At 74.5% G+C, this 54,466-nt stretch carries 49 protein-coding genes and 2 pseudogenes; 24 read left to right on the top strand and 27 right to left on the bottom strand.

Annotated features, from left to right (window positions below; genetic code table 11):
• From BI06_RS54065 to BI06_RS33465, 3 genes and pseudogenes are all read right to left on the bottom strand, one after another.
• A pseudogene (locus BI06_RS54065) lies at positions 1-467 on the bottom strand (hypothetical protein); the annotation flags it as partial.
• A complete protein-coding gene (locus tag BI06_RS33470) occupies positions 464-1,336 on the bottom strand; it encodes a MoxR family ATPase (protein WP_030396484.1) in 873 nt (290 codons plus the stop codon). The pseudogene BI06_RS54065 and the gene BI06_RS33470, both read right to left, overlap by 4 nt.
• A 225-nt stretch (positions 1,337-1,561) precedes the next feature.
• Positions 1,562-2,236, bottom strand: coding sequence for a hypothetical protein (locus BI06_RS33465; RefSeq protein WP_030396485.1), 675 nt, complete (start codon positions 2,234-2,236; stop codon positions 1,562-1,564).
• Positions 2,237-2,711: 475 nt separating this feature from the next.
• Between BI06_RS33465 and BI06_RS33460 the strand changes: the two genes are divergently transcribed.
• The 3 genes from BI06_RS33460 (at position 2,712) to BI06_RS33450 (ending at position 4,867) form a co-directional block, all read left to right on the top strand.
• Entirely contained in the window at positions 2,712-3,491 is a 780-nt protein-coding gene (locus BI06_RS33460; protein WP_051742505.1) for a TetR/AcrR family transcriptional regulator, read from the top strand.
• A 138-nt stretch (positions 3,492-3,629) separates the two neighbouring features.
• Positions 3,630-4,286, top strand: a complete 657-nt coding sequence (locus tag BI06_RS33455) for a DUF6230 family protein (RefSeq protein ID WP_030396487.1) — start codon at positions 3,630-3,632, stop codon at positions 4,284-4,286.
• A 224-nt stretch (positions 4,287-4,510) separates the two neighbouring features.
• Entirely contained in the window at positions 4,511-4,867 is a 357-nt protein-coding gene (locus BI06_RS33450) for a DUF6114 domain-containing protein (RefSeq protein ID WP_051742527.1), read from the top strand.
• Positions 4,868-5,046: 179 nt separating this feature from the next.
• Here the strand turns inward: BI06_RS33450 and BI06_RS33445 are convergent, their stop codons facing one another.
• The gene (locus BI06_RS33445) at positions 5,047-6,210 is read right to left on the bottom strand and encodes an NAD(P)-dependent alcohol dehydrogenase (protein WP_082558871.1); all 1,164 of its coding nucleotides are present in this window, start codon (positions 6,208-6,210) and stop codon (positions 5,047-5,049) included.
• Between the two features lie 127 nt (positions 6,211-6,337).
• Between BI06_RS33445 and BI06_RS33440 the strand changes: the two genes are divergently transcribed.
• Together BI06_RS33440 and BI06_RS33435 are read left to right on the top strand one after the other, a co-directional pair.
• Positions 6,338-7,276, top strand: a complete 939-nt coding sequence (locus BI06_RS33440; RefSeq protein ID WP_051742503.1) for a helix-turn-helix domain-containing protein — start codon at positions 6,338-6,340, stop codon at positions 7,274-7,276.
• Between the two features lie 210 nt (positions 7,277-7,486).
• Positions 7,487-8,752 (top strand): globin domain-containing protein, encoded by a 1,266-nt coding sequence (locus BI06_RS33435; RefSeq protein WP_037781487.1) that lies wholly within the window; start codon positions 7,487-7,489, stop codon positions 8,750-8,752.
• A 46-nt stretch (positions 8,753-8,798) separates the two neighbouring features.
• On the opposite strand, the gene BI06_RS33430 is transcribed toward BI06_RS33435, so the two are convergent.
• Positions 8,799-10,232: a selenium-binding protein SBP56-related protein gene (locus BI06_RS33430; RefSeq protein ID WP_051742501.1), complete on the bottom strand. Its 1,434-nt coding sequence runs from the start codon at positions 10,230-10,232 to the stop codon at positions 8,799-8,801.
• A gap of 229 nt (positions 10,233-10,461) precedes the next feature.
• Positions 10,462-11,421, bottom strand: coding sequence for an alpha/beta hydrolase (locus tag BI06_RS33425; RefSeq protein ID WP_037781490.1), 960 nt, complete (start codon positions 11,419-11,421; stop codon positions 10,462-10,464).
• Positions 11,422-11,560: 139 nt separating this feature from the next.
• On the opposite strand from BI06_RS33425, the gene BI06_RS33420 reads away from it, so the two are divergent.
• Both BI06_RS33420 and BI06_RS33415 read left to right on the top strand, forming a co-directional pair.
• Entirely contained in the window at positions 11,561-12,502 is a 942-nt protein-coding gene (locus tag BI06_RS33420; RefSeq protein WP_233290393.1) for a spermidine synthase, read from the top strand.
• 150 nt (positions 12,503-12,652) lie between these two features.
• Complete coding sequence (locus BI06_RS33415) at positions 12,653-13,480, top strand: class I SAM-dependent methyltransferase (protein WP_043474562.1); 828 nt, start codon at positions 12,653-12,655, stop codon at positions 13,478-13,480.
• Between the two features lie 113 nt (positions 13,481-13,593).
• On the opposite strand, the gene BI06_RS33410 is transcribed toward BI06_RS33415, so the two are convergent.
• The 4 genes from BI06_RS33410 to BI06_RS33395 all read right to left on the bottom strand — a co-directional run bounded on the left by BI06_RS33410 (position 13,594) and on the right by BI06_RS33395 (position 17,680).
• Positions 13,594-14,565, bottom strand: coding sequence for a helix-turn-helix domain-containing protein (locus BI06_RS33410; RefSeq protein WP_082558870.1), 972 nt, complete (start codon positions 14,563-14,565; stop codon positions 13,594-13,596).
• A gap of 57 nt (positions 14,566-14,622) precedes the next feature.
• Positions 14,623-15,924, bottom strand: a complete 1,302-nt coding sequence (locus tag BI06_RS33405; protein WP_149030563.1) for a hypothetical protein — start codon at positions 15,922-15,924, stop codon at positions 14,623-14,625.
• A gap of 79 nt (positions 15,925-16,003) precedes the next feature.
• Entirely contained in the window at positions 16,004-16,693 is a 690-nt protein-coding gene (locus BI06_RS33400; protein WP_043474556.1) for a hypothetical protein, read from the bottom strand.
• Positions 16,694-17,680, bottom strand: a complete 987-nt coding sequence (locus BI06_RS33395; RefSeq protein ID WP_051742497.1) for a hypothetical protein — start codon at positions 17,678-17,680, stop codon at positions 16,694-16,696.
• A gap of 424 nt (positions 17,681-18,104) precedes the next feature.
• Between BI06_RS33395 and BI06_RS33390 the strand changes: the two genes are divergently transcribed.
• Positions 18,105-18,779 (top strand): DedA family protein, encoded by a 675-nt coding sequence (locus tag BI06_RS33390; protein WP_043474708.1) that lies wholly within the window; start codon positions 18,105-18,107, stop codon positions 18,777-18,779.
• A 187-nt stretch (positions 18,780-18,966) separates the two neighbouring features.
• Positions 18,967-19,866 (top strand): Gfo/Idh/MocA family protein, encoded by a 900-nt coding sequence (locus BI06_RS33385; RefSeq protein WP_043474553.1) that lies wholly within the window; start codon positions 18,967-18,969, stop codon positions 19,864-19,866.
• Between the two features lie 36 nt (positions 19,867-19,902).
• On the opposite strand, the gene BI06_RS33380 is transcribed toward BI06_RS33385, so the two are convergent.
• Positions 19,903-20,439 (bottom strand): DUF2199 domain-containing protein, encoded by a 537-nt coding sequence (locus BI06_RS33380; protein ID WP_051742494.1) that lies wholly within the window; start codon positions 20,437-20,439, stop codon positions 19,903-19,905.
• A 61-nt stretch (positions 20,440-20,500) separates the two neighbouring features.
• Here BI06_RS33380 and BI06_RS33375 point away from each other — a divergent pair, with 61 nt between their 5' ends.
• Positions 20,501-20,920, top strand: a complete 420-nt coding sequence (locus tag BI06_RS33375; protein WP_030396503.1) for a helix-turn-helix transcriptional regulator — start codon at positions 20,501-20,503, stop codon at positions 20,918-20,920.
• Positions 20,921-20,930: 10 nt separating this feature from the next.
• Complete coding sequence (locus tag BI06_RS33370; RefSeq protein ID WP_030396504.1) at positions 20,931-21,347, top strand: VOC family protein; 417 nt, start codon at positions 20,931-20,933, stop codon at positions 21,345-21,347.
• 105 nt (positions 21,348-21,452) lie between these two features.
• On the opposite strand, the gene BI06_RS33365 is transcribed toward BI06_RS33370, so the two are convergent.
• A complete protein-coding gene (locus BI06_RS33365; protein ID WP_043474550.1) occupies positions 21,453-22,550 on the bottom strand; it encodes a hypothetical protein in 1,098 nt (365 codons plus the stop codon).
• Between the two features lie 154 nt (positions 22,551-22,704).
• Here BI06_RS33365 and BI06_RS33360 point away from each other — a divergent pair, with 154 nt between their 5' ends.
• From BI06_RS33360 to BI06_RS33350, 3 genes are all read left to right on the top strand, one after another.
• Positions 22,705-23,841, top strand: coding sequence for a phosphotransferase family protein (locus BI06_RS33360; RefSeq protein ID WP_369826292.1), 1,137 nt, complete (start codon positions 22,705-22,707; stop codon positions 23,839-23,841).
• Between the two features lie 3 nt (positions 23,842-23,844).
• Positions 23,845-25,056 carry an acyl-CoA dehydrogenase family protein gene (locus tag BI06_RS33355; protein ID WP_030396507.1) on the top strand — a complete coding sequence of 404 codons (1,212 nt, stop codon included), beginning with the start codon at positions 23,845-23,847 and terminating at the stop codon, positions 25,054-25,056.
• Positions 25,057-25,251: 195 nt separating this feature from the next.
• Positions 25,252-26,565, top strand: coding sequence for an esterase (locus BI06_RS33350; RefSeq protein ID WP_199523395.1), 1,314 nt, complete (start codon positions 25,252-25,254; stop codon positions 26,563-26,565).
• A 38-nt stretch (positions 26,566-26,603) separates the two neighbouring features.
• Here the strand turns inward: BI06_RS33350 and BI06_RS33345 are convergent, their stop codons facing one another.
• Positions 26,604-27,029 (bottom strand): helix-turn-helix domain-containing protein, encoded by a 426-nt coding sequence (locus BI06_RS33345; protein ID WP_030396509.1) that lies wholly within the window; start codon positions 27,027-27,029, stop codon positions 26,604-26,606.
• An 87-nt stretch (positions 27,030-27,116) separates the two neighbouring features.
• Between BI06_RS33345 and BI06_RS33340 the strand changes: the two genes are divergently transcribed.
• Entirely contained in the window at positions 27,117-27,983 is an 867-nt protein-coding gene (locus BI06_RS33340; RefSeq protein ID WP_043474547.1) for an NAD(P)H-binding protein, read from the top strand.
• Positions 27,984-28,103: 120 nt separating this feature from the next.
• Here the strand turns inward: BI06_RS33340 and BI06_RS33335 are convergent, their stop codons facing one another.
• From BI06_RS33335 to BI06_RS33320, 4 genes are all read right to left on the bottom strand, one after another.
• Complete coding sequence (locus tag BI06_RS33335) at positions 28,104-28,565, bottom strand: hypothetical protein (protein ID WP_030396511.1); 462 nt, start codon at positions 28,563-28,565, stop codon at positions 28,104-28,106.
• A 190-nt stretch (positions 28,566-28,755) separates the two neighbouring features.
• Positions 28,756-29,766, bottom strand: a complete 1,011-nt coding sequence (locus tag BI06_RS33330) for an NADPH:quinone oxidoreductase family protein (RefSeq protein ID WP_030396512.1) — start codon at positions 29,764-29,766, stop codon at positions 28,756-28,758.
• A complete protein-coding gene (locus BI06_RS33325; RefSeq protein WP_051742526.1) occupies positions 29,763-30,506 on the bottom strand; it encodes an SDR family oxidoreductase in 744 nt (247 codons plus the stop codon). Before BI06_RS33325 ends, BI06_RS33330 begins: the two co-directional genes overlap by 4 nt.
• A 113-nt stretch (positions 30,507-30,619) precedes the next feature.
• Entirely contained in the window at positions 30,620-31,378 is a 759-nt protein-coding gene (locus BI06_RS33320; protein WP_037781493.1) for an SDR family oxidoreductase, read from the bottom strand.
• A 251-nt stretch (positions 31,379-31,629) separates the two neighbouring features.
• Here BI06_RS33320 and BI06_RS33315 point away from each other — a divergent pair, with 251 nt between their 5' ends.
• Entirely contained in the window at positions 31,630-32,259 is a 630-nt protein-coding gene (locus BI06_RS33315) for a TetR/AcrR family transcriptional regulator (protein WP_030396515.1), read from the top strand.
• 30 nt (positions 32,260-32,289) lie between these two features.
• Here BI06_RS33315 and BI06_RS33310 read toward each other — a convergent pair whose 3' ends face one another.
• Both BI06_RS33310 and BI06_RS33305 read right to left on the bottom strand, forming a co-directional pair.
• The gene (locus tag BI06_RS33310) at positions 32,290-33,159 is read right to left on the bottom strand and encodes a class I SAM-dependent methyltransferase (protein WP_051742492.1); all 870 of its coding nucleotides are present in this window, start codon (positions 33,157-33,159) and stop codon (positions 32,290-32,292) included.
• Between the two features lie 151 nt (positions 33,160-33,310).
• Positions 33,311-33,673 (bottom strand): helix-turn-helix transcriptional regulator, encoded by a 363-nt coding sequence (locus tag BI06_RS33305; protein WP_043474544.1) that lies wholly within the window; start codon positions 33,671-33,673, stop codon positions 33,311-33,313.
• Between the two features lie 155 nt (positions 33,674-33,828).
• On the opposite strand from BI06_RS33305, the gene BI06_RS33300 reads away from it, so the two are divergent.
• Positions 33,829-35,037, top strand: coding sequence for an MFS transporter (locus BI06_RS33300; protein ID WP_043474540.1), 1,209 nt, complete (start codon positions 33,829-33,831; stop codon positions 35,035-35,037).
• Here the strand turns inward: BI06_RS33300 and BI06_RS47130 are convergent.
• Positions 35,008-35,772: a ScbR family autoregulator-binding transcription factor gene (locus BI06_RS47130; protein WP_233290392.1), complete on the bottom strand. Its 765-nt coding sequence runs from the start codon at positions 35,770-35,772 to the stop codon at positions 35,008-35,010. The two genes, BI06_RS33300 and BI06_RS47130, sit on opposite strands and share 30 nt — an antisense overlap.
• A 318-nt stretch (positions 35,773-36,090) precedes the next feature.
• Between BI06_RS47130 and BI06_RS33290 the strand changes: the two genes are divergently transcribed.
• On the top strand, positions 36,091-36,690 hold the full coding sequence (locus tag BI06_RS33290; RefSeq protein WP_051742490.1) for a TetR/AcrR family transcriptional regulator: 600 nt from the start codon (positions 36,091-36,093) through the stop codon (positions 36,688-36,690).
• A gap of 59 nt (positions 36,691-36,749) precedes the next feature.
• Here the strand turns inward: BI06_RS33290 and BI06_RS33285 are convergent, their stop codons facing one another.
• The 6 genes from BI06_RS33285 to BI06_RS33260 all read right to left on the bottom strand — a co-directional run bounded on the left by BI06_RS33285 (position 36,750) and on the right by BI06_RS33260 (position 43,125).
• A complete protein-coding gene (locus BI06_RS33285; RefSeq protein ID WP_051742488.1) occupies positions 36,750-37,631 on the bottom strand; it encodes a lysozyme in 882 nt (293 codons plus the stop codon).
• Positions 37,632-38,072: 441 nt separating this feature from the next.
• Entirely contained in the window at positions 38,073-38,423 is a 351-nt protein-coding gene (locus BI06_RS33280) for a hypothetical protein (protein ID WP_030396522.1), read from the bottom strand.
• Positions 38,424-38,698: 275 nt separating this feature from the next.
• A complete protein-coding gene (locus tag BI06_RS33275; protein WP_043474537.1) occupies positions 38,699-39,793 on the bottom strand; it encodes a glycerate kinase in 1,095 nt (364 codons plus the stop codon).
• Positions 39,790-40,629, bottom strand: a complete 840-nt coding sequence (locus BI06_RS33270; RefSeq protein ID WP_199523394.1) for a sugar phosphate isomerase/epimerase — start codon at positions 40,627-40,629, stop codon at positions 39,790-39,792. The genes BI06_RS33275 and BI06_RS33270 overlap by 4 nt, the downstream gene beginning before the upstream one ends.
• 121 nt (positions 40,630-40,750) lie before the next feature.
• Positions 40,751-41,899, bottom strand: coding sequence for a dihydrodipicolinate synthase family protein (locus tag BI06_RS33265; protein WP_043474530.1), 1,149 nt, complete (start codon positions 41,897-41,899; stop codon positions 40,751-40,753).
• A 74-nt stretch (positions 41,900-41,973) separates the two neighbouring features.
• Entirely contained in the window at positions 41,974-43,125 is a 1,152-nt protein-coding gene (locus BI06_RS33260; protein WP_043474527.1) for a Gfo/Idh/MocA family protein, read from the bottom strand.
• An 82-nt stretch (positions 43,126-43,207) separates the two neighbouring features.
• Between BI06_RS33260 and BI06_RS33255 the strand changes: the two genes are divergently transcribed.
• The 3 genes and pseudogenes from BI06_RS33255 to BI06_RS33245 all read left to right on the top strand — a co-directional run bounded on the left by BI06_RS33255 (position 43,208) and on the right by BI06_RS33245 (position 47,862).
• On the top strand, positions 43,208-44,266 hold the full coding sequence (locus tag BI06_RS33255) for a LacI family DNA-binding transcriptional regulator (protein WP_051742487.1): 1,059 nt from the start codon (positions 43,208-43,210) through the stop codon (positions 44,264-44,266).
• 357 nt (positions 44,267-44,623) lie between these two features.
• A pseudogene (locus BI06_RS33250) lies at positions 44,624-46,907 on the top strand (immune inhibitor A domain-containing protein).
• A 169-nt stretch (positions 46,908-47,076) separates the two neighbouring features.
• Positions 47,077-47,862 (top strand): DUF4239 domain-containing protein, encoded by a 786-nt coding sequence (locus BI06_RS33245; protein WP_030396528.1) that lies wholly within the window; start codon positions 47,077-47,079, stop codon positions 47,860-47,862.
• Between the two features lie 101 nt (positions 47,863-47,963).
• Here BI06_RS33245 and aroA read toward each other — a convergent pair whose 3' ends face one another.
• Entirely contained in the window at positions 47,964-49,208 is a 1,245-nt protein-coding gene (aroA, locus tag BI06_RS33240; RefSeq protein ID WP_043474524.1) for a 3-phosphoshikimate 1-carboxyvinyltransferase, read from the bottom strand.
• Between the two features lie 277 nt (positions 49,209-49,485).
• On the opposite strand from aroA, the gene BI06_RS33235 reads away from it, so the two are divergent.
• The 3 genes from BI06_RS33235 to BI06_RS33225 all read left to right on the top strand — a co-directional run bounded on the left by BI06_RS33235 (position 49,486) and on the right by BI06_RS33225 (position 54,374).
• Positions 49,486-50,061 carry a GNAT family N-acetyltransferase gene (locus tag BI06_RS33235; protein ID WP_030396530.1) on the top strand — a complete coding sequence of 192 codons (576 nt, stop codon included), beginning with the start codon at positions 49,486-49,488 and terminating at the stop codon, positions 50,059-50,061.
• A gap of 163 nt (positions 50,062-50,224) precedes the next feature.
• Entirely contained in the window at positions 50,225-52,060 is a 1,836-nt protein-coding gene (locus tag BI06_RS33230) for a glycosyltransferase family 2 protein (RefSeq protein ID WP_199523393.1), read from the top strand.
• Between the two features lie 145 nt (positions 52,061-52,205).
• Positions 52,206-54,374 carry an acyltransferase family protein gene (locus BI06_RS33225; RefSeq protein ID WP_199523392.1) on the top strand — a complete coding sequence of 723 codons (2,169 nt, stop codon included), beginning with the start codon at positions 52,206-52,208 and terminating at the stop codon, positions 54,372-54,374.
• The last annotated feature ends 92 nt before the right edge of the window (positions 54,375-54,466 follow it).

Genomic DNA, 54,466 nt, shown 5'->3' with positions numbered 1-54,466 from the left:
ACCGCCTCGCCGGCGAGCCCGGCCAGGGCGGCCCGGTCGTCGGCGGCCAGTGCCGCCACCAGCCGCGCCCGGAGGTCCTCGCGCCGCGCGGCCGGGTCCGCGTTCGGGTCCATGAGGTCGGCGGGACCCGGCGCGCCGGGGTCGGCGGGATCGGCCGCCTCCGGGGTCTGCTGTGCCGAGGCCCGGCGCACCGCCTCCGGGTCGCCGACGCCGAGCGGGAAGAGCAGGTCGAAGGCGGCGTCGAAGACCCCGCGCTGCCCGTCGGTGCGCAGCAGCGCGGCGGCGAGTCCGGCCCGGACCTGCTCGCGCTCGGCGAGGCCGAGGACGGCCAGTACGGCCGCGGCGTCGACCGTCTCGGCGGGCCCGATCCGCAGCCCGTGGGTGCGCAGCGCGCGCACGAAGGCGGTCAGCCGGGCGGCGAGGTCCGCGGGGGCGGAGGGGACACCGGACGGGGGCGGGACGGTCACGCGAGGGTGAGCTTCTGGGCGGCCTTCAGCACGTCGTCCTGGTGCTTGAGGACGACCCCGAGGGTGGCCCGGACGACCGTCTCGTCCAGGGTGTCGGCGCCGAGCGCCAGCAGGGTGCGGGCCCAGTCGACCGTCTCGGCGACCGAGGGGGCCTTGCGCAGCTCCAGTGCCCGCAGCGCGCCGACCACCCGGACCAGCGACTCGGCCAGCGCCGCGTCCAGCCCGGGGACGCGCAGCCGGACGATCCGGCGTTCGAGCTCGGCCTCCGGGTAGTCGAGGTGGAGGAAGAGGCAGCGGCGGCGCAGCGCCTCGGAGAGTTCCCGGGTGGCGTTGGAGGTGAGCAGGACGAAGGGGCGGCGGGTCGCCGTGATGGTGCCCAGTTCGGGCACGGTGACCTGGTAGTCGCTGAGTACCTCCAGCAGCAGCGCCTCGACCTCGACGTCGGCCTTGTCCATCTCGTCGATGAGCAGCACGGTCGGTTCGTCGCCGCGGATGGCGGTGAGCAGCGGCCGGGTGAGCAGGAACTCCTCGCCGAAGATGTCGGTGCGGGCCGCGTCCCAGCCTTCGTCCCGTCCGGCGGTGATCCGCAGCAACTGCTTTGCGTGGTTCCACTCGTAGAGGGCGCGGGACTCGTCGATGCCCTCGTAGCACTGGAGCCGGACCAGCCGGGCCCGGCCGAGTGCGGCGACGGCCTTGGCGAGTTCGGTCTTGCCGACGCCGGCCGGGCCTTCGACCAGGAGCGGCTTGCCGAGCCGGTCGGCGAGGAAGACGGTGGTGGCGACCTCCGTGGAGGCCAGGTAGCCGACCTCGGCCAGCCGTGCGGCCGTGTCGGCCACCGACTCGAAGAACTGCGTGCCCTCGCCGACCATGCCTGCCCCGCATCCCCGTGGTCCGGTGTCCGTCGCCAGCACCCTACCGGTGGGTCACTTCGCTGTCCCGGCCTCTCTGTCTACCGGACGTGGCGGCACCCGGCAGGCGGGGGAGCCGGGCGAGGGGCGAGCCGGTGGGGCGGGGTGCGGCGGCGGCCGCACCCCGCCCGGTGTCGTACCGGCCCCGGCGGGAGGAGCAGTCCGGGAGGGGCGGTCCGGGAGGGGTCAGTTGATGTAGACGTGCGGGCTGCCGGCGACCGAGCTGTCCTTCACCGGCCCGTAGGTGGCGCTGAAGTACCCGGTCGCGAAACAGGTGCTCGGGCCGGAGACCTTGGGCAGGGCCTGGGCGTTGAAGCCGATGGTCTGGCCGACGTTGCTGGTGGTGCCGCTGATGCCGGCGGGCGCGCGGTAGACGCAGGTGATGGTGCCGAGGATGGTCTTCAGCACCACCGTGGTCTGGAGCGGGCCGACGGCGGTGGGGTCGAGCGAGACCGGGTTGCCGGGGGCGTCGCTGACCGAGTTGGTGTAGGGCAGGTTGTTGACGGTGATGCTCTGCACGGAGGTGACGCCGATGACGTTGGCGGTGCAGGAGCCGAAGGTCTGGGTGTTGAGCTGCTCGGTGGCGACCCCGGGCGCGGCCGGGTTGCTGGTGACGGTCGCCGAGAAGGAGGAGGCGGCGCACTTGATGCCGCTCGTGCCGGTGGCGCTGGAGTAGAAGGTGGCGAAGCTGCCGGACACCAGGTCGGCGGTGAGCACGTCGCCGACGGCGATGTTCGGCCCGCCCACCGAGGTGTGGGTGAGCACGGCGGAGCCGGCGGCCTGGGCGGGGGTCATGGTGCCGGCGGCCAGCACCGCGGCGGCGGCGAGGGCGGTGGCTCCGAGGGTACGGCGGATGCGCATGAGGGTGTGCCTCTCCGGGCGAGTCGGGTGGGGGAGCCCGTGCGGTCGGTGTGGGGGTGCGCGCGGCATCGTCGGCCGCGGCCCGGCCGGGACGGGTGAGGGTGTGCTGCGAGGTGGGGCGCCGCGAACGGCGACTCGGCGGGCCCGGCGCCACGGGCCCGCCCGTACGGCGCGGTACCGGCGGCACGACGTTGTGCGGCGGGTACGACACGGCCTGGGCCGGCCGGAAGGAACCGGCCGGGTACGGCTGAGTACGGCGGGGTACGGCGGGGTGGAACGGTCCAGCGCAAGTGCGGGAGTGCAGGGTGCACGTCGACGGCTGCCACCGCCGGGCATGCGTTCGCCATACTGAGCAGTCGGAACGCGTGCGGGCTTCCGGCGGCCTCGGCCGCGGATTGGAAACCCGCCAGTGTTGTAAACCTGATGTCGCGCCAATGTCAAGGCAATGCACAGGAGTTGGGGACGGAAGATGGCAATGGACCCGGATCTCCGCGGTAGTGCCGACGTGGTCCTGATCCCCGGTGCGCGCACCGGGCGCGACCCGGCCCGCTCGATCAAACGCGGCCCGAGCCGGCTGCCGCCCGGGGTGGTCGCGGCGACCCAGCGGGAGCGCCTGCTCGACGGCCTGGTCCACACGGTGGCGCAACACGGCTACCAGCGCGCCACGGTGAGCGACATCTGTCGCGCCGCGGGGGTGACCAGGCCGGTCTTCTACGAGCTGTTCAGCGGCAAGGAGGACGCCTTCCTCGCCGCCCACCGGCACGGCACCGGGGTGGTGATCCGGCGGATGGCGCGGGCGTTCGCGGCCTCGCCGGACTGGTGCAGCGGGATCCGCGAGGCGCTCCGGGCGATGCTCGGACTGCTGGCCGGGGTGCCGGCCTTCGCGACCATGGCGGTGATCGAACTGGACGCGGTCGGCCCGGCCGGGCGCCGTGAGCGGGAGCAACTCCTGCTCAAGTTCCGCGCGTTCTTCGCCGAGATCCCCGAACTCCCGGACGGCATCGGGGCAGAGGCGATGGTCGACGCGGTGGTCGGCGGCGTCTACTCCACCCTCCAGCGCTGCATCGACACCGACCGCACCGCCGAACTCCCGCAGCTGCTGCCGACCTTGAGCCTGTTCTGCCTGGCGCCCTTCCTCGGTCCGGCCGAGGCCGCACGCCGTCTGGCCTCGGCCGGGGCGGTGCCGGATCAGCGCCGGGGAGCGGACGATGATCCTTCGTGCACCCGTATTGACCCGGTCAATACCGGGCAGTAGCTTCCCAGTTACCCACTGCGGCCCGACCGGTCCGCCCCGCTGCCGAGGGGTGGTCCTCCGCTGCCGTGCCGCAGAACGCTGTCCGCGCCAGGGCAACGTGCCAGTGCCTGCCCGTCCCCACCACCCGAGGGAGCACACATGGCCACGTCCGAGGACGCCGCCCACCCGATCGAGAACACCCCGGCACCCGCGTCACCCGGCCAGGACAGAGGCCGGGTTCGGCTGAGGCGCACCGCGCTGATGGCCGTCCCCGCCGTCGCCGCCGGCGCGGTGCTGATGGCCCTGACCGCGCAGGGCGTGCTCGCCGCCCAGTTCGACATATCCGGCATGCCGTTCGTCGTCACCGCCGACAGCCTGGACGGCGTCGGCTTCGAGCAGTTCGGCAGCCTGGACCACATGATCAAGGACAGTCCCAACGCCGGTGACACCGGGGGCCAGGTACTGGTCGCGGTCTCGGCGATCAAGGAGGCCTCGCTCACCAAGCTGTGCCAGAGCGTCGAGCTCGGCGGTATCAACCTGCTGATCAGGGCCGGTGACGCCGGGACGCCCGTCACCGCCACCGACCTCACCACCGACTCCGATCTGCTGTCCGGCGACGCGGAGTTCAAGAACATCGAGATCGGCGGCGACGCCAGCACCTACACCAAGGCCGGCGTCCAGGGCCTGCCCGGGGTCTTCGGCCAGCAGGCCGACACCGTCAAGATCCGCAACCTCCGGCAGCACAACTACGCCACCACCGCGGGCGCGTTCAAGCTGCCCAACCTCCGGCTGAGCTTCAGCTCCGAGGGCTGCTGACGGTGGCGGGACCCGAGCCGGAGAAGCCGGCGGAGGCGGAGGCCCAGGTGTTGTCCGCGGTACAGGTCGAGCCGGAGGCACCGGCGGGACCCGAGGTGCAGGCGGGACCCGAGGTACAGGCAGGATCCGAGGTACAGGCGGGGCCGAAGGCCCGGGCGGGTGCGGTCGCCCGGGCCCGGCGGTCCTGGCGCGGCTGGCGCGGCCGCCGGCCGTTCTGGGGCGGTGTGCTGGTCCTGTTCGGCGGCGCCGAGATCCTCTTCACGCTGCGCGCCCCGCTGCCCATCGTCCTGCACATCGGGATCCAGGGGCTGGCCGGCTACCTCGTCCCGGCGGTGATGGTGCTCTGCGGCCTGCTGATCCTCTTCAACCCGGCCCAGCGGCTGTTCTACTCGATCCTCGCCGTGCTCGCCTCGCTGGGCAGTTGGCTCACCTCCAACCTCGGCGGCTTCCTGCTCGGGATGCTGTTCGGCGTGATCGGCAGCTGCCTCGCCTTCGGGTGGCTGCCCGACCAGCCCCCGCGCCGCCGCTGGCTGCGCCGGGACCGGACCGGACGCAAGGCCGCCGACCCGGCCGGCGTCTGAGGAGGCCGTGGCGGACGCCGGTCGCGGCCGGTGACCGGCGCCCGCCCCGGCCGACAGGACCGGCGCCCCGCCCCCGGCGAAGGGAGAGCGCCGGGGACGGGGCGTCGTTCGTCGCGAGTTCCGTCGGGCGAGCCGGTGTGCCGGGAGACCGGCAGGGCCGGGCGACCCGTCGGCGGGCGTCAGATGGTGGCCGTGTCGATGACGAAGCGGTAGTGCACATCGCTCGCCAGGACCCGCCGGTACGCCTCGTTGATGCCCTCCGCCGGGATCAGCTCGATCTCCGCGCCTATCCCGTGCTCGGCGCAGAAGTCCAGCATCTCCTGGGTCTCCGCCAGGCTGCCGATCATCGAGCCCGAGAGCGACCGCCGCCCCATGAGCAGCGAGTGCGCGCCCACGCTGACCGGCTTCGCCGGCGCGCCCAGCTGGACCAGCGTGCCGTTGGTGCGCAGCAGCCCGAGGTAGGCGCTCAGGTCGAGGTCGGCCGAGACGGTGTTGAGGATCAGGTCGAACCGTCCGGCCAGCTCGGTGAACGTCGCCGGGTCGGAGGTGGCGCGGTAGTCGTGGGCGCCGAGCCGGAGCCCGTCCTCCCGCTTGCGCAGCGACTGGCTGAGCACGGTGACCTCCGCGCCCTTGGCCCGGGCGAGCCGCACCCCCAGGTGGCCGAGCCCGCCGAGCCCGACCACGGCGACCTTCCGCCCCGGCCCGGCGCCCCAGTGGCTGAGCGGCGAGTAGACCGTGATGCCCGCGCAGAGCAGCGGCGCGGCCACGTCCAGCGGCAGCGCGTCGGGGATGCGCAGGGCGTACCCCTCGTCCACCACCAACTGCTTCGCGTACCCGCCGTAGGTCGGCGAGCCGTCCCGGCCGCGGCCGTTGTAGGTGAGGACGATGCCGTTCCCGCCCGTGCAGTACTGCTCGAGCCCGGCGCGGCAGTTGTCGCACTCCCGGCAGGAGTCCACGAAGCAGCCGACGCCGACCCGGTCGCCGACCGTCCAGCGCGAGACGGCGGAGCCGGTCGCCGCGACCACCCCGGCGATCTCGTGGCCCGGGACCATCGGGAAGATGCCGGGGCCCCAGTCCTCGTCGACCTGGTGGATGTCCGAGTGGCAGATCCCGGCGTAGCGGACGTCGATCAGGATGTCGTGCGGGCCGAGCGCCCGGCGCGGCACGGTGGTGCGCTCCAGCGGGGCCTTCGGGGTCGGGGCGGCCCAGACCGCGATCCGGCCGGGCCGGTCGGGGGTCCCGGGGGTCTCCGCCGCGGCGGTGCTGTCGGTGTCGGTGGTGCCTGCGCTGTCGGTGGCGTCCGCGCTGTCGATGGTGTGTGCGGTGACCGTCGTGTTCGTCATGCCCCAAGCCTCGGCGCGCCGTTCGGGGCGGGCCAGGTCAGTGGTCGTCGTACGACCGCCGGTCCTACCACTGGCAGTATCACCCACGGCGCCCGTCCACCGGGGCGGGCGGGCCCATACTGCTGGCATGGACCAGCGCACCGAGCTCAGCGAATTCCTGCGGTCCCGGCGGGCCCGGCTGCGGCCGGCCGATGTCGGGCTGCCCGACTACGGCGGCCGCCGCCGCGTCCCGGGGCTGCGCCGCGAGGAGCTGGCCCAGCTGGCCGGGGTGAGCACCGCCTACTACGTCCGGCTGGAGCAGGGGAACGGCGAGAACGTCTCCACGGCCGTCCTGGAGGCGATAGCCCGCGCGCTGCGGCTCGAACCGGCCGAGCGCGAGCACCTGCTGCGGATCACCCGGCCGGTGCGCCGCCGCTCCGGCCGAGGCCGCCCGATGCGCACGCAGCAGGTCCGGCCCGAGCTGACGCAGCTGCTGGACGCGATGGACGGTGTCCCGGCCTACGTCCTGGGGCGGCGGCTCGACGTGCTCGCCTGGAACCGCCTCGGCAACGCCGTGATCGGGGACGTCGCGGCGCTGCCGCCGGAGCGGCGCAACCTGGCCTGGCACGTCTTCCTCGAACCGGGCAACCGGGACCTCTACCTGGACTGGGAGAGCAAGGCGGCGGACCTGGTGGGAATGCTCCGGCTCGACGCGGGCCGCGACCCGGACGACCCCCGGCTGACCTCGCTGATCGGCGAACTCTCGGTCAAGAGCGAGGACTTCCGGCGGCTCTGGGCGGCGCACAACGTCCTGGACAAGGGGCACGGGGTCAAGGAGCTGCGCCATCCGGTGGTCGGCCCGTTGACGCTGCGCTACGAGACCTTCCGGCCGGCCGGGGACCCGGACCAGGTGCTGGTCGCGTACCACGCGGAGCCGGGCTCGCCCTCGGCCGAGTCGCTGCGGCTGCTGGCGAGCTGGATCGCCACCGGGCAGTCGCACTCGGGCTCCGGTTCCGGGTCGGGCTCCGGCTCGGCTTCGGCTTCGGCTTCGGCCTCGGGTTCGGAAGCTTCGTCGACGGGTCGGTAGTCCTCTTCCCGGAGCCCGCGGCGGGCCGGTGGTCCCGTCCGGCCAGGGACCACCGGCCCTGTGCCGACCCCCGGGCGGAGCCGTTTACTGGTTCCGCGCCGGTTCCGGGCCGCCGCCTGCCCGGAACCGGCCGACCGCCCTTCGGAACGGTGAACAGCGCCAGTACGGCGGGTGGCTGACTGACCGTCAGCACTCGCTAGGCTGCCCGGCATGGACACCACCAGCACCACCGCCGAGTACGACCGGCTGATCGCGCGACACCATGCCATGCGGTTGCGCCGACAGATCCTCGCACCGGCGCCGTCCTTCCCCACCGCGCCCGAGGACGTGCCCTCGCCTCTGAGTGGTGCAGACGGCTACGACGGGGCGGCCGACCGGCGGCTGATCCTCCGGGACCTGGCCCTGGTCACCCCGTTCGACGAGCTCATCGACCACCTCTACGCCTGCATGTTCCGCCGCCGCCCGTTCCTGCGCGCGCTGTTCCCGGAGTCCATGGAGTTCCAGCAGGCCCACTTGGAGCGGATGTTCGAGTACCTGATCGAGCGGCTGGACCGGCCGGACGAACTCGCCGACACCCTCACCCGGCTCGGCCGCGACCACCGGAAGCTCGGTGTCCGGCCGGTCCACTACGAGGCCTTCGAGGAGGCGCTCCGCGAGGCGATCCGGCACCGGGCCGACGCCCGGTGGCACGCCGGGCTGGAAGCGGCCTGGGTGCGGATGCTGCGCTTCGCCGTCCGCTCGATGGTGGCGGGCGCGGAGGCGGCGCTCACCGAACCCCCGTACTGGCACGCCACGGTGGTCGGCCACGAGCGCCGCCGGCACGACCTCGCCGTGCTCCGGGTGCGGACCGGCGAGCCCTACCCGTACCGGGCCGGACAGTACGGGACGGTCGAGCACCCGGCCCTGCCGCACACCTGGCGGCAGTACTCGATGGGCTGCGCGCCGCGTGCCGACAACGAGTTGGAGTTCCACGTCCGCCGCACCGGGCCGGGCGGGGTGAGCGCGGCCCTGGTCGGGAGCACCGCCGTCGGCGACCGCCTCCGGCTGGGGCCGCCGCGCGGCACGCTGATGCCGGAGGACGACACCAGGGACCTCCTGCTGGTGGCGGGCGGCACCGGACTCGCCCCGATGAAGGCGATCGTGGAGCGGCTGGTGGAGCACCGCCCGCGCGGACAGCGGGTCCACCTCTTCGTCGGTGCGCGGAACCGGGACGAGCTCTACGACTGGCCGGCGCTGGCCGAACTCGGCCTCCGCAAGCCCTGGTTGGAACTCGTCCCGGTCACCGAGGGCGGTGGGGACCCGATCGCCCCCGGCGGGCGGCTGGCCGAGGCGGTCGGCCGGGCCGCCGACTGGTCCGAGCACCGGGCCTGTGTCAGCGGACCGGCGGGCCTGGTCGACGAGGTGCGTACCCGCCTGGCCGCCGCCGGGCTGCCCGCCGCCCGGATCCACCACGACCCGGTGCTCGGCCGGTTCTGAGCGTCCGAGAACGGGCTGCCCGGTCGCCGCCGCTAACGGGCCGCCGCTACCGGTAGCAGTAGGAGTCCGAGGAGGCGTCGCCGCCCGCCAGGTGCGTCTGGTGCACCCGCAACCCCCGGAACTCCGCGCCGTGCGGGAAGAACCGGTGGTCCACGGTCATCCCGCCCGCCTCCGGGTCGGCGTCCAGCTTGACGATCCACGGCTCGATGCCGTCCGGGTAGAACTGGTCGTCCCACGCACCGTAGAGCGAGTTGGTGAGATAGACCCGCCGCCCGTCCCGGCTGATCTCGACCATCTGCGGTGCTCCGCTCAGCGGGCGGCCCGGCTCGGCCGGGTGCGGGGTCCTGGCCGTCACCCCGCCCAGCCGCACCGAGGCGGTGAGCAGAGGGTGGAACGGGTCCGACACGTCGTACTGGAGCAACTCCCCCGTGCCCCAGGCCGAGACGTACAGCCAGCGGTCGTCCACCGACAGGTTGATGTCGGTGATCAGCGGCGGCACGGCGCCGAAGGGCTGGAGCACGGGCGGCAGGTCCTCGGCCTTCGCCGGTTCGGCGGGTATCTCGATCACCTTGCGCGCCGTGAACGCCTCGCCCTGCCGGTACCAGAGCCAGACCGAGGCCGAGAGGTCCTCCACATTGGTGACCACCCCGGCGAAGCCCCACTCGGCCTGCGGGTCGTGGGCCGGGCGCAGCTCCAGCACCATCTGGTACTGGTCGCCGAGGTCGATCCGCTGCAGGTGCCGCCCGGTGTCCAGCTCCCAGAAGTGCAGCGCGTGCCCGTACTTGCGGCCGAGCAGCAGCTCCGGCACCACGCCGTCCTCGACCATCCACGGGGTGCCCCACTCGCTGGTGACGCCCACGTTGCTGCCCAGGTGCCACCACACGTCGTAGGAGAAGTTCTGCGAGCCGCGCTCCGTCTCCCAGGGGCGCAGCACGTCGAAGGTGGTGTGGTCGAGCAGGGCGACCCCGCCGGGTCCGTCGCCGCCCGCGGCCGCGCCGAGGCAGGACAGGAAGACGCCGTCGGGCCCGCAGTGCAGGGTGTGCGGCCGGGAGTACCCGGCTCTCGCGGCCAGTTCCTCCGCCGCCACCGTCTTCACCAGTCTGGGCCGGACCGGGTCCGGCCGGGTGTCGAGCACGTGCAGCCGGGACGACCGCAGCCCCGGCAGCAGCAGGTAGCGCCGCTCCGGGTTGTCGTGGCAGGCGTGCGCGAGGGCGCTGGAGCAGGCGTTCCAGCCGAAGTGGTGCAGTTCGTCGCCCACATCGGGCATGTCGGTGAAGTTGAGCACGCGCCCGTAGCTCGGCGACGCCGGGTCGGTGTCGACGGTGATCAGCGCGTCCGGCCGCTGCGCCGACCGGTCGAACCCGGCGACGTAGGCGAGTTTCTCGGGTGGAGCGGCGATCGCCTCGGTGGGCGTGCGGTACAGGGAGGGATCGCTGTGTCCGGACGGGCGGTCTTCCTGCGGGCCGTGTTCATGCGGCATGCTGGCTCCTCAACTCGCCTGTTGGGCAAGGTAAGTGACAATGGCCCGGTCAGCCTTGCACGAACTCGCGGGCGCACAGCAGGCGCACGGGGAGTGATCGGGGGGCCGGGGGCGGCGCGCCCCCGACCCCCCGAACGGATCTTCGGTTCTTCCCGAACGAAGCTTCGACCCGGTGCACCGTGGCGGTGCAGCGGTGCAGCGGTGCAGTGCGCCGCGTCAGTGCATCGCGTCAGTGCACCGCGAGCGGGAAGTAGGCGCCCAGCCAGCGGTCGAGCTCGGCGAACACCTGGGTGCGGGCGGTCTCGCCGGACAGCACCAGGTCGTGCATCCCGCCCTTGATCCGGACGATCGTCACATGGCGGCCCAGGTGCGGACCGGCGGCCGCGATGTCGTCGGCGCGCAGGACGGCGTCCGCGTGGTGCAGCGCGGCGTGCCAGCGGGTGGTGGCGATCGAGGCGGTGGAGGCCATCAGCAGCACCGGCACGTCGATGCCGAGCCCTCGCCGCACCTCGCGGTGGCCGCGCTGGATCGCGGCCAGCCAGCCGGCGAACAGCGGCACGCCCTCGGCCGGCTTGAGCTTCAGGTCGAAGTCCCACTCGCCGCGGAAGTCCCGGTGCAGGCTGTGCACGTAATGCGGGTTGAGCGCGGACGGCAGGACCCGGGTCGGCGCGATGCGGGCGATCGCCTCCAGCGCCGGGGCGCCGAGGGTGCGCACGGCGGGGGAGGCCGGCATGGTCAGGAACGGGCTGTTGAGGAACAGCCCGTCGACCAGGCCCCGACCGGCCCGGCGGCCGGCCCACAGGGCGGCGATCAGCCCACCGGTGGAGTGCCCGTTGATCAGCAGCCGGCGATGGCCGTCCTGCTCGCGGATGATCCGCACCGCCTGGTCCAGTTCCTCGTCGTAGGCGGCGAGGTCGCGGACGAAGTTCGGCGAGTGGTGCGCGCGCAGCGAGCGGCCGTACTTGCGCAGGTCGATCGCGTAGAAGGAGAAGCCGGCGGCCACGTAGTGGTCGGCGAGGTGGGTCTGGAACCAGTAGTCGTTGTAACCGTGGATGTAGAGGACGGCCTGCTCCGAACCGGGGACCAGCCGGCGCACCAGCGTCGCCGTGACCTCGCCCTCCTCGTCCGGGCGCAGCGGCAGCTCCGCCGCCTCGTAGGGGGCACCCAGGACGTCTTCGCGGAACTCCATGGCCACTCGCACCCAATCTCTGGTCGGACTCCGGTCGGAATCGCGGGACGCCGGAACCCCGGCACCCGGACCCCCTGACGATACCGGCCGGTAGCCTCGGGCGTGACGGCGACTCGGACCCGGCGCCTATGCTGCGGACATGCCCGAGATGCCCGACCCGACCGCCGCACCGTCCGCCGCACCGTCCCAGGACTCCCCGGTCGACGAACGACTGCCCGTGCTGCGCGAGACCGACCTCGGGCGGGCGAAGCTGCTCCCCGACGTCGACCACGACGGCGGCTGGCTGCTGACCCTGGACGACACCCCGCAGTCCTACGTCGACCTCGGCGACCCGACGCACCTGGAGTTCGAGTACACCCGGCGCCTCGGCCACCTCGTCGACGCGCTCGACGGGCCGGAGGGGCTCGAGGGCGGGCCGGAGGGTGGCCCGGTGGACGTGCTCCACCTCGGCGGCGGCGCCCTGACCCTGCCCCGCTACCTCGCCGCCACCCGCCCCGGCTCCCGCCAGCGCGTGGTCGAGGTGGACGGCCCGCTGCTCGACCTGGTCGAACAGCAGCTCCCCTGGCGGGGGCCCGGCGTCGACATCACCGCCGAGGTCGGCGACGCCCGCGAAGCCCTCGCCACCCTGGCCCGGACCGCGCCCGGCAGCCTGGACCTCGTCGTCGCGGACGTGTTCCACGGCTCGCGCACCCCCGCTCACCTCACCTCGGTGGAGTTCCTGCGCCTGGCCGCCGCCGTGCTGCGGCCCGGCGGCCTCTACGCGGCCAACCTCGCCGACGGCGCCCCGCTCGCCTTCGCCCGCGCCCAGACGGCGACGCTGCGCGCGGTCTTCCCGCAGACCTGCCTGATCGCCGAGCCGCCCGTGCTGCGCGGGCGCCGGTACGGCAACATCCTGCTGGTCGGCTCCGCCGGACCGCTGCCGGTCGCGGACCTCGTCCGGCGGCTGGCCGGTGACATCTTCCCGGCCCGGCTGACCGACGGCGCGGACCTTGCGGCCTTCGCCGGCCGCACCGCCCCGGTCACCGACGCCACCGCCACCGACTCCCCGCCCCCGCCGGACGGCGCGTTCAGCGTCGGCTGAGCGGCGCGCGGGAGCGCGGCCCGGCGCGCCGGGCCGCCGCACTCCGGGTTCACGCCCCCGGCGGTGTCAGAATCGGCGGGTCGTAGCGGACCCGGTCGCAGCCGACCAGGTCCCGGGGGGACACCCACCACCCGAGGGAGCGAGCGAGAGATGAGCGGCCCGGAGCGTCCGGAACTGGCGGCGGTGCCCGAGACGGCACTGTGGACCCTCTGGCAGCGGGCCGTCGAGGCCCGCCGGCCGGACGCGCTGCTGCACGACCCCAAGGCCGTCGAACTCGTCGACCGGATCGACTTCCCGTTCGCGGAGCGCTTCGGCACCAGTCGCCTGCAGTCCCGCCTCCAGGCGCTGCGGGTGGGCTGCTTCGACCGCGAGGTGGCCGACTTCCTGGCCCGCGAGCCGCGCGGCACGGTCGTCTGCCTGGGGGAGGGCCTGGAGACCCAGTACTGGCGGGTCGACAACGGCCGCGCGCAGTGGCTCTCCGTCGACCTCCCCGAAGCGACGGAACTGCGCGAACGGCTCCTGCCGCCCGGCCCGCGCCAGCGCTACCTGGCCGCCGACGCCACCGACCTCACCTGGGCCGAGGCGGTGGACCGCGACCGCGCCGTCCTGATCACCGCCCAGGGCCTGCTGATGTACCTCCCCCCGCCCCGCGTCCGCGAACTCGTCGCCGCCTGCGCCGAGCGCTTCCCCGGCGGCTCCCTCGTCCTGGACGCCGTCCCGCGCTGGTTCGCCCGCCTCACCCGGTCGGGAAAGATGCGCACCCCCGGCTACCAGGCACCCCCGATGCCGTGGGCCATGGACGCCCGCGAACGCGACAAGCTCCGCACCGCGAGCCCGGCCGTCGCCGCCGTCCGCGACGTCCGCCCCACCGCCGACCACGGCCCCCTGGCCTCCCTGCTCCCCCTGACCCTCGCCGTCCCCCCGCTGTCCACCCACCGCCCCACCGTCACCGTCCTGGACTTCGCCGCCCGGCCCTGACCGGCGGCCGCGGTGGGGCGTCCACGACGGCGTCGGCGTCCGCGACCGTCCACGACGGCGTCGGCGCCCGCGGCTCGGACCTCTGCGCGTTCGGTCCTGCCCGACGACGCGCCCTACGGCACCGACAGGGCGCTCGCCCGGTGTTCGGTGGGGGTGCTGCCGTAGGCGTCGCGGAACGCCCGGCTGAATGCGGTGGCGCTGGTGAAGCCCCAGCGGGCGGCGATCGCCTGGATCGGCAGACCGCGCAGCTCCGGGCGGGCGAGGTCGCCGCGGGCCCGTTCGAGCCGGGCCCGGCGGATGTGTGCCGCCACGCTCAGCGGCTGGTCGCGGTAAAGGAGGTGGAGTGAACGCAGGGAGATGTGGTGGCGGTCGGCGAGCTGTTGCGGGGTCAGGTCCGGATCACCCAGGTTGTCCTCGATGAAGCGGTGGACCCGTTGCCGCATCAGCTGGGTGCGGGCCTCGGCCGGTGCCTCACCCGGGGTCCCCAACTGCTGGGCGACGCAGGCCCTGGCCAGGTCGAGGGTGATGTGTCCCATCCGGGGGAGTTCCCCGGGGCCGCAGTGGGAGCGCTGGTCCAACAGCGAGACCAGGAAACCGGCCAGGATCGCTCCGGTGCCCGCCCGGGCGGGGATCGGCCTGGCGAGCAGACCGTCCACCTTGTCGGGGCGGAACGGCAGGTCGGAGTGGGGGATGCGCAGCATCACCACGTCGACCCCGGCGCCGTCGCCGCCGGATTCGTTCTCCATCGGGCGCGAGGTGTCCGTCAGTACCAGGTCACCCGAGACCAGGGACTCGTTGCCGAGCTGAGAGGTGCGGATGGCGCCGTGGGTGATCAGCGCGAGCTGGTACTGCTCGGGATCCCCCTTCCGGACGTGGGCGGCGCTGCGACGGGCCACCACGGGGGAGTAGGAGAACGTCGACAGCTGGACCGGGCCGAGCCGGAGGTCGGTGATCTCCGCCCGGAAGCCGGACGGACGCTCCGTGCGGATCGAGAGGGGCATCACGTCGGTCGACACCGCTTCGCGGAACCACTCGAACCGGTCCGCCCGCACCACGGCCGACGCCGACGCGCTCAGCTCTCCCACAAGCACCTCCACTGCTCACCCCACGGCGGCCGGCCGGTTCGCACGAGGCGCGGCCGGTCATGACTTCCACCCATGATCGGCCACGTCCCGTCCCGGCCGTCGGGCCAGGGTGTCGGGCGGGGAAGGCGTCGGGCAGGCGGTGGACGTCGGGTCGAGGGGGAGGACCGGCGGCACCGGGGAGGCGGTGGACGTCGGCGAGGTCGTCTTCGCGACCGGGTCGGCCGTGGTGCCCCACGGTGCCAGGCCGACGGCCAGGACCAGCGCCGGTACCAGGGCGGCCGTCGCGTAGGGCCCGGGCGACAGAGTGCCGTCCGGGTGGCCGTCCGATGCCCAGAACCGGGGCCGGAGCGGTGCCAGCAGCGGCCACACGGCGAGGACGGCCAGCACGGCCCACCACTCGGGGCCGCCGGTGACCTGGTGTTCCGCGAGCGACAGTGCCCGTCCGGCGGCCCGCCCCCAGGGCACGTCCAGCAGCCGGTAGGCGACGGTCGCGCCCGCGGTCGTCAGCAGCAGGTCGGCGAGGAGTGCCAAGGGCAGCAGCGACACGAGCAGCAGCTGCGCCGACGGGCTCCCGGACCGGTGCGCGAACCAGCGCCGGAGCCGCGCGGGCGGGTGGTGCAGGGCGGCCAGCCGGCCGGTGTCGGCCTCGTCCGTGGCGTCCAGCACGCGAAGCACCTCCGCGCCGCCCCGTGCGGCCGCGGCGTGCCGGTCGGCCGCGAGTTCGGCGCTCCACAGCGCGCCGACCGGCAGCAGCAGTACTTCGGGGACCCGCAGCACCACCAGCACGACCTGGGCGAACATCAGGTGCGCCGACGGTTCGCCCGACACCAGCAGAAGGACCGCCGGCAGCAGCCCGCAGAGCGCGAAGACGTAGGGCCAGCTCCGCAGCAGGGCCACGAACGGGCTGCCGAGCCCGGCGACGTGCTGCTCCCCGTTGCGGTGGTGGCCGAGTTCGTGGAGCAGCAGGGTCTCGGCGGCCGCCCGGTCGCGGCGCCAGAGCACGGTGAGCGGGACGAAGGCGGCGATCCGGGTCGCGCGCGGTCCGGCGGGGTACACGCGGGCGGTCAGCTCGGAGCGGGTCGGGCTGACGCGCAGCTCGACGCCGGGCGCCCGCTCGGCCAGGAACCGCTGGATCTCGGCGAAGGGCTCCCCGGGGAGGGGCCGCCGCAGGCCGTGGCTCCACTCGGTGAACCGGCACCGCAGCCGGGGCAGCGGCAGGGCGAGGATCCCGGCGAGCAGGAACGCGGTGGGGGGAGCTGGGCGACGGACAGCGCCAGCAGCGCGCGGAAGCCGCCGGTGCCGGCGACCTGCTCGGGGTAGGCGCCCAGGCCGAGGAGGTCCTTGACCTGGGCGGTCCACCAGGTGACGGTTCCCGGCAGCTGGGACAGGTAGAGGCCGACCAGCAGCCACAGCCAGGGCGGTGGCCCGGGCGGACGTCTCACGGGGTGTCCCCGGGGCCGTCGGGGCCGTCGGGGTCGGTGCCGTCCGTGGCCGGTCCCGGGGCGGCTGGCGGGTCGGCGGCCCGGACCTGGACCCGGACGCGGCGTCGGCGGCCGAACAGCCGACCGCCGGTCCGGACCGTGGGCTCCGGGGGCTCGGCGGCGACCAGCCGGTCGAGGAAGGCCGCGGCCCCGCTCCGGTCCGGGCTGTTGAGGAGTCCGGCCAGCAGCTCGCAGGCCAGTCGGTCGGCGTCCGGCGGCGGCACTCCCCGGGACCGGAGCCGGTCGGCGAGCAGGTCGGCGGCGTGCACGGCCGCGGCGGTCGGCTCCCCTGGTCCGGTACCGGCGCCGGGAGGGGTGCCGGGGTCGCGCGGGGCAGCGGGGTCGGACCGCCGCCGCAGGCTGATCAGCAGGGCCGTCGCCGACACCAGGTTCCCGAACTGCGCGCTGCCCAGCGCGTCCCCGACCTCGCGGGTCGCGTAGGCCAGCGCGTCCAGCAGCTGCGGCAGGACGGTGACCAGCCCGCCGCCGATGCCGCCCGGGGTGTGGCCGGCCCGGCGGTAGAGGTCCCGGCGGGCCCGGCCCCCGGCCGCGTAGGCGAGGGTGATCGACGGGGCGAGGTCCCGCTCGTCCGGGGCGGCGATCGCCGCGACGCGCGTCCCCCAGGCGGCCAGCGCGGTGCCGTCCACTCAGCGGCTCCCACTGAACTCGAACGCGAACTCGACCAGGCCGTCGTCGGAGGCGCCCTTGGCGGTCAGCGAAGTGCCGGCGGCGGTGAGCTGCCCGGAGAGGCTCGCGCCGACGGCGACCGAGTGCGGCATGCCGCCCGGGAGGGTGCCCAGCTCGGGGCGGCACGGTACGAGCAGGGTGGCCCAGTTGACCAGGTTGAGCGCGGCGGCCTCGCGCGCGTGGGTGTCGGTGAGCTGCCCGCGCAGGGTGCCGTTGTCCCAGGACAGCTGCCAGTAGGTCAGCAGGAGCTGTCCCGCGCCGGCCGCGACGGCGGCGGACGTGCCCAGCGTGAACGCCCCCGTCTGCGTCGGCTGCCCGACGGACAGGAGCAGGGCGAAGGGGTTGTTCTCGCGCAGGCCGCCGGCCTCCCTGGGGCGCGCGACGGTCAGCGTGGTGGGCATCGAGTAGGTCTGCGAGCCGGCCGGCCGCCGGGCGCCGTTGAGCGAGCAGTAGTCGTACAGCTGGACTGTGACCTGGGCGGTGCCCCGGTACAGGCCGCCCCACAGCGAGGCCGCGCCGCCCGCCGGAGGTGCGGTGGTGAGGGCCCTGGTGGGGACGGGGGTGCTCGGCCGGGGGGTGGAGGTGGGGGTGGCGACGGGAGGGGCGGTGCTCGGCCGGGACGGTGGTCTGCTGGTCGTGCGGACGGGGCTCGGAGCGGCCGTCGCGGTGGCGGTCGGGGTGGGGTCGGCCGACCTGGTCGCTGCCGGGGGAGGGGCCGGGGCAGAGGTGGGCGGAGCGGGTGTCGGGTCGGTCGTCGGAACGCTCGGTGGGGTGTCGGCCACCGACGGTCCGGCCGAGGTGGAGGCGAGGGTGTCGGCGGCCGGGCTCCCGCCGCCGTCACCGCAGCCGGAGACAAGGGCCAGGGCCAGTCCGGTGGACGTGGCGGTGAGGGCGGCGCGCTTGCGGATGTTGCGGGCACGGATCATCACGGCGACCCCCAGTGACATCAACTGCCCTGACAGCAAGGGAGGTTAGACCTGCTCGGCGCCTCCGGAAGCCCGTTCGGGCGGCGTTCGGCGAACCGTGACCAATCCGATTCGGTGGCGTGCGCGAGCACGTCAAGCACGGTCGGCGCGCGCCCGACCGCACGACCGCCGGTCGCTCCGGCGCACGCCCCCGCGCACCGCCCGGCGGAGACCGGGTCCCGCCGACGCCCCGGGGCGCGGAACCGCCGGGCCGTCCCGCACGTCGTACGCAGGGGTGATCGGCCGAGGGGACGGGCCGCCCGGCACGTTAGGCTGCCCTCTCGGGGAGCGGCCTGGTGCCGCCATTCGGACGACTGTCGAGACCGGCGCGCGAGCCGCGGGGACCTGAACGGGACCCGGGCGGGCCTGCCGCGGGTCTCGTCCTGCCACGGAGGTACTGGCCTTGCTGCACATCGACGCCTGGATCGAAGGCGTACCACCGGGCGCGGTGTACGCCCTCGTTGCGCTGATCATCGGACTGGAGTCGCTGGGCATCCCGCTCCCCGGGGAGATCGCCCTGGTCTCCGCCTCCCTGCTGGCCTCGCGCGGCGTGGTCAGCCCGGTCTGGGTGGCGGTCTGCGCGATCGCCGGCGCGATCATCGGCGACTCGATCGGCTACTCGATCGGCCGCAAGGGCGGCAAGCCGCTGTTCGAGAAGCTCGGCCGCAAGTTCCCCAAGCACTTCGGACCCGGCCACCTGGCCAGCGCCGAGCGCTCCTTCCAGAAGTGGGGCATGTGGGCGGTCTTCTTCGGCCGCTTCATCGCCCTGCTGCGCATCTTCGCCGGCCCGCTGGCGGGCGCCCTGAAGATGCCGTACTGGAAGTTCCTGATCGCCAACGTCCTCGGCGGCGTGGTCTGGGCCGGCGGTACGACGTGGCTGGTCTACCAGGTCGGCAAGGTCGCCGAGCAGTGGCTGTCGAAGTTCTCCTGGATCGGCCTGCTCCTCGCCGTCGCCATCGGGGCGTTCTCGGCCTGGTTCATGAAGCGCCGCGCCGCGAAGGCCGCGCACGCCCTCGAGGCCGAGGACGCGGCGAAGGCCGTGGACACGGCCCCGACGGTCACCGCGCCCGCCGCCGACTGACGGCCCCGGTTCCGTCCGGAACCGACCCGCGCGAGCCGCTGCCCGGAGCACCCGCTCCGGGCAGCGGCGTCCGCGGCGGCACCGGACCGCGCGACCGCAGGACCGCAAGACCGCGCGACCGCCTCACAGCACGACCGACACCCGAACAGCACGCGAAGAGACACGCGAAGAGAGAAGTAGGAGCACCATGCGGATCGGACTCCTGGGCACCGGCACCTGGGCGGAGCGGGTGCACGCGCCCGCCCTCGCGGAGCACCCCGGCGTCGAGTTCGCGGGCGTCTGGGGCCGTCGCCCCGAGGCGGCCGCCGCGCTCGGCGAGAAGTACGGCGTCCCCGGCCACGCCGACCTCGACCGGCTGCTCGCCGAGGTCGACGCCGTCTCGATCGCCCTGCCGCCGACCGTGCAGGCGGACCTCGCGGTGCGTGCCGCCGAGGCCGGCTGCCACCTGCTGCTCGACAAGCCCGTCGCGCTCACCGTCCCCGACGCCCGCCGGGTGGCCGAGGCGGCCGAGGCGCACCGGGTGGCCTCCGTGGTGTTCTTCACCGTCCGCTTCGGCGGCGAGCAGCTGCCGTGGATCGAGGAGCAGGCCGCCGTCGGCGGCTGGTTCACCGGCCGCTCGGACTGGCTCGGCTCGGTCTTCGCCCCCGACTCCACCAGCCCGTACGCGGACTCGCAGTGGCGCAAGGACAAGGGCGCGCTCTGGGACGTCGGCCCGCACGCGCTCTCGGTGCTGCTGCCCGTGCTCGGCGACGCGACCGCCGTCACCGCCGTGCCCGGCCCGCTGGACACCGTGCACCTGGTGCTGCGCCACGTCGGCGGCGCCTCCAGCACCCTCGCGCTGAGCCTGACCGCGCCGTTCGCCGGCGGCGGCACCGCGATGGAGCTGCGCGGCGAGGCCGGCACCGCCCGGCTGCCGGAGCGCGGGGAGGGCCCGCACGCGGCGTTCCACCGCGCGTTGGACGCGCTCGCGACCGCCGCCCGCACCGGCGAGGCCCACCCCTGCTCGGCCGCGTTCGGCCTGCGCACCGTGGAGATCCTCGCCGCCGCGGAGCGTTCGCTCGCGGCGGGCACCACCGTCGAGGTCTGAGGCGGCGGCCGAGGCGCCGCCCGGTGCCTCGGCCGCTCAGCCGCCCAGCAGCTGGTCCGCGAACGCGCGCACCCGCTCCGCCGTGATGCCCTCGCGCTGCTCCACCGCCAGCGGGTGGTCGGTCGGCTCCAGCTCGATCAGCGGGCGCAGGCCGACGGCGCGGGTGATCACATGCGTCTTGAGCAGCAGCGTGGACTGCGGGTAGACCGGCAGCTCGGTGACCAGCCAGCCGAAGTACGGGGGCTCCTGCTCCCGGGCCGGGTCCTCCCACAGGTCGTGGGCCCGGGCGAAGTTCGGTTCGCTCAGCGACACCCAGACGCCCCAGGAGAAGGTCTCGCCGGTGTCCCGCACCGGGATCTCGATCAGACCGTGGACGTAGAACTCCCGGCCCTTGATCACGCACTGGTCGGAGGTGAGCTCACTGTCCCTGCGCCGGGCGTAGCGCGGCTTCCAGCCCGTCGGGGCCGGTGAGCCGTAGGAGAGCGGCGGGCCGTCGTGCCGTTCGGCGCAGCAGGCGCAGGTGTGACCGTCGGCGGCGGCGTCATGGTGGGCGGGGGTGTGCGCGGGGGACATGGCGCAGAGCATAAACGACCTGGTCGGAGCGGTTGTCGTCGCCCTGTGCGAGGGTGGAGAGGTGACCCTGGAGGACCTCGTCCGGCTGCGCCGGGCCCGCGACGCGATGGACCGCGACTACGCGCTGCCGTTGGACGTGCCGGCGCTGGCGCGGGTGGCGCTGATGTCGCCGGGCCACTTCTCGCGCAGCTTCCGGGCCGCCTTCGGGGAGACCCCGTACAGCTATCTCATGACCCGGCGGATCGAGCGCGCCAAGGCGCTGCTGCGGCGCGGGGACCTCTCGGTGACGGAGGTGTGCTTCGCGGTGGGCTGCACCTCGCTGGGGTCGTTCAGTTCGCGCTTCACCGAGCTGGTGGGGGAGAGCCCCAGCGCCTACCGGGCCCGGGGCCACGAGGACGGCGCCGCGATCCCGGCCTGCTACGCGAAGCTGTACACCAGACCGGTCAGGAACGGAGAAGCGCATCGTCCGCCCCGCCCGTAGCGTGAGGCGCATGGACATCAAGCTTTCACAGTGCTTCATCGCCGTCGACGACCACGACAAGGCGCTCGCCTTCTACCGCGACGTCCTCGGCCTGGAGGTGCGCAACGACGTCGGGTTCGAGAACATGCGCTGGGTGACGGTCGGCGCGCCCTCGCAGCCCGAGGTGGACATCGTGCTCGAACCGCCGCTGGCGGACCCGAACGCCTCGGCCGCCGACCGGCAGGCCATGGCGGAGCTGCTGGCCAAGGGGCTGCTGCGGGCGGTCATCTTCGCCACCGAGGACTGCGACGCGACCTTCGAGCGGATCCGTGCGGCGGGCGGCGAGGTGCTCCAGGAGCCGATCGACCAGCCGTACGGCGTGCGGGACTGCGCGTTCCGCGACCCGGCCGGGAACATGCTGCGGTTCACCCAGCGCAAGTCGAAGTAGGGTGCGGCCCCGTTCGCCCGGCGGGCGAACGGGGCCGTGGCGTCGCTGCGCGGCGGCGGTGGTGCCTCGTTCGGCGTGCGCCTCTTACGGCGGCGCGCCCGTGGGTCAGCCCGCGTGGCCGCCCGGCGGTCGGCGGTCGGCGGGGCGGGCCGGGGGGATGACCGGGGCCCGGAAGTCGCGCGGGCCGCTCCACAGCGCCGGGACGGCGTCGCTGCGGCGGGCCAGCTCGTAGGCCAGCGGCTCGTAGTTCACCCGCCACCCCTGGAAGTGCGGCCAGGCCTCGTGGGCGGGCCGTTCGTGCGGGAACCCGGCGGCGGTGATCAGGGCGACGGCCGCGTCGAACTCGGTGTAGCTGAGGCGGATCGCGGCGTCCGGGGCCGGGTCGGGGTCGAAGTCGACCCGCATCGAGCGCCCGATGTCGCGCAGCGCGGTGAACCCGGCCCGGAGCACCAACCGGGCCTCGGGCGGGGCGGTGCGCGGGCAGATCGCCAGGTGGACGGCGGCGGCGTCCATGACGGCGATCAGTCCGACCACCCAGCTGCGGTTGGGCTGCGGGGAGCGGAAGGAGATCAGCACCGGGTAGTTGGAGTGGCTCTCGCCGAGGTCGGCGGCGAGGCGCTCCCAGTCCCGGTAGAGCTGGGGGAGGGCGGTCTCGGTGTCCACCAGGGACTGCCGGGCGAGCAGTTCCGGGCCCCAGGCGGGCTCGCCGGCCCGGGACTGGAGCAGGGTCACCTCCAGTTCGCGGCGGTTGTAGGCGGCGTAGAGGGTGGGCAGGTAGGCGATCTGCAGGGCGATCACCAGGGGGCCGCTGGAGGCGGCGATGAAGTCGATCACGGAGAGGTGGAGCCGGTCGCCGCTGGCGAAGCCGAGGGTGAAGAGGCTGGAGCCGGCCTCGCGGAAGGAGATCGACCAGTTCAGCCCCGAGGTGCCGTGCAGTATCAGCGTGTAGGAGATCAGCATCCCGCCGAGCCAGACGGCGAGCATGCCGGTCAGCATCAGCGGCGCCAGCCAGGTCTGGGCCCGGTCCTGCGCGCGGTAGGTGCCGAACGGCGCGGCGGTCAGCCGCAGCACGGTGCGCAGGGCCCGCCAGAGGCCGTGCACCAGGGAGCTGTACAGGCCGCGCGGGACGACGAGCGTGCGCAGGATGCTGCCGATGGTGAGCAGCAGGAGCAGCACGCCGGCGACGGTGTGGATCAACCTCATGGCGCTCATTGTGACGTCCCGTCGGGATTGACACGGCACCGCCGTCGGCTGAATGCTGAGCAAGCGCTTAGTCAGGGCTTGGTCGGCGCTCGGCCGACGCTTGGTCAGTGCTTGGTCGTCGACGACGCGGTCGGCGGACGAAGGGAGAGTGCCCGTGCCGGAGAGCAGGTCGGACAGCACACCGGAGAGCACGCCGGACGGTCGTTCGGACAGCACACCGGAGCCCGGTTCGGGGCCCGGTTCGGGGCTCGGTTCGGAGCCCCGTTCGGAGCCCCCGCAGGGGCTGGACCTGGAGCGATTGCGCGCCCACCTGGAGCGCGCCCTGCCCGGGACGGTGGCCGGTCCGCTGCGGGCGCGGCTGATCGAGGGCGGCCGCTCCAACCTCAGCTACCGGCTCACCGACGGCGTCAACGACTGGGTGCTGCGGCGGCCGCCGCTCGGGCACGTGCTCGCCACCGCGCACGACATGGGCCGCGAGTACCGGGTGATGACGGCGCTGCGCGGCACCGGGGTGCCGGTGCCGGAGACGGTCCACCTGGATCCGGGCACGGAGGTGCTCGGCGCGCCCTGGTACCTGATGGCCTTCGTGCCCGGTGTCGTGCACCGGGACGCCGAGGCCTTCGGCGCGCTGGGGGAGGCCCGGGTGCGGGCGGTCGGCGAGGCCCTGGTGGACACCCTCGCGACCCTGCACCGGATCGACCCGGCGGCGGTCGGGCTGGCCGGCTTCGGCCGCCCCGACGGCTACCTGGAGCGGCAACTGCGGCGCTGGTCGACCCAGTTGGAAGCATCGCGGAGCCGTGACCTGCCCGGCGTCGACCGGCTGCACGAGCTGCTCACCGCCCGGCGGCCGGCCTCCCCGGCCCCGGCGCTGGTGCACGGGGACTACCGGCTCGACAACGTGCTGCTCCAGGAGCGCGCCGGGCGGGACGTCATCGGCGCCGTCCTGGACTGGGAGATGTCCACCCTCGGCGATCCGCTCACCGACGTCGGACTGCTGGTGATGTACACCGAACTGGCCGGTGTCGGCGGCGGGCTCGTCCCGGCCGCCGCCACCGCGCCCGGCTTCCCGCGCAGCGCCGAACTCGTCGACCGCTACGCCCGGTCCACCGGACGCGACGCCGCCGAGCTGGACTGGTACGTGGCGTTCGCCGCCTACAAGCTCGCCGTCGTCGCCGAGGGCATCCACTACCGGTTCCGCCAGGGCCGCACCCTCGGCGCCGGTTTCGAACGGGCGGGCACGGCGGCGCCCGTCCTGATCGAGCACGGCCTCACCACGCTGAAGGGACACTGACCGATGGACTTCTCCTACGACCGCCGCACCCTCGAACTCCGCGAACGGCTGGAGGAGTTCATGGACCGGCACGTGTACCCGGCCGAACCGGTGCTGGCCGCCCAGCTCGCCGACCCGGCCCGGCCGCGCTGGGAGATCCCGCCGGTGGTCGCCGACCTGCGGGTGGAGGCGCGCAAGCAGGGCCTGTGGAACCTCTTCCTGCCCGGCGAGCACGGCGCCGGACTCACCAACCTCCAGTACGCGCCGCTCGCCGAGATCACCGGCCGCAGCCCGCACCTCGCCCCGCCGGCCCTCAACTGCGCCGCCCCCGACACCGGGAACATGGAGCTGCTGGCCGGGTTCGGCACCGCCGAGCAGCGTGAACGCTGGCTGGAACCGCTGCTGGACGCCCGGATCCGGTCCGCCTTCGCGATGACCGAACCCGAGGTCGCCTCCTCCGACGCCGCCAACATCGCCACCCGGATCGTGCGCGACGGCGACGAGTACGTGGTCGACGGCCGCAAGTGGTACATCAGCGGCGCGATGAACCCGGACTGCCGCCTCCTGATCGTGATGGGCAAGACCGACCCCGCCGCCGAGCCGCACCGGCAGCAGAGCATGGTCCTGGTGCCGCGCGACACCCCCGGTGTGACCGTGCGGCGCGGGATGACCGTCTTCGGCTACGACGACGCCGACCACGGCGGCCACGCCGAGGTCACCTTCGAGGGCGTCCGGGTCCCGGCCGGGAACCTGCTCGGCGAGGAGGGCGCCGGCTTCGCCATCGCGCAGGCCCGCCTCGGCCCCGGCCGGATCCACCACTGCATGCGCGCCATCGGCATCGCCGAGCGGGCGCTCGAACTCACCTGTCGGCGCGTCCTGGACCGCACCGCCTTCGGCGGACCGCTCGCCGACCAGGGCGTCGTCCAGGACTGGATCGCCGAATCCCGGGTGCGGATCGAGCAGTTGAGGCTGCTGGTGCTGAAGACCGCCTGGCTGATGGACACCGTCGGCAACCGCGGCGCGCACACCGAGATCCAGGCCATCAAGATCGCCACGCCGCGCACCGTCGAATGGATCCTGGACAAGGCCGTCCAGGCCCACGGCGCGGCCGGCGTCAGCCAGGACACCCCGCTCGCGGCCCTCTGGGCGTTCAACCGCACGATCAGGATCGCCGACGGCCCGGACGAGGTGCACAAGCGCTCGCTCGCCCGGCGCGAGCTGCGCCGCTACCGCTGACGCCCCGCCGCTGCCGCCCCGCCACCCGCCACCGTCCCTCCGGTACGCCCGCCCGGGTCACCACCAGGTAGTACCCGGGTATGACCCGGCGGGTTGGCTCCGCGGTATGACGTCCACGCACCGACCCGGCCCGTACTGTCGCCGTACGGGCCGGCCGACGGACGGCGGGCCGCACGGTACGGGGAGTTGGGGAGCATGCGCGAGCGGGTGCAGGGGCGGGTCGCACGGGTCCACGGACGGGGTCTGCGGACGGGCGTCGCCGTCGCGCTGGCGGCCACGGCTGTCCTGGGCGGCGTCGGAGCGGCGGCCGTCCCCGCCGGGGCCGCCCCGGCCGTCGCCGAACGCCTGGCCAGGGCCGGACTGCCGCAGCCCACCGGCCCGTACGCGATCGGCACCACCGCGCTGCGCCTGGTCGACCACGGCCGCCAGGACCCCTGGCAGCCGGGGCGGGACCGCGAGCTGATGATCAGCATCTGGTACCCGGCCACCCGGCCCGTCCAGGCCGACGGGCGGGCCCGCTACATGGAGCCGCGCGCCGCCGGGCACTTCGGCGGCCCGGACGGCGCCGGCGTCTTCAACTACCGGACGGACCCGGGCCGCACCGACTGGTCCGGGGTCCGCACCCACGCCGGACAGGACGCCCCGGCGCTGCCCGCCGCCCGGCCGCGCCCGGTGGTGCTCTACTCGGCCGGGCTCGGCGACCCCCGCACCTGGGGCACCGCACTGGTCGAGGACCTCGTCTCGCGCGGGTACGTCGTGGTCACCGTCGACCACCCCTCCGACGCCTCCGAGGTGGCCTTCCCGGACGGCCGGCTGACCACCTCCGTCCTCCCCGCGCTGGCCGGCCAACCCGGCCTGGACATCGGCGCGTTGCTCCGCAAGGTGATGGCGACCAGGGTCGCCGACACCCGCTTCGTACTGGACGAGCTGACCGCGCTGCGCACCGACCGCCGGCTGCCGCCCGCGCTCGCGGGCTCGCTGGACCTCGACCGGATCGGCATGGTCGGCCACTCCGCCGGCGGCTTCACGGCCGCCCAGACCATGCACGACGATCCCCGGATCAAGGCGGGCGTCAACCTGGACGGCCAACTGCACTTCCCCGGCCCGGACGGCACCGGGGTGCACCTGAGCAGCGTCGCCGAGGACGGCCTGGACCGCCCGTTCCTGCTGATGGGAACCGAGAGCGAGGACTCCGGCGGCTACCAGGGCCAGCCCGGCTGGGCCGCGTTCTGGCAGCACACCCGGGGCTGGAAGGCCGATGTCACCCTGCTCGGCTCCCGGCACGGCTCGTACACCGACGCGCAGTCGCTGCTGCCGCAGCTCGCCCGCCAGGGGGCCGTGCCGGAGGACGTCGTCCGCGCCGACATCGGCGACGTCCGGCCGGAGCGGGCGGTGCTCGCCACCCGGGCCTACGTCGGCTCGTTCCTCGACCGCTGGCTGCGCGGTCACGACGACCGGTTGCTGGACGGGCCCTCGGCGCTCTTCCCGGAGATGCGGTTCGAGCGCTGACGCAGCGTCGGGTGTTCGATGCAGTGCGGAAGCCGGGGTCAGCGGATCTCCGACCCCGGATTGGCGTCGTCCCAGCTCTGCCGCGAGTCGACGATCGCGTCGTGGTGGTCGTAGGACCAGTCCGCCATCGCGCGCACCAGATGGGTCAGGCTGTGTCCGAGCGGCGTCAGCTCGTAGTCCACCTGGGGCGGGATCGTCGGGTGGACGGTGCGCGAGACCAGGCCGTCGCGCTCCAGCCGGCGGACGGTCAGGGTCAGCATGCGCTGCGAGATCCCCGGCACGCCGCGCTGGAGCTCACGGAACCGCCGTACCCCCTTGGCGAGTTCGACCACCACCAGGACGGTCCAGCGGTCGCCGAGGCGGTTCAGCAGATCGCGGATGCCGCAGTCCTCGCCGTCCTCGCACCAGAGCACCGGACGCGCTCCGGCGGCCGGGGTGGTTACCTCGGTGTGCCCCACTGACATCGAAGTGCCTCCTTACGTCGAACGCCCAGGTTATCGAGGATGGAGCCCGGGCCGCCGAGCAGGGCGGACGGATTCTCAGGAGGAACGATGCTTCTCGTCACGGGTGTCAACGGCGGACTCGGCTCGCTGGTGCTGGAGCGCCTCGCCGCACGGCCCGGCGGGGCGGAGGGCGTGGTCGCGGGCAGCCGGACCCCGGAGCGCGCCCCGGTGGCCGGAGTGCCGGTGCGGAAGGTGGACTTCGACCGCCCGGAGACGCTGGCCGAGGCCTTCACCGGAGTGCGGACCCTGCTGCTCGTCTCGGCCGGCTACGGCGAGGACGACGTGGTGATCGCCCGCCACCGGGCGGCGATCGAGGCGGCGGAGCGCGCCGGGGTGGAGCACGTCGTCTACACCAGCCTCTCCGGCGACGGCGACCACCTCGCCTACGCGCTCGCCCACCGCTGGACCGAGCGGCGGCTGCGCGAGTCGACCGCACTGCGCTGGACGATCCTGCGCAACGGCCTCTACGCGGAGCTGCTGGCCTTCCTCGCCCGGCCCGACGCGGACGGCGTGATCACCGCCCCGCTCGCCGACGGCCGACTGGCGGCGGTTGCCCGGGAGGACCTCGCCGAGATCGCGGCGAAGGTCGCGTCGGCCCCGGCCGAGCACGCGGGCCGGGTCTACGAGCTGGTCGGTGAGGAGGCGGTCGGCGCCGCCGACGTCGCCGCGGCGCTCACCCGGAGCACCGGCAGGCCGGTCGAGTACCGCCCCGGCACCCTCGCCCAGGCGCGGGCGGCGATCGCGGCCTCGGGCGCTGAGTCCTTCCAGGTGCCGATGGTCGCGGGCACCCTCTCCTCGATCGCCCACGGCTTCCTGGCCGGCCCCGGCAAGCCCGGCGACCTCGCCGCCCTGCTCGGCCGGGCCCCGCGCCCGGCCCTGGAGGTGATCGCCGCCGGCACCGACGCCGCGTGGTGACGACGCCGGCCGTCGGGGCAGCACCACCGGATGCCCGGTGGTGGTCCCGTCGGCGTCCCGCTGCCCGGGCGGGCGGCGGGACGCCGGCACAGCACGTGTCTGGGCTCCCCCCTGCGGCGGTCAGGCGCGGCTGATGTCGAACTCCAGCGGCCTGTCCGCGTCGGAGACCCGGAGCTGGCCGGTGATCCTGGTGACGCGGGTCCCGGTTGCGCAGGCGATGTCGGTGCTGTTGCCGGTGCCGCCGAACATCGCGAAGTAGATGATTCCTCGGCCGAGGCTGTTGACGCCCAGCGTGAAGTTGGCGATCGCGTAGGTGTCATTGGTGCCGGTGACGAGTTCCGTCTTCACCAGTGCGCTCTTGTGGGCCTGGGGCGTGATGCTGAACGGCCGGCTCGTAGCGCCGTCCGTGGCGGTACCGGTGAAGGCGGTGTCGGCCTTCTCGAGGCCCGTGTAGTCGCTGACGGCGCCGCCGCAGGTGTCGACGGTCGCAGCCACGGACGGGGTCGCGGTGGAGACCAGGGTGGCCGTACAGGCAGCGGCACAGACCAGGGCGGTGACCGAGGCCTTGGTGAAACGGTTCATCGAAACTCCTTGGGGTGGCGGAGGATCCGATTGCCCTCCGCACACGAATCATTACGCTGCGCCCAGGAGTGCTGCTCGTCGATGGCGCCCGATCATACGAATCGGGTCATCACATGGGGTCGTTCCGATCGCCGCAGACCCCGACGCGGCATGGTGACGGCTCGGGACCGTCAGCCGCGGCCCCGCCCGTTCAGGGCAGCACCACCAGTCGCCCGGTGGTGGTCCCGTCGGCGACCCGCTGGACGGCGTCGGGCACTGCCTCGAACGGGAGTCGGCCGGTCACCAGCGGCCGCACCGCGCCCTTGGCGGCGAGTGCGCACAGCTCCCGGTGCACGGCGCGCACGGCCTCCGGGTCGCGGGTCTGGTAGAGGCCCCAGTGCAGACCGAGGATCGTGTAGTTCTTCACCAGGGCGTGGTTGAGCGCGGGGGCCGGGATCTCGCCGCCGGCGAAGCCGACGACCACGATCCGGCCCTCGAAGGCGACGCAGCGGGTGGAGCCGGTGAAGGCCGCGCCGCCGACCGGGTCGAAGACCACGTCGGCGCCCCGGCCGCCGGTGGCGGTCCGGACGGCGGTGACGAAGTCCTCGGCGGTGCGGTCGACCACCAGATCGGCGCCCAGTGCGCGGGCGGCGGCCGCCTTGGCGGCGCCGCCGACCACGGCGATCACCCGGGCGCCGGCCGCCCGGCCGAGCTGGACGGCGGCGCTGCCGACCCCGCCGGCCGCCGCGTGCACCAGCAGGGTCTCGCCGGGGCGCAGCGCGGCACGGCGGTGCAGGGCGAACCAGGCGGTCTGGTGGCCGATGTGCAGGGCGGCCGCCTCCGCGTCGTCCAGGCAGTCGGGGGCGCGGAAGGTCGCGGCCGCATCCAGCAGCGCGTAGTCGGCGAACGCGCCGTGCGGGAGGACGGGGGTGCCGATCACCCGGTCACCGGGCCGCCACCGCCCGTCCGGGAGGTCCTTCGGCTCCGCCGGGGCGGGCCCGTGGTCGACCACCTCGCCGCACAGCTCCACCCCGGGGGTGAACGGCAGCGGCGGCCGCACCTGGTACTGGCCCCGGACCAGCAGCGCGTCCGGGAAGTTGACGGCCGCCGCCCGGACCCGGACCAGCAGCTGTCCCGGGCCGGGCACCGGCCGCGGCGCGTCCCCGACCAGCCGCAGCACCGTGCGCGGCTCGCCCGGCTCCGGCACCTGCCACGCCCTCACAGCGCCCCCTCCTGCTCCAGCTGCCGCTGGAGGCGGTTCATCCCGGCCAGCCAGCGGTCCGGTTCCCCGGCGCGGGCGGTGTAGTAGTCGGCGACCTCGGCGTGCGGCAGGACCAGGAAGCGGTCCGCCGCCAGGGCGTCCAGCAGGGCCGTCGCGACCTCGGCCGGCTCCAGCGCGGTGGGTGCGAGCAGCGCCTCGCCGACCGCGCCGGTGCTCGCCAGCATCGCGGTGCGCACGCCCTGCGGGCAGAGCGCGTGCACCCGCAGCCCGCGGTGCCGGTAGGTGGCGGCGAGCCACTCGGCGAAGGCGAGCGCGCCGTGCTTGGTGACCGCGTAGGGGGCCGAGCCGAGCATGGTGAGCAGCCCGGCCGCCGAGACGGTGGCGACGAACCGGCCGCTGCCGCGCTCCAGCCAGTGGGGGAGCAGCAGTTCGGCGGCGCGGACGTGGGCGAGGACGTTGACCTCCCAGGCGGCGCTCCAGGCCTCGGGCGCGGCGTCCGCGCCGCCGACCGGGGCGACGCCCGCGTTGGCGCACCAGATGTCGAGTTCGGCGCTGTGCCGGGCGAGCGCTCCCCTGGCGGAGTGGACCAGGGCGGCCAGCCCCTCGGCGGAGGCGGCGTCGCCGGGGACGGCGGAGCCGCCGCAGTCGGCGGCGACCGCGCGGGCGGCGGCGCCGTCCAGGTCGTTCACCACCACCTGGGCGCCGGCGGCCGCGAAGGCGCGGGCCACGGCGGCGCCGATGCCCCGGCCGGCGCCGGTGACGACGACGCCCTGGCCGGCGAACGGCGGGGCGGTCGGGGCGTCCTCGGCGGGGGTGTCGGAGGAGGTTTCTGCGGGGCCGCCGGTCGGGGTGCTCACAGCCCGCCGCCGAGGGTCACGCCACCGTCCACCACCACGGTCTGGCCGGTGATCCAGGCCGCGTCGGGGGAGAGCAGGAAGGCGACCGCGCCCGCGACGTCCTCGGGCATCCCGAGCCGGCCGAGCGGGTAGGCGGCGGCGACCTGCTCCTCGCGGCCCTCGTACAGGGCCTCGGCGAACCTGGTCCTGACGACGGCGGGGGCGACCGCGTTGACCCGGATGCCCTGGGGGCCCAGCTCGGCGGCCAGTTCGGTGGTGAGCCGGATCAGCGCGGCCTTGGACACCCCGTACATGCCGATGCCGAGCGAGGAGCGGAGCCCGGCCACCGAGGCGACGTTGACCACCGAGCCGCCGTGCTCGCCCATCCAGGCGGCGTGTGCCCGGCGGGTCCAGGCGAGCGGGGCGAGCACGTTGACGGCGAGGATCTTGGCGGCGGCGGCCTCGTCGACGGTGAGCACCGGGCCGTACACCGGGTTGATGCCGGTGTTGTTGACCAGGTGGTCGAGCCGCCCGAAGGCCTCCAGGGTGCGGGCGACGGCCTCCTCCTGGTGCGCGTGGTCGTCGGCGCGGCCGGCGACGGCGATGGCGACCTCGGGTCCGCCGAGGTCTTGGACCGCCTCGGCGAGCGGCTCCGGGTTGCGAGCGGTCAGGCAGACCCTGGCCCCGCGGGCGACCAGCTCGCGTGCGATGCCGAGGCCGATGCCCCGGCTCGATCCGGTGACGACGGCCACCCGGCCCTTGAAGGAGTGCACCACGGGGATCCTCTCGGCGTGGACGGCGGCCGGCCGACCTGCCGACCGGGTCTCGACGGCTCGACGGCTCGGCGGCCGGTGGAGCGGCTGCTGACTAAGCGCTTGCTCAGCATGCTGTCGGTGCGACACCCTGTCAACAGCCCCTGGGGTCGCGTCCGGGCGGGTGTCGGGGTGCGTCTCCCGCCCTCCGCCGGCCCGGCCCCGGGCGAATTCCCGTACGACCGCCCGGACGACCGATCTGCGAGGATGGCGCCATGACCAGCACGCCCATCGCCGAGCTGTGGCCCACCCTGCCCGGCGGCGCCGACACCCGCCCGGAGGCGGCGTACCGGCTGCTCCGGGCCGCCGTCGAGTCCTTCGCCGAGCGCGGCTTCCACGCCACCACCACCCGGGACATCGCCACCGGCGCCGGGATGAGCCCGGCCGCGCTCTACATCCACTACCCCTCCAAGGCGGCCCTGCTGGCCGAGATCAGCCGGGCCGGTCACGCCGCGGCGCTCGCCCTGGTGCGGGCGGCGGCGGCCGGCGAGGGCGACCCGGTGGCCCGGATGCGGCGCCTGGTCGAGGACTTCACCGCCTGGCACGCCCGGGCGCGGACGGTCGGCCGGGTGGTCAACTACGAGCTGCACGCGCTCCCGGAGGACGACTACGCGGCGGTCGCGGCACTGCGGCTGGACATCGAGCGCGAGGTCACCGCGCTGATCGAGGCGGGGCGCGCGGACGGGCTGTTCGAGGTCGCCGAGGTGCGCACCGCCGCCCGCGCGGTCACCTCGCTCGGGATCGACGTGTCCCGCTGGTACACCGACCGCAGCAGCGAGACGCCCGAGGAACTCGGCCGCCGCTACGGCGATCTGGTGCTCCGGATGCTGGGCGCCGGGCGCTGACGGCCGGGTCCGCGTCCAACTCGGCTCCGGTCAGCCGTCCTTGACGGCGGTGTGCACCATCCACGCGACGTGGTGGCGCAGTTCGTACATCTCCACCGTGGAGCGCAGTCCCAGCCAGTGCTCGGTCGCGCCGAGGCGCCGCAGCACGGCGTAGGGCAGCCGGAAGTACCCGTACAGCGCCTCGGTGGTGGGCAGGTAGTAGGGCGTCGCGTCGAGCTCCTCCTCCAGCCGGAAGCCCGCCCCGGTGACCAGCCCGCCGAGGGTGCGGGTGGTGTAGCGGCGGGCGCCGGGCAGCACCATCGCGTCCAGGTACGGGTCCAGCAGCGCCTGCTGGGTGCCGGGCATCTCCGTGCGCGGGACGGCGGCGGGCCCCAGTAGGACCAGCCGCCCGCCCGGCCGCAGCAGCCGGTGGAACTCCGCGAGGGCGCGCGCCGGGTCGTGGGCGTGGCAGAGCGTCTCCATCGAGTAGGCGCCGTCGAAGCTGCCGGCGGGCAGGTCCAGGTCGTGGAAGTCGCCCCAGGAGAAGGCGGTGCGGTCCTCCAGCGCGGCCCGGGCGCTCAGCCGGCGGGCCTCGCGGACGTGGAAGTCCATCAGGTCGACGCCGGTCACCCGCAGGCCGAAGCGGGCCGCCAACTGGCGGGCGACGACGCCCGAACCGCAGCCGGCGTCCAGCACCCGGGAGCCGGGCGGCAGGGCGAGCTTGCGCCCGAGCACCCCCTCCAGCTGCCGCTGCGCCCGCCAGCAGCGCCACTTGGACTGGCCGGGCTCGGTCCAGCCCCAGTGCCGGGCCCGTCGGCAGACGAGGGTGTAGAAGAGCCGGTGACCGGGCGTGCCGTAGACCCGGCGCAGGCCGTCCAGGTCGAGTCCGCCGCCGGCCTCTTCGCCGACCTCACCGATCATCGCACCCGCCCGGCCTTCCGCTGGTCCGCGCCCTCGCCGTCCCGGCCACGCTACCCAGCGGGTCGTGCGGGCGCCGGTCCGGTGCGGCCGGACGGGCGGCGGGACGGGGGCGGGATGGCATGGCGGGACGGGCGGTGGGACGGTGCGGGGCTCAGCCGGTGGCGGTGGCGGCCGTGGCGGCCGTGGTGGTGGCGGCCCCGGTCGCGGTGAGCAGGGCGTCGAGCAGGCCGGGGAAGCGCGCGTCGAGGTCCGCTCGGCGCAGCGAGACGTAGCGGTTGCGGCCGGCGACCCGGGTGCTGGTGACGCCGGCCGCGCGCAGCACCCGCATGTGGTGCGAGACGGTCGACTTGTGCAGGTGCTCCAGGCCGAGGTGGCGCGGGTCGCAGGAGTGCTCGGCGCCGTCGGCGTAGCTGGTCAGCAGGCGCATCCGGACCGGGTCGCCGAGCGCGTGCAGCACGGTGACCAGGTCGATCTCGGTGGCGGCGGGCTGCGGCAGCCGCTCTTCGTCGGTCATGGCCGGCGGCCTCCTCGGGGCTCGGGCGGCGCGGGTGCGACGCGAACGGGACGGTTTGACAATCATCCACCAATCCGTACTGTTTGGCGAGCATCAAACTGTTGCCCGTTCGTCCAACAATCAGGCCCGATGACGTCCGCTCCTGGGGGAACCACGTGCCCGTCCGCCTGCTCCTGCTCGCCCTCGGCACCTTCGCCGTCGGTACCGACACCATGGTCATGGCCGGCATCCTCGGCCCGATCGCCGAGGACCTCGGCGTCACGGTCGCCGCCGCCGGCCAGCTGGTGACCGTCTTCGCCCTCGGTTACGCGCTGCTCGCCCCACCCCTCGCCGCGCTCACCGCGCGCTGGCCGCGCCGACGGCTGCTGCTCACCGCGCTCGCCGTGTTCGCCGCCGCCAACGCGCTCAGCGCGCTCGCCCCCTCCTACGGGATCCTGCTCGCCACCCGGGTCCTGGCCGCCGCGGGCGCCGCGCTCTACACCCCGACCGCCAACGCGGTGGCCACCACCCTGGTCGCCCCCGAGCGGCGCGGCCGGGCCCTGGCCACCGTGCTCGGCGGCATGACGGTCGCCACCGCGCTCGGCGTCCCGCTCGGCACCTGGATCGGGCGCACCGACTGGCGCCCCACGATGTGGCTGGTCACCGCCCTCGGCGCGGCCGCCCTGGCCGGGCTCGCCCTGCTGCTGCGCGACCTGCCGGCACCCGCCGTCGCACCCGGCCTGCGGGACCGCCTGGCACCGCTGCGCGACCGGCGGGTGCTCGGCGCCGCCTCCACCACGCTGCTCTTCTTCCTCGCGTTCCAGACCGTCTACATCTACCTGGCCACCGCGATCGCCCCGGCCACCGGCGGACGGGCGGACCGGCTGAGCCTGGTGCTGCTGGTCTCCGGCCTCGCCTCGGTCGCGGGCAGCTGGCTGGGCGGGCGCCTGGTCGACCGGGTCGGCGTCCGCAGGGTGCTGCTGGTCGGCAGCACGGTGGCGGCGCTCGCGTTCGCCGCGCTGCCCTGGGCGGGGCGCTCGATGCCGGGAGCGCTCGCCTACGCCGTGGTCACCCCGCTGGCGGGCTGGGCGGTCTCGGTGGCGCTGCCGCACCGGCTCGCCTCGCTCGACCCGGGCAACGCCCAGCTGCTGATCTCGCTCAACAGCAGCGCCCTGTACCTGGGCACGGCCGCGGGAGGGGCGGTCGGCAGCGCGGCCGTCGCGTTGTTCGGCGGGCGCTGGTTCCCGCTCGCGGCGGCCGTGCTCGCCCTGGTCGCGGCGGGCACCACCTGGGCCGGTGTCGATGCCTCGCGGGTCGTGCGGTCGGCCGCGGCGCCTGCCCGCCGTCCGCTCGCGTCACTCCGCGCGGATCGCCCGGAACAGTAACTCCGAGGTCTCCGCCCAGCGTTCGACGATGTCCGCCCGTTCGCTCAGGACGTCCGAGATGTGCTGGGCGCCGAAGAAGGCGGCCACCAGCGACCGGGCGGCGGCCCGGGGCCGGACCCCCGCCCGCAGTTCGCCCAGCGCCTCGGCGCGGGCCAGCAGCTCGGCCAGCAGCTCGGTCCAGTCCACGTACGGTGTCGGCAACTCGGCATCGATCTGCGGGCGTTCGACCTGCAGCCGGGTGCCCGCCTGGACCACGACGTCCTCCCGGAAGGCGAGTGCCGCGCCCGCCAGCAGGCGTTCCGCGGTCTCCAGCGGCCCGTGCCCCTCGGCCGTGACCCCGGCCAGCAGCAACGGCCATCGGGCGTAGTGGTGTTCGACCACGGCGACGGCCAGCGCCTCCTTGGTCGGGTAGTGGAAGTAGACCGCGCCCTTGGTCATCCCCACCCGGTCGGCGACCTCCTGCACCGAGGTGTGGCGGAAGCCCCGGGCCGTGAACAGTTCGGCGGCCGCGGTGAGGACCAGCAGCCTGGTGCGGGCGGCGCGGTCCTGCTTGGGGTCGGGACCGCGCCGGGTGGCGATCGGCCGGACCCGGAACGGGCCGGGCGGTTCGGCTACGGTCTCTGCTCTGCTCGCTGTTCTGCTCTCTGCTCCGGTCGCTGCTCGGCTCTCTGCTCTGGTCCCGGATCTGCTCCCGGATCTGCTCCCGGATCTGCTCCCGGAATCGGGCTCGGGCACGGTCGGCTCCTCGGCGGTGGGGGCGGAGTTCGGTGTGGTGGTTCCGGTGCGGTCGGTCAACTCGTTCTCGACCACGGCGATTTGGACAGGGCGGCGGGAACCCGCCTCGACGCCAATCCTTCCGGAAGGTAGGTTCCTGAGCTGTGACGCCCGTGCGGGCACCGCAATGTAGCGGTACCGCCCGGGAGTTCGCGACCTCGGGGGAGGAAGCACCGATGAATGTTCCCGGTCGGACCTGAACGGAACCGGGCGGTGACCGTGCCGCCCCGAGAACATTCCTGCGCCACGGAATGTTCTCCGGACCCCGAGGAGGACCGCATGATGAAGCAGCAGCGGGCCCGGCGCACGCGGGAGAAGGTGCTCGACGCCGCGGCCGAGGAGTTCTCCACCCAGGGCTACAGCCGTGCCACCCTCAACGCGGTGGCGCAGCGCACCGGCATGACCAAGGGCGCGCTGTACGGGCATTTCGACTCCAAGCGCGCGCTGGCGGGCGCCCTGATCTCGCAGTCCCGGCAGGTCTGGGAGGAGATGCGGCTGACCCGCGATGTCCCCGGCGCCGGGGCCGCCGACGTCCTGGAGGCACTCGTCCTGGACCTCGCGCAGCGGCTGAAGGAGGACGTCCGCCTGCGCGCGGCGCTCCGCCTGGCCACCGACGTCCCGGACGTCCCGGACCCGGCCGGTCCGGCGCCCGACATCTTCTCGGACGTGCAACGCGGCCTGGTCACCCTGATCCGCCGCGCCCAGGGCGAGGGCAGCATGGCACCCCGCCCGCCCGAACTGGTGGCCCAACTCCTGCTCGCCGTCCTCCACGGCGCCCCGCACGTCGCCTTCGGCCCCCCGGACGGGACCCCCGAGGACCCGACCGCCTACACGGCCGCCTGGCGCATCCTCCTCGACTCCCTCACCGCCGCCCCCTGACCTCCGCCCCGCCACCCGGACGGGTCCGGGCGGCGGGGCGGGCAACGGCGGGGCGGGGCTCAGCCGTTGGCGAGGGCCTGGACGCGGTCGAAGGCGCCGTTGAAGAGGTTCTGGTCGCCGGGGAAGGTGCCGGAGTCGGCGTGCTGCCAGATGGTCTGGTAGCTCCAGCCGGCCGGGAGGGTGCCGACGGCGGAGGCGTAACGGGCGACCCAGAGGGGGTTGGTGGCGCCGAAGGAGGCGTTGTTGCCGGTGCAACTGGTCCACCAGTTGGTGGTGGTGTAGATGGTGGGGTAGCGGCCGGTGCGGGTGTGGACGGTGTTGCTGAAGGCGCGGATCCAGCTCACCATGGCGCTCTGGCTGAGGCCGTAGCAGGTGGCACCGTACGGGTTGTACTCGATGTCGAGGGCCGGCGGGAGGGTCTTGCCGTCGCGGGACCAGCCGCCGCCGTGGTCGACGAACCAGTTGGCCTGGGCGGTGCCGGAGGAGCGGTCCGGCAGGGCGAAGTGGTAGGCGCCGCGGATCAGGCCGGCGTTGTACGAGCCGTTGTACTGCTGGGCGAAGTACGGGTTGGTGTAGGTGGTGCCCTCGGTGGCCTTGACGTAGGCGAAGCGGGCGCCGTTGGCGCGTACCGAGGACCAGTTGACGTTGCCCTGGTAGCTGGCGACGTCGAGCCCGGGCGTCTGGGTGACGGCGAGGGCGGCGACCGGGGCGGTGCCGTCGCGGCCCTCGTGGGCGGCCACGGTGGAGCCGGCGAAGTCGAGGTCGGGGTGGATCGGCGGCAGGTGGCCGCCGGCCGCGTGTGCGGGGGCGGCGATGCCGACGGCCAGGGCGACGGCGGTGGCGACGGCGGCGAACGCGCCGAACCGGCGCTGCCGGGGCTTGCGGAGGTCGGTGGTGCCGGAGGGGCTGGCAGAGCTGGCGGAGCGGGAAGTGCTGGGCATGACACTCCTCTGGTCCGGTGCTGACGTCCCGTGGGGTGGGGCGCGGACTGCCGGGACGGCCGGTGACGGAGTCCGGCCGCAGCAGGCTAGCCATGTACGTGCCAGCCCGCCAGGTATCGGTGGCCACATTCTGACCGGGGGTCACAGGGGAATGGTTCCGACCACCCGGACGCCTCGTACCCGCAGGACCGGTGCCCACCAGGGGAGTCGGCCCCGGAGCCGGACGGTGGGCCGCGCGGGAACTCGGGCCGACGCACTCCCGCGCCGCCCGGGCTTCGCGCGACGGTCGGCCATTGGTCGCCCACTCTTCGTGCGACCCGCAAGTCCCCTGCGGCTCCCCGGACATGCCGAACGCCCGGCCGGGAAGCCCCGGCCGGGCGTCGGTCCCGCGCGGTACCCGGCCCCCGGGACGTGTCACCGGGGCCCAGGGGCGCTGCTGGATCAGCCGATCAGGTGCGAGACACCGCCGTCACCGGAGGACTGGGTGTTGTGGCCGACGTTGCAGATCTGCTTCGGGGTCTTGTTGAGGACCGGGACCTCGATCGGGACAGCCACGCCGATGACGGCGCCGACCGCGATGTTGTGGACCTCCGGGAGGCAGATGTTCGGGTTGTCGAGGGTGTGGAAGTTGGCGCTGTGGTCGCCGTGGGTGCCGGTCTGGTTGGTACCGCCGTTGCCCTGGGACGAGACGGCAGCACCGTCCGAGTCGGCGATGGCGAAGGCCGACCCGGCGGACATCGCAATGGCAGCGGCGGCCAGGCCGGCGGCGGCGGCAAAGGTGTTCTTGAACATTTCCGCATTCCTCTCAAGATGAATTCGAAGCACTGGTCGACCCGGTGGCGGTCGTACGCGCGCCGGCTGAAGGTGGTGCACACGCCCTGAACCGGTTGCAATCACTGCTGTCCGGATCAAAGAACGACGGTCCGGAAAGTTACGACCTGCAGCGGAACCGGCCGCCACCGACACCCGCACGGCTGAGCCGCTCCCGGCAGGCTGACGTCGACGTCCTCACCGGCGCCCCCTCGGTCGGGTGCGGCAGCGGGTCGGCGGGTCAGCGGGTCAGCGCGTCAGTGCGCCGGCGCTCCGGCCGAGCGGGCCAGGTGTGCTCCGGCGAGCTTGAGCCAGTGGGCGGCCCGCCGTTGGGCGTCGTGGCTGTCGCCGGACAGGGACAGCAGGGTGAGCGCCCGTCCGTCGGTGGAGTCGCCGGCGACGACGCGGAGCGGTACCGGTACGGCAGCGCGGTGCGCCCGGTCGATGACCTCGCCGACGGCCTTGCCGAGCAGGCTGGTGGCGTCGAAGCGGCCCTCGCCGGTGATCACGAGGTCGGCCCCGGCGAGGGCGGCGTCCAGGCCGAGCAGGTCGGCGACGGCGGCCGCGCCCGGGGTGATCCGGGCGTTCCAGGCGGTGGCGAGGCCGTAGGCGGTGCCGCCGGCCGCTCCGGCGCCGGGCTCTTCGGGGTCGCCGCCGAGCAACTCGGCGTAGCGGCGCAGGCCGTGTTCCAGCAGGGCGATCTCGGAGGGGCCGGCGCCCTTCTGCGGGCCGTAGACGGCGGCCGCGCCGTCGGGTCCGTGGAGCGGGTTGGTGACGTCGGTGAGCAGTCGGACGCCGCCGGGCGGGGCGGGGCGCAGCCGGCGGGTGTCGATCTGCCCGGCGGTGGCGAGGGCGCCGCCGCCGTCGGGGAGCAGGGCTCCCGAGTGGCCGAGGACGCGCAGGCCGAGGGCGGAGAGCAGCCCGGCGCCGCCGTCGGTGGAGGCGGAGCCGCCGAGGGCGACGGTCAGCGCGGTGGCGCCCGCGTCCAGGGCGGCGGCGATCGCCTCGCCGGTGCCGCGGCTGGTGGCCGCGAGCGGTGCGAGGCGGCCTTCGAGCAGGGGGAGTCCGCTGGCGTCGGCGAGTTCGACCAGGGCGGTGCCGTCGGGGAGCAGCAGGTGGCGGCCAGGGACGGGACGGCCGTCGGGGCCGGTGCAGCCGGGGACTTCGTGGACGGTCGCGCCGGGGTGGGCGGTGGCCACGGCGTCGAGGGTGCCCTCGCCGCCGTCGGCCATCGGCAGCAGGACGAGCTCGTCGTGGGGGCGGACGGAGTGCCAGCCGTCGGCGAGGGCCCGGGCGGCCTCGGCTGCGGTGGCGGTGCCCTTGAAGGAGTCGGGGGCGAGGACGATCCTCATGCTGCCGGGGCCACGTGGGTGAGGTGGCGTTCGGCGAGGGTGCGCAGGGTCTGCTCGCCGGGGGTGTCCCAGATCAGCTGGTTGAAGATCTCGACCTCGATCCAGCCGGTCCAGCCGGCGGCGGTGACCTGGTCGGTGAGGGTGCGGAAGTCGATGTGGCCGTCGCCGACGTGGCCGCGTCCGAGCAGGGCGTCGGCCGGGAGCGGCAGGGTCCAGTCGCAGACCTGGTAGGAGGCGATGCGGCCCTCCCGGCCGGCGCGGGCGATCTGTTCGGGGAGCTGCGGGTCCCACCAGACGTGGTAGCTGTCGACCACCACGCCGACCTGGGCGGCGGGGTGGGGGGCGGCGAGGTCGAGGGCCTGGCCGAGGGTGGAGACGACGGCGCGGTCGGCGCAGAACATCGGGTGCAGCGGCTCCAGGGCCAACCGGACGCGGAAGTCCCCGGCGTGCGGGGCGAGTTCGGCGATCATGTCGGCGACGGCGCGGCGGGCGCCGGGCAGGTCGCGGCTCCCGTCGGGCAGGCCGCCGACGACCATCACCAGGGTGTCGGTGCCGAGTTCGGCGGCCTCCTCGATGGCGCGGAGGTTGTCGGCGAGCGCGGCCCGCCGCTCCTCCGGCCCGGCGGCGGTGAGGAAGCCGCCCCGGCAGAGGCTGCTGACGGCCAGCCCGGCGTCCCGGCAGAGCTTGGCGGAGCGGGCGAGGCCGGTCTCGGCGACCTTGTCCCGCCACAGGCCGATGGCGGGGATCCCGGCGTCCACGCAGCCCTGGACGGCTTCGGGCAGGCTCCAGCGCTTGGTGGTGATCTGGTTGAGCGACAGACGGGAGAGTCCGGTCACGGTGCCGGGCTCCTTTCGGGGAGGTGAGGGGAGACCGGTGGCCGCCCCGGGGGGAGGGACGGCCACCGAGCGGACGGCCACCGAGGGACGCGGGGCCCTGGGCCGGGGACGCGGCCCCGGCTCAGCCGAGCGGCGCCGCCACGGCGAGGTAGCGCCGCATCCGGTCGGCCGCGAGGTCGGGGTCGGGCAGGATCCCGGCGGCGTCGGCGAGGCGGAACAGCTCGACCAGGTGGGGGACGGAGCGGCCGCTCTGCGCGCCGCCGACCATGGTGAAGTGGTCCTGGTGCCCGGCCAGCCAGGCGAGCAGGACGATCCCGGTCTTGTAGTGGAAGGTCGGGGCGGCGAACAGGTGCCGGGCCAGCGGCAGGGTCGGCGCGAACAGCGCCTCGTAGCGGTCGAGGTCCCCGGCGTCCAGGGCGTGCAGCGCGGCGGCGGCGACCGGGGCGATCGGGTCGAAGACGCCCAGCAGCGCGTCGCTGTGGCCGTGTTCGTCGCCGCGGATCAGCTCCGGGTAGTGGAAGTCGTCACCGGTGTAGAGGCGGACCCCGGCGGGCAGCGCGCGGCGCAGCGCGACCTCGCGGTCGGCGTCGAGCAGGGAGACCTTGATGCCGTCGATGCGGTCGGCGTGCTCCTCGATGAGCTCCAGGACGGTGGCGGTGGCGGCGTCGAGGTCGGTGGAGCCCCAGTAGCCGGCCAGGGCCGGGTCGAACATCTCGCCCAGCCAGTGCAGGATCACCGGCTGCTCGGCCCGGCCGATGATCCGGCCGTAGACGCTCAGGTAGTCCTCGGGACCGCGGGCGGCGGCGGCCAGGGCGCGGCTGGCCATCAGGATCGGCCGGGCGCCGGCGGCCTCCACGACGTCGAGCTGCTCCTCGTAGGCGGCGGTGACGGTGGGGAGGGTGTGGGTGCCGGGGGCGAGCTGGTCGGTGCCGGCGCCGCAGGCGAGGAGTCCGCCGGCGGCGCGGGCCTCGGCGCCGGAGCGGGTGATCAGTTCGCGGGTGGTGGGCCAGTCGAGGCCCATGCCGCGCTGGGCGGTGTCCATGGCGTCGGCGACGCCGAGACCGAGGGACCACAGGTGGCGGCGGAAGGCGAGGGTGGTGTCCCAGTCGACGGCCGCGGGTGCGCCGGGGGCGTTGTCGCCGAGCGGGTCGGCGACGACATGGGCGGCGGCGTACACGACGCGGCCGGTCGGCGGCTCGGTGGCGGACGGGAGGCGGGGCGGCTCGGACATCCGGTGGCGGCCGTGGCCGGGCAGGTCGATCTCGGTCATGGTGTCAGCAATCGGGTCGGGGTGCGGGCGGGAGCGGGAGGAACCAGGGCGGGGGCGGGAGCAGGAGGCGGGGGTCAGAGCGCGAGGTCGGGCACGTCCAGGCGGCGGCCCTCGCGGGCGGAGCGCAGGCCGAGTTCGGCGAGCTGGACGCCCTTGGCGCCCTCCAGGAGGTCCCACCGGTACTCGGAGCCGGTCACCACGTGCCGCAGGAACAGCTCCCACTGCACCTTGAAGCCGTTGTCGAACTCGGCGTTGTCCGGCACCCGCTGCCACTGCTCGCGGAAGGACTCGGTGGCGGCCAGGTCGGGGTTCCAGACCGGCTTGGGGGTGGCGGCCCGGTGCTGGAAGCGGCACTCGCGCAGCCCGGCGACGGCGCTGCCCTCGGTGCCGTCGACCTGGAACTCGACCAGTTCGTCGCGGTCGACGCGGACCGCCCAGGAGGAGTTGATCTGGGCGGTGATGCCGCCCTCCAGCTCGAAGATGCCGTACGCGGCGTCGTCGGCGGTGGCCCGGTAGGGGCGGCCCTGCTCGTCGACCCGGGCGGGGATGTGGGTGGTGGTGTGGGCGTAGACGGAGCGGACCGGGGCGACGATGCCGTCCAGCACGTAGCGCCAGTGCGGGAACATGTCGAGGACCATGCCGCCGCCGTCCTCGGCGCGGTAGTTCCAGGACGGCCGCTGGGCCTCCTGCCAGTCGCCCTCGAAGACCCAGTAGCCGAACTCGCCGCGCACGGACAGGATCCGGCCGAAGAAGCCGCTGTCGACCAGGCGCTTGAGCTTGAGCAGGCCGGGGAGGAACAGCTTGTCCTGGACGGCGCCGTTGCGGACCCCGGCGTCGCGGGCCAGGCGGGCCAGCTCCAGCGCGGCGTCCAGGGACTCGGCGGTGGGCTTCTCGGTGTAGATGTGCTTGCCGGCGGCGACGGCCCGGCGGATGGACTGCTCGCGGACCTGGGTGAGCTGGGCGTCGAAGTAGATCTCGGCCAGCGGGTGGGCGAGGGCCTCGTCCAGGTCGGTGGTCCAGTGGGTCAGGCCGTGCCGGTCGGCGATCTCCTTGAGCTTGTGGGCGCTGCGGCCGACCAGGATCGGTTCCGGCCACAGCACCTCGCCGTCGCCGAGCGGCAGTCCGCCCTGCTCGCGGATGGCGAGGATGGAGCGGACGAGGTGCTGGCGGTAGCCCATTCGACCGGTGACACCGTTCATGACGATGCCGATCACCCTGCGGGACATGGCGGACCTTCTTTCCGGGGTAGTTGCGCGGGAGGTGCGCGCGGATTCTTGGTAAGCGCTTTCCGCCGGGTACGTTACGAGCATGCCGAACCCGAGGTCAACCACCCGTGCCACCCGTTCCACCGGCGCCGTGACGCTGCAACGCGTCGCGGAGCATGCCGGGGTGTCGATCGCCACGGCCTCGCGGGTGCTCCACGGGGGCACCCGCACCGTGGGGGAGGAGCTGCGCCGCAAGGTGGAGGACGCGGCCCGGGACCTCGGTTACGTCTCCAACGCGCCCGCGCAGGCGCTGGCCCGCTCCTCGACCTCGGTCGTCGGCCTGGTGGTGCACGACATCGCCGACCCGTACTTCGCGGCGATCGCCGCGGGCGCGATGCGGGCCGCCAAGCGGCACCGGCTGATGGTCATGATCGCCGCCACCTTCGGTGACCCGGAGCTGGAGATCGAGTACGTGCGGAGTCTGCGCGCCCAGCGGGCGCGGGCGGTGCTGCTGGCCGGCAGCGGCGTCGCCGACCCGGACCTCACCGCGCGCCTGGCCGCCGAACTGGACGCCTTCCGGGCCGACGGCGGCCGGGTGTCCTGCATCGGCGAACGGGGCGTCGAGCCGTACGTCCCGCTGGACCACACCGGCGGGGCCGAGCGCGCGGCCACCGAACTCTGGCAGCTCGGACACCGCCGGATCGGCGTGGTCGCCGGGCCGGAGGGCCTGGTGACGGTGCAGCGGCGGCTCGCCGGGATCAGGGCGGCGTGGTCCCGGCTGGGCGGTGAACTCCCGGACCGCAGGGTCGTGTTCGCGGACTTCACCCGCTCGGGCGGCCGGGAGGCGGCGCTCGGGCTGTTCGCCGCCGAGCCGGGGGTCACGGCGGTGCTGGCCCTGAACGACGTGATGGCGGCGGGGGTCCTGGCCGCCGTGCAGGACGACCTGGGGCGGCGCGTCCCGGAGGAGGTCTCGGTGGTCGGCTTCGACGACGTCCCGTTCGCGGTGGACCTGCGGCCGTCGCTGACCACCGTCCGCCTGCCGCTGGAGGAGGCGGGGGAGCGGGCCGTCCAGCTGATCGCGGACGGCGCCTCGCCGGCCCGGCAGGCGCCGCTGGGTGTGGCCCTGGTGGTGCGCGGCAGCACGGGGCCGGTGGCGGGCTGACGGGGGCGGACCGGCGGGAAGTGGCCGGCCGGGCTGGATAGCGCTTACCAAGGTGGGAGGCCCGCTGGTGCAGCTCCCACGGGCCCCCGGCCGCTGACACCGCCGGTGGCCCGTCCCACGCTGTGCTCCGGTGCCGCCGCTACGACACCCGCGAGCGGCGCCGGGCGCTGGCCTGCGTCCTGGGCCCGGCACCCGCCCCGGCCACGACCCCCTGAACCCACCGGAGCCGAAGCTTCGGCGGTCACCGCCCCCCCGGGGGGCACAGCCGCCCGCCACCGGACGAAGGACGACCACCGCTCGTGAAGATCCCGCACCCTCGCCGCGGCCACCGCCGCCGCGATCGCCGCCTCCATAGGCATGATGCTGCTGCCGCCCAGCGCCTCGGCCGCCGACGACCCCGGCGCCACGCTCGACCCCGCCGAGGCCCAGGTGGCCCGCGCGGTCGAGCACAACCTGCCCGGACCCCTCACCGGGAAGGCCGACGCCGCCCGGAAGACCGCCACCGAACAGCTCGTCAACGGGACCGCCACCGTCGAGCAGCGCGGCACCAGCACCGCCGTCAGGCTCGGCGACGGCCAGTACGTCGAACTCGCCGGGCAGCGGACCGACCGGATCTTCACCGTCCTGGTCGAGTTCGGCGACCAGGTCGACACCACCACCACGCACGACGGAAAGCCCAAGTTACGGCGGCACCCCGGGGCCGTTGCACAACAGCATCGACCGTCCCGACCGGGCGGTCGACAACTCCACCGCCTGGCAGCCCGACTACGACCGGGCCCACTGCCAGGGCCTCTACTTCGGCACCACCGGGGACTCCCTGAAGACCTACTACGAGAAGCAGTCCTCCGGGCGCTACTCCGTCGACGGCACCGTCACCGACTGGGTGGAGGTGCCGTGGAACGAGGCCCGCTACGGCTCCAACTGGTGTGGCGACAACGTCTGTTCCAACGCCCAGGACCTCATCCGCGACGCCGTCGACGCCTGGGTCGCCGACCAGAAGGCCCACGGCCGCACGGACGAGCAGATCCGCGCCGCGATCGCCGAGTACGACCAGTGGGACCGCTACGACTTCGACGGCGACGGCGAGTTCAACGAGCCGGACGGCTACCTGGACCACTTCCAGATCGTCCACGCCGGTGTCGACGAGTCCGCCGGGGGAGGCGCCCAGGGGCCCGACGCGCTCTGGGCGCACCGCAGTTACGTCTACGGCTCGGGCTCCGGGAAGACCGGACCGGCCGGGAACAAGCTCGGCGGAACCCCCGTCGGCAGCACCGGCATCTGGGCCGGCGACTACACCATGCAGGCCGAGAACGGCGGCCTCGGCGTGTTCGCCCACGAGTACGGCCACGACCTCGGCCTGCCCGACCTCTACGACACCACCGGCCACGGCATCGACAACTCGGTCGGCTACTGGTCGCTGATGAACTCCGGCTCCTGGCTCGGCGAGGGCCGGGACGAGATCGGCGACCGCCCCGCCGACCTGGACGCCTGGAGCAAGCTCCAACTGGGCTGGCTCAGCTACGACCGGGCCACCTCCGGCGAGGTCTCCGTGCACCGCACCGGCCCGGTGGAGTACAACACCGCGCTGCCGCAGGCCCTGGTGGTCGAGAAGAGCGTCACCACCGTGGTCAACACGCCGGCCGAGGGCACCCAGGAGTGGTGGAGCGGCAGCGCCGACAACCAGAACGCCACCCTGGTGCGCGACCTCGACCTGACCGGCCGGACCACGGCCGCGCTGACCGCCAAGGGCTGGTACGAGCTGGAGCGCGACTTCGACTACGCCTACGCCGAGGTCTCCACCGACGGCGGCAGCGAGTGGACCGCGCTGGCCGGGACCTTCGACGGTGCCCCGATCCCGCGCAACCCCAGCGGCTCCCCCTCCCTCACCGGCACCTCCGGCGGCGCCTGGGGCACCCTCGCCTACCCGCTGGACGCCTACGCGGGCCGCCAGGTGAAGGTCCGCTTCCGGGTCGCCACCGACGGCAGCACCCACCTCAAGGGCCTGACCCTGGACGAGCTGTCCGCGACCGCCGACGGCACCGTGCTGTTCGCCGACGGCGCCGAGAACGGCGACGGCGGCTGGCACGCCAGGGGCTTCACCCGCACCACCGGCACCTTCACCCAGCAGAACGGCCAGTACTACCTGGTCGAGAACCGCCAGTACGTCTCCTACGACAGCACCCTGCGCACCGGCCCGTACGTCTTCGGCTCGGTCCGACGGCCGCGCCGGGTCGAGCACTTCCCCTACCAGAACGGCCTGCTGATCTGGTTCTGGGACGCCTCGCAGAGCGACAACAACGTCTGGGACCACCCCGGCTCCGGCCTGGTGCTGCCCGTCGACGCCCACCCCGCGCCGCTGCGCTGGAAGGACGGCCGGCTGATGAACACCCGGGTCCAGAGCTACGACTCCACCTTCGGCTCCGAGGCGACCGACAGCCTCACCCTGCCCCGCGCCGACGTCCCGGTGACCGTGCCGAGCCTGCCGGGCGTGGCGGAGTTCAACGACCGCACCGGTGTCTACTGGGACGCCGCGAACCCGTACAACAGCGTCAAGGTCCCGGCCACCGGCACCAGCATCCAGCTGCTGTGGAACAGCGCCGACAGGCTGGAGTCGCTGATCATGGTGCGCCCGGCGTACTGACCGCCGGGTGTCACGTGGTCGCCCGGCTGCCGGGGCCCGGTACTCGGGCCCCGGCAGCCGGGTCGCCACGCCCCTCCGGGGTGGCGGATATGCGGAGCGGGTGCCGGGCCACCGCTCATGATGTCTGCGGAGGCCCGTCGGGGGCCCGGTCCGCGAGGAGTGGAGGCGTGTGGATCTGTGGCTGCTGAACCACGTCCCGACCGTGCCGCTGGCCGCGCTGGTGGTCGGCGGGTTCGTGCTGGCGGCGCTGGCGGGCAGCGTGCTGGCCCTGCGCCGGTTCCCGGGCCTGGCCGACGGCGAGTACAACGAGATGGCCGGGGTGCTGCTGGGCATGTTCGGCGCGATCTACGGCATCATCCTGGCCTTCGTCGTGGTCAACCTGTGGACCGAACTGCACGACGCCGGGCACATCGTGGCCGCCGAGGCGAGCGCCGTCTCGCAGATCGTGCGTGACGCCGAGGCCTTCCCGCCCGCCACCCGGGAGGCGGTGCACGCGGCGGTGCGCGACTACGTGCACGCCGTGGTGGAGGACCAGTGGCCGCTGATGCGGGCGGGCCACGGGGACTCGGCGGTGACGACCCGGGCGGTGGACGGGATGTACCGGGTGTTCGTCGACTACGAGCCCGGGACGGCGTCCGAACAGGCCTTCTACGGCAAGGCCCTGGACAGCCTCAACGAGGTGGCCGGCCTCCGGCGCAGCCGGATCGCCGACAGCCGGGGGAGCCTCCCCGCGCTCCTCCAGGCCCTGATCTTCGGCGGCGCCGTCGTGATGACCGCGCTGGCCCTGATGTACGGGGTGCGCGACCGCCGGTTCCGGCTGCTGTTCGTCGGCACGGTGGCCACCCTGATCGGCTTCAGCCTGCTGCTGGTCATCGTGCTGGACCGGCCGTTCTCGGGGGATCTGAGCGTCTCCCCGCAACCGTTCCGGGAGAGCGCCCTCGCCCGGTTCTGGTAGCGGCGCCGGAGGCGGGCACAGCTGCCCCGCCCCCGGCACCGCCCGGGCGTTCCGTCGCGGGTCGGTCAGTCGGTCGGTCGGCCAGTCGGCCAGTCGGTCGGTCAGCCGGTGGTCGCCCACTCATCGCGGAGCCGCCCGAACACCTCGTGGAACTCGGGGAAGGTCTTCCGCACGCAGGCGGGGTCGTCGAAGGTGATGCCGGGCGTGCGCAGACCGGTGACGGAGAAGGACATCACCATCCGGTGGTCGCCGTGGGAGGCGAGGGCGGTGCCGCGCGGGGTGCCCGGGCGGATCTCGATCCAGTCGTGGCCGGTGGCGACGTCGATGCCGAGCCGACGGAGGTTCTCCGCGCAGGCGTCGAGGCGGTCGCACTCCTTGACCCTGGTGTTGGCGACGTTCTCGATCCGCACCGGCGCGTCCGCGAACGGGGCGACGGCGGCGAGCGTCGGCATGGTGTCGGAGATGTCGCGCATGTCGACGGTCAGGCCGGAGAGCCGGCCGCCGGCGGGGCCCTCGACGGTGGTCCGGTCGCTGCCGATCTCGACCCGCGCGCCCATCCGGGCCAGCACGTCGACGAACCGCAGGTCGCCCTGGAGCGCGTCCTTGCCGAGCCCGGGGACGGTCAGCCGGCGGCCGGTGAGCGCGGCGGCGGCGAAGAAGTAGCTCGCCGTCGAGGCGTCCGGCTCGACCGGGTAGGCGGCGGCCCGGTAGCCGCCGGGCGCGACCTCGTAGACCCGGCCGGTGCGGGTCACGGTGGCGCCGAAGGACCGCATCATGGCGACGGTGATCTCCACGTACGGCTCGGAGACCAGGTCGGTGACGGTGATCCGCAGGCCCTGCTCGGTGAGCGGGCCGAGCAGCAGCAGCGCGGTGAGGTACTGCGAGGAGAGGCCCGCGTCGAGGGTGATCTCGCCGCCGCGGACGCCGTCGGCGGTGATCCGCAGCGGGTGGTGGCCCTCGGCCTCCTCGTGCCGGAGGTCGACCCCGAGGGCGCGCAGCGCCTCGGTCAGCGGGCCGAGCGGGCGGCGGCGCATCTGGGCGGAGGCGTCGAAGCGGAACTCGCCGCGGCCGGCGGCGGCGAGCACGGGCAGGAAGCGCGCGGTGGTGGCGCCGTCGCGGCAGTAGACGTCGGCGTCGTGGGCGGGGCCCTGCGGGCGGCCCTCGACGGTCCACCGGTCCGGTGCGGCGGTGAGGGCGTAACCGAGCGCCCGCAGCCCCTCGGAGAAGCCCTCGGTGTCGTCGGAGCGCAGCGGCCGGAGCAGGGTGGTGGTGCCCTCGGCGGCGGCGGCCAGGAACAGTGCGCGTGCGGTGACCGACTTGGAGCCGGGGATCTCGACGGTCGTCATGGGGCCTCCGGGGTGGGTGGTCCGGGCGTGCCGGGCAGGGTTCGTGGTCCTCCTGTTCATCCTGCCGGAGGCGGTGCCGCCCGGGGGAGGGTGTCCGGGTTCTGGACGGGTTCCGGCCGGGGGCTGGTCGTTGTTGGCCGGGGTGCGCGGCCGGGCCGGTCCGTACGCGCAGGTAGGGGGCGGGGGCGGCTGTGGCACGATGCGAGGGATCGGCCGAACGGCCGCCGCCTCCCCGCCCGGGCCAGCACGGTCCGGGCCCGCCAGAGATGAGGACCCCGTGCCCGAGAGCAGCACCGGCGCGGCCCCCGAGGCCGCCGGTACCGACCGGCTCGCCTTCCGCGCCGCGACCTCCGCCGATGTGCCCGCCCTGCTGGACCTGGTCGAGTCCGCCTACCGCGGCGACGCCAGCCGGGCCGGCTGGACCACCGAGGCCGACCTGCTGGACGGGCAGCGCACCGACACCGAGGGTGTGACCACGGCCGTCAACCACTCGGACGGCGTGGTGCTGCTCGCGGAGCTGGACGGCGAGCTGCTCGCCTGCTGCCAGCTGGAACGGCGGGGCGCGCGCGCCTACTTCGGCATGTTCTCGGTGCGCCCCGGCCGCCAGGGCGGCGGCCTCGGGCGGGCCGTGCTCGCGCGGGCCGAGCGGTACGCCGCCGAGGAGTGGGGGGTGACCGAGATGGAGATGACGGTGATCGAGCAGCGCTCGGAGCTGATCGCCTGGTACGAGCGCCGGGGCTTCCGGCGCACCGGCGACTACTCGCCGTTCCCGTACGGCGACGAGCGCTTCGGCATCCCGCTCCGCCCCGACCTGCGGTTCGAGAAGCTGACCAAGGAGATTACCGTCCAGTAGTGGTGACACGGCGTCAGGTGGTGTACGAATCTGACGTTATGTCAACTCCCTGACCTGGGGCGATGCCCGACGGTGCGGCCCGATGATCGATTGGTCCAGACCAACGTGAGAGGCTGACCGGCGAAAGGCCACGTTCCGTCCCAGCTCAGGGGGGCCATTCCGCATGCCCGTCCACCATGGCAACGCCGTGTCCGCGCCCGACCGGGAACCGCAGCACTCACTGCGCCGAATACCCGACGGCGGGCCCGACAACCGTCGTCGCAGCAGGCTCGCCGACCGTCCCGGGGCGTCCCCCGGTACACGTCCCGACCCGCGCGCCGAGGACGACCTGTCGCGTCTGCCCAGTCCGCCCGACGACGAGGAGCTCTACTGGTACTTCGGCCCGCAGCGCCGCTGGGTGCTGCTCTGCGCCACCCTCTCCTACGCCGGAGCCACCGCGACGCTCGGCCTGTTCGCGCTCAGCCGCCCACTGCTCTGGCCGTTCCTCGTGCTCACCGTGCTCAACGCCGCGACCTGGCTGCTCTCCGTCGTCGACGGACAGCGCTCCCGCCGCTTCACCCGCGACTCGCACGACCTGCTGGTCCGGGCCTGGCGCCCCGTCCGGCACCCGGGCGTCGACCTCCTGCTGCCCACCGCCGGTGAGCCGCTCGCCGTCCTGGACAACGCCTACCGGCACACCGCCGCCGTCCGGTGGCCCGGCGAGCTGACCGTCCTGGTCCTCGACGACGCCGCCCGGCCCGAGGTGCGCGAACTCGCCGAGTCCTACGGCTTCGAGTACCGCAGCCGCCCCGACCGGGGCCGCTTCAAGAAGGCCGGAAACCTCAACCACGGCCTGGTCGAGGGCACCGGCGACATCATCGCCGTCCTCGACGCGGACTTCTGCCCGCGCCCGGACTTCCTGCAGCACCTGGTGCCGTACCTCGACGATCCGGACATCGGCATCGTGCAGAGCCCGCAGTGCTTCGACACCGACGCCGGGATGTCCTGGCTCGAACGCGCGGCCGGCGCCACCCAGGAGATCTTCTACCGCTGGATCCAGCCTTCCCGGGACGCCCAGGACGGCACCGTCTGCTGCGGCACCAACGCGCTCTACCGGCGCGCCGCACTCGAACGCGTCGGCGGCTTCGCCGAGATCGACCACAGCGAGGACCTCTACACCGGCCTCTCGCTCGCCCGCGCCGGGTGGACCACCCGGTACGTGCCCGCGCTGCTCGCCAAGGGCATGTCGCCCACCGGCCTGCCCGCCTTCATCAGCCAGCAGTACCGCTGGTGCCTCGGCTCGCTGGCCCTGGTCGGGGACCCCGACTTCCGGCGCGGCCCGCTTCCCCGCTCGGCCCGGCTCTGCTTCTGGAACGGCATCCTCGGCTACCTCACCAGCGCGGTGAACGTCTTCGCGGTGCCGCTGCCGGCCCTGATCATGCTGTTCTTCCGCCCCGACGAGATCGCCCCCTGGCAGGTACTGCCGTTCCTGCCGCCGATCTGGGTCGCGCTCGTCCTGCTCCCCGCGATGTCCCGCACCCACTGGCGCTTCGAGGTCACCCGGGTCCAACTCCTGGGCGGGCTCTGCCATGTGGTGGCCATCGCGCACGCGCTGCGCCGACGCAGCGCCGACTGGGTGCCCACCGGCGCCGTCTCCGGCGGCACCGCGCTGGCCCGCACCGTCGCCCGGATCGGCGTCGGCTGGCTCGGCCTCGTGGTCGTCGCGGGCGTGGTCGGACTCGTCCGCGCCGTCAACTCCTATGGCTGGCAGCCCTTCTGGGCGCTCACCGGACTGCTCGCGCTCACCACCTACACGGTCGTTCCGCTGATCGGCGCACTTTGGCCGCTGGTCCGCGGTGGCAACGGCGCCACCGTCGCGGACCTCGCCCGGCCGTCCGACCGCCAGGGCAACCGTCGGTCCGACCTGCGCTTCGGGCCCGCCGAGGCCGTCGCCGTCACCGCGGTGCTGCTGCTCTGCGGCCTGCTGGCGTCCGGCTGGGCCGACCCGCTGGTGTTCTGACGCTTCGTCAGTTCCGCTTCCTCCCCTCGTAGTTCATTTCCTCTCTTCCTTGCGCGTCGCCCCACCGGCGCGGACTGCCGGCCGGCCGCCCCATCGGCCCGCCGGCCCCCGACCACCGCTGCCAGCCCCTGCAAGGAGCTTCGCCGTGCCCACGGCCGTACCACCAGGCGCCGAGCCGTCGCGCGCCCTCGTCCCGACCGACGTCCTCTCCTCCTCGTCCAGCGCCGAGCCTGTCGCTGCCGCGTCTGTCGCGGCTCGTGCCGACGCGGCCGGACCCGCCACCGCCGATCCGCGGCCGCGGGCCGCCTTCCGCCCCGACATCGAGGGCCTGCGCGGCGTCGCCGTGCTCTCCGTGCTCGCCTTCCACGCGGCCGTCCCCGGCCTCACCGGCGGCTACGTCGGTGTCGACGTCTTCTTCGTCGTCTCCGGCTTCCTGATCACCGGGCTCCTCCTCGCCCGTCCCCTCGGCCTGTGGGACTTCGCCGCCCGCCGCGCCCGCCGCATCCTGCCCGCCGCCGCCGTGGTCCTGGTCGCCACCGCGCTGGCCGGCGGCGCCCTGCTCGACCCGCTGCGCGGCACCGACCTCGCCCGGGACCTCATCGCCGCCGCCGGACAGTTCTCCAACTGGCGCTTCGTCGGCCAGCAGACCGACTACCTGGCCGCCGAGCACGACCCCAGCCCGCTCCAGCACTTCTGGTCGCTCGGGGTGGAGAACCAGTTCTACCTGCTCTGGGGCGTCCTGCTGCTCGGTCTCGCCCGGCTGTTCGCCGGACACCGCCGCCGCACCGTCACCGCCGCCACCCTGACCACCCTCGCCGTCGGCGGCGTCTCGCTGCTGCTCTGCATCCGCTGGACGGCCGGCTCCGCGCCGCTCGGCTACTTCTCCACCGCGAGCCGCCTCTGGGAGTTCGCCGTCGGAGGCTGCGTCGCCCTCGCCGCACCGGCCCTGACCACCCGGCTCGCCCGCGGCGGCCCCGGCGTCCGGCTCGGCGGCGGGCTGCTGCGCGTCCTCGGCTGGGCCGGCGCCGCCGCGCTGCTCACCGCCGTCCTCCGGTACGACCGCGACACGCCCTTCCCCGGTACGGCCGCCCTGCTGCCCGTACTCGGCACCGCCGCCCTCCTGCTGGCCGGCCCCGCGCACCGCGCGCTGACCGCCGGTGACGTCGGCCGACTGCTCGCCACCCGTCCGCTGCGCGCCGCCGGGCGGCTCTCCTACGCCTGGTACCTGTGGCACTGGCCGGTGCTGACCATCGCCCAGGCCCGCTGGGGCGCCCTGCCCTGGACCACGCTGGTCGCCCTCACGGCGGCCGCCGCACTCCCGGCCTGGCTCACCCTGCGACTGGTCGAAACGCCGCTGCGGTTCGGCGGCGGCCCGGCCCCGCGCCGGGGCCTCGCCGTCGGCGCCAGCGCCCTGGTCATCCCGCTGATCGCCGGCCTCACCCTGGGCGGCGGCACCGTTCGCGCACTCGGCGACCCCGACCGCGCGACCGTCGCCCCGGCCGGGGCGGTGGACGGCCCCGGCCTGCTCGCCCCCGGCACCCGGGTGCTCTCGCTCACCCCCTCGCTCGCCCGCGCCCGGCAGGACTTCCCACCCGGCAAGGGCTGCGAGATCCCGCTCGGCGCCGAGACCAGCCCGCGCTGCCTGTTCGGCACCGAGTCCAGCCCCGACCGGATCGTGCTCATCGGCGACTCGCACGCCGGTCAGTGGATCTCGGCCGCCCTGGCGATGGCCGAGCAGCGGCAGTGGGCGCTGGAGGTCCTGGTCAAGCCGGGTTGCCCGCTGGCCACCCTGACGGTGCGCAACAACGTGCTCGGCCGCACCTTCGAGGAGTGCGACCGCTGGCGCGAGAACACCTTCACCCGGCTCACCTCCGGCCCCAAGCCCCGGCTGGTGCTGATGGCGGGCCTCAACCGGTACGGCGGCCAGGACGAGCGCACCGAGGGCTGGACCCGCACCCTGGACCGCCTCACCGCCCTCGGCGCCCCGCTCGCCTACCTGGGCGACACCCCGATGCCCGGCAAGGACATCCCGACCTGCCTGGCCGGCTCCGACGGCCGCTCGGACGCCTGCTTCTTCCCGCGCGGGACGGCCTTCGAGCGCGACCCGCTGCTCGACGGCGGCCTCGCCGAGCGCTACCGGGTCCGGGCCCTGGACCTGGGCCCGCTGCTCTGCCCCGGTACCGGCCCGGACTGCCCGGCCGTCCTGGAGGGCGTGATCCTCTACCGCGACACCGGCCACATCACCGACACCGTGGCCCGGGTCCTCGCGCCGCGCCTGGACCACGCCCTGCTCGGTCCCGGCACCGTTTCCTGACGTCCGTTCCAGCACCCGGCCGCCCGCCCACCGCCCCCGGTGGGCGGGCGGCCGTTGTCGTGCGACCCGTGCGACCCGTGCGACCCGTACGA

This window comes from Kitasatospora sp. MBT66 (assembly GCF_000710405.2).
Lineage (GTDB): Bacteria > Actinomycetota > Actinomycetes > Streptomycetales > Streptomycetaceae > Kitasatospora > Kitasatospora purpeofusca.
This window is presented reverse-complemented; position numbering and strand designations above follow the sequence as displayed.

Excerpts from the sequence above, each read along its gene's own strand:
- BI06_RS33280 (WP_030396522.1), bottom strand. The coding sequence starts at position 38,423 with ATGTTCAAGAACACCTTTGCCGCCGCCGCCGGCCTGGCCGCCGCTGCC.
- BI06_RS33445 (WP_082558871.1), bottom strand. The coding sequence starts at position 6,210 with ATGACGAACACGACGGTCACCGCACACACCATCGACAGCGCGGACGCC.
- BI06_RS33440 (WP_051742503.1), top strand. The coding sequence starts at position 6,338 with ATGGACCAGCGCACCGAGCTCAGCGAATTCCTGCGGTCCCGGCGGGCC.
- BI06_RS33230 (WP_199523393.1), top strand. The coding sequence starts at position 50,225 with ATGCCCGTCCACCATGGCAACGCCGTGTCCGCGCCCGACCGGGAACCG.
- BI06_RS33420 (WP_233290393.1), top strand. The coding sequence starts at position 11,561 with ATGCCCGAGATGCCCGACCCGACCGCCGCACCGTCCGCCGCACCGTCC.
- BI06_RS33350 (WP_199523395.1), top strand. The coding sequence starts at position 25,252 with ATGCGCGAGCGGGTGCAGGGGCGGGTCGCACGGGTCCACGGACGGGGT.
- BI06_RS33430 (WP_051742501.1), bottom strand. The coding sequence starts at position 10,232 with ATGCCGCATGAACACGGCCCGCAGGAAGACCGCCCGTCCGGACACAGC.
- BI06_RS33265 (WP_043474530.1), bottom strand. The coding sequence starts at position 41,899 with ATGACCGAGATCGACCTGCCCGGCCACGGCCGCCACCGGATGTCCGAG.
- BI06_RS33305 (WP_043474544.1), bottom strand. The coding sequence starts at position 33,673 with ATGACCGACGAAGAGCGGCTGCCGCAGCCCGCCGCCACCGAGATCGAC.
- BI06_RS33285 (WP_051742488.1), bottom strand. The coding sequence starts at position 37,631 with ATGCCCAGCACTTCCCGCTCCGCCAGCTCTGCCAGCCCCTCCGGCACC.
- BI06_RS33290 (WP_051742490.1), top strand. The coding sequence starts at position 36,091 with ATGATGAAGCAGCAGCGGGCCCGGCGCACGCGGGAGAAGGTGCTCGAC.
- BI06_RS33315 (WP_030396515.1), top strand. The coding sequence starts at position 31,630 with ATGACCAGCACGCCCATCGCCGAGCTGTGGCCCACCCTGCCCGGCGGC.
- BI06_RS33380 (WP_051742494.1), bottom strand. The coding sequence starts at position 20,439 with ATGTCCCCCGCGCACACCCCCGCCCACCATGACGCCGCCGCCGACGGT.
- aroA (WP_043474524.1), bottom strand. The coding sequence starts at position 49,208 with ATGACGACCGTCGAGATCCCCGGCTCCAAGTCGGTCACCGCACGCGCA.
- BI06_RS33275 (WP_043474537.1), bottom strand. The coding sequence starts at position 39,793 with ATGAGGATCGTCCTCGCCCCCGACTCCTTCAAGGGCACCGCCACCGCA.
- BI06_RS33370 (WP_030396504.1), top strand. The coding sequence starts at position 20,931 with ATGGACATCAAGCTTTCACAGTGCTTCATCGCCGTCGACGACCACGAC.
- BI06_RS33395 (WP_051742497.1), bottom strand. The coding sequence starts at position 17,680 with ATGTCACTGGGGGTCGCCGTGATGATCCGTGCCCGCAACATCCGCAAG.
- BI06_RS33310 (WP_051742492.1), bottom strand. The coding sequence starts at position 33,159 with ATGATCGGTGAGGTCGGCGAAGAGGCCGGCGGCGGACTCGACCTGGAC.
- BI06_RS33435 (WP_037781487.1), top strand. The coding sequence starts at position 7,487 with ATGGACACCACCAGCACCACCGCCGAGTACGACCGGCTGATCGCGCGA.
- BI06_RS33345 (WP_030396509.1), bottom strand. The coding sequence starts at position 27,029 with ATGTCAGTGGGGCACACCGAGGTAACCACCCCGGCCGCCGGAGCGCGT.
- BI06_RS33465 (WP_030396485.1), bottom strand. The coding sequence starts at position 2,236 with ATGCGCATCCGCCGTACCCTCGGAGCCACCGCCCTCGCCGCCGCCGCG.
- BI06_RS33260 (WP_043474527.1), bottom strand. The coding sequence starts at position 43,125 with ATGTCCCGCAGGGTGATCGGCATCGTCATGAACGGTGTCACCGGTCGA.
- BI06_RS33340 (WP_043474547.1), top strand. The coding sequence starts at position 27,117 with ATGCTTCTCGTCACGGGTGTCAACGGCGGACTCGGCTCGCTGGTGCTG.
- BI06_RS33470 (WP_030396484.1), bottom strand. The coding sequence starts at position 1,336 with ATGGTCGGCGAGGGCACGCAGTTCTTCGAGTCGGTGGCCGACACGGCC.
- BI06_RS33455 (WP_030396487.1), top strand. The coding sequence starts at position 3,630 with ATGGCCACGTCCGAGGACGCCGCCCACCCGATCGAGAACACCCCGGCA.
- BI06_RS33385 (WP_043474553.1), top strand. The coding sequence starts at position 18,967 with ATGCGGATCGGACTCCTGGGCACCGGCACCTGGGCGGAGCGGGTGCAC.
- BI06_RS33255 (WP_051742487.1), top strand. The coding sequence starts at position 43,208 with ATGCCGAACCCGAGGTCAACCACCCGTGCCACCCGTTCCACCGGCGCC.
- BI06_RS33425 (WP_037781490.1), bottom strand. The coding sequence starts at position 11,421 with ATGGAGTTCCGCGAAGACGTCCTGGGTGCCCCCTACGAGGCGGCGGAG.
- BI06_RS33335 (WP_030396511.1), bottom strand. The coding sequence starts at position 28,565 with ATGAACCGTTTCACCAAGGCCTCGGTCACCGCCCTGGTCTGTGCCGCT.
- BI06_RS33460 (WP_051742505.1), top strand. The coding sequence starts at position 2,712 with ATGGACCCGGATCTCCGCGGTAGTGCCGACGTGGTCCTGATCCCCGGT.
- BI06_RS33365 (WP_043474550.1), bottom strand. The coding sequence starts at position 22,550 with ATGAGGTTGATCCACACCGTCGCCGGCGTGCTGCTCCTGCTGCTCACC.
- BI06_RS33415 (WP_043474562.1), top strand. The coding sequence starts at position 12,653 with ATGAGCGGCCCGGAGCGTCCGGAACTGGCGGCGGTGCCCGAGACGGCA.
- BI06_RS33355 (WP_030396507.1), top strand. The coding sequence starts at position 23,845 with ATGGACTTCTCCTACGACCGCCGCACCCTCGAACTCCGCGAACGGCTG.